Genomic DNA, 57671 nt, shown 5'->3' on the forward strand with positions numbered 1-57671 from the left:
CGGAAGGCTGCTCGCGGTGGTGAGAATGCCGCCGTTCCAGTGGGGAATCAGAAACACCGCGAGGAACAGCAAGGCCACGATGAACGGATACACCATCAGGCTCATCGCCTTGACGATGATCTGCTCACCGCAACGCACCACCGCCAGCAAGCCAAGGATCAGCACGAACGCCAGCAGCGCCCGGGGCGGCGGCTGCACATGCAGTTGGTGCTCCATGAAACTGCCCACGGTGTTGGTCAGCGCCACGCTGTAGATCAGCAGGATCGGAAACACGGCGAAGAAATACAGCAGCGTAATCAAGGCACCGGCTTTCTTGCCGAAATGCTGCTCGACCACCTCGGTGATGTCCGCGCCATTGCGGCCCGACAGCACGAAACGGGTCAGCCCGCGGTGCGCATAGAAGGTCATCGGGAAGGCCAGCACGGCCAGAATCACCAGCGGCCAGAACCCGCCAATACCTGCGTTGATCGGCAGAAACAACGTGCCCGCGCCGATGGCGGTGCCGAACAGCCCGAGCATCCAGGTGGTGTCGTTGCGGTTCCAGGTCGTTACGCTCGCGGGTGCTGCGTCGACGGTGCGTTCGACGCTGTTGGCCTGATCATTCATCCGGTCGATTCTCCGTTGCCGGTGATAGCTACATGGTCAAAAGCGCGTCGAAAAACGTGGCAGTCGGCGCCCCTGACCGGTTCTCTACAGGGAAAGGGGCGCGATTGTCCGGGATTGGAGAGCAGAATCAAAGGCTTGTCGGACCAAAAGCTCGCGGGACCGGATGATGAAAGATTGAAACCGACTCAACTTCCTGCACAAACCAACAACGCTTCGTACTTATCAAACGGGACACTTCCTACATCGGAAACGGACGAACCAATTCGCGAAACGAATTGTAAATTCACGACCGTACAACTTTCTTTCCTCCTCCATTAGGCTCTCGACCCACATTCAATCGCCAATGGAAGGCAACTCATGCTCAAGACTTTCGCTGTTATCACATTGCTCACTGCCAGCGCCTTCGCAAGTGCAAACAACGTCTCCGTTCAATGCGCAACACTTGACAAGCAACAGGCGAACATCCTGTTCGAACGCTGGAACACAGCCTTGCAAACCGGCGACCCAGGCAAGGTTGCGGCGAACTACACGGCCGATGCGGTGCTGCTGCCGACCCTCTCCAACCAGCCCAGAACAGACCTTGCTGGCAAACTCGACTACTTCAACAAGTTTCTCAAGAACAAGCCGGTCGGCACTGTCGATAGCAGCACTGTTATGACAAGTTGCAACAGCGCAATCGATACCGGCACTTACACGTTCCGTTTCAGCGATAACTCAGCCGTCAGCGCGCGTTACACCTTCACTTATGCATTCGTCGACAACCAGTGGTTGATTACATCGCACCACTCTTCAGCCATGCCGGAGTAACGGACATTCAGCCAACAGTCGGCCTGACGTCCAACGCCGGGCCGACTCAACTTTCAGACCCGTCCCACACGTCACTCGCCTGCGACATCGCGCCGCAACGGCATGCTCAGCTCCACCCGCAAACCGTCCTGACGGCTGTCGAAGCGCAGCGAGCACGCGCAGCGTTGAACGATGGCCTGAACGATCGCCAGTCCCAGGCCCGCGCCGGGGCTTTTGCCGTTGCGCCAGAAGCGTTGCGTGAGCTTGTCCAGGTCCGGCTCGGGAATCCCCGGGCCATGATCGCGAACGCGGAAATGCGCCTGCCCGTCGAAGGTTTCGACACTCAGCTCGACTTGCGCTGCGGCCTGGCTGTGGCGCAAGGCGTTGTCCAGCAGATTGCGCAACGCGGCCACCGCCAGCGCCGCAGGCATCTGCACGGCGGCGCTCGACAACTGCGACGGCAGGATCAGTTCGATGCGCTGCTCGTCGCCGTGACTGGCGTCGTGAATGGCCAGCCGCGCGACCTGCTCGGCGTCACACTGCACACCGTCATCGAAAGACAGGCTGCCCTCGACCCGCGCCAACAAAAGCAGCTGTTCAAGGGTGCGATGCATGCGGTCGGCGCCCTCCTCCGCATGGGCCAGCGCCGTGTCGCGTTTCTGCCCGTCGGTCATGCGCGCCACTTGCAGATGGGTCTTGATGGCGGTGAGCGGGCTGCGCAGTTCATGGGCGGCGTCGCCGGTCAGCCGCCGCTCGCGCTCCAGGGTCTGGGCGATGCGCTGAAACAGCTGGTTCTGGCTTTTCAGCAGCGGCTGCAACTCGCTGGGCAAATTGGGCACGTCCAGCGGCTCGACCGAGTCGGCGCTGTGGCGATTCAAGGCATCGCGCATGCGATTGAGCGGCGCCAGCCCGCGGCCGATGCCGAACCAGACCAGCACCAGGCTGCCGAACAGCGCGACCAGCACCGGAACCGACGCCGCCAGCAACACCGAGTGCCCGAGCACGTCGCGTTCAATCTGGCGGTCGGCAGTGCTCACCCGCACGTTGCCATGCATCATCGTGTACACACGCCAGTGGTCGCCGTTGATCATCTGGTCATGGAAGCCGCTGGCATCAGCCTTCAGCGGTTCGCTCGGCGAGCTGTCGGTGCGGGCCAGCACCTGCCCGCGCAGGGAGCTCAACTGACACGCCATGCCGTTGGGCAACGCCGGATCGTCCGCCCGCAGGGAGCGGGTGTCGCTGCCGGTAGGCATCTGCATCTGTTCGAGCAACCCGGCCACCATCCGCGCCGAGGCCTCAAGGCGTTGATCGAGGGACTGCATCATCTGCGTGCGCAAGTCGCGCAGCATCCACGCCGCCGCCAACACCCAGATCAGAATGAACGCCGAGCCCAGAATCAGACTCAGCCGCGTGCGCAGGCTCATCATGGCGTGGGCTCCGAATCATGGCCGGCCGGGCCGAGGCGATAACCGAGCCCGCGGACGGTTTCGATGATGCGACCGCCCAGCTTGCGCCGCAGGTGATGGATGTGAACGTTGAGGGCGTTGCTCTCGACCTCGTCGCCAAAGCCGTACACACAGTCCTTCAACTGCTCGCCCGAAAGCACGCGGCCACTGTTGTTCAGCAGCGCTTGCAGCAGGGCCTGCTCGCGGCGGGACAGATCGACCGGCTGACCGGCAAGGCGGGTTTCCCGGCTGCTCGGGTCATAGCTGAGCACGCCATGTTCGATCACATTGACGCTGCGCCCGGCCATGCGACGCACCAGGGTGTGCAGGCGCGCGCTGAGTTCACGCAGGTCGAAGGGCTTGAGCAGGTAATCGTCAGCGCCGGCCTGCAAGCCGTCGACGCGGTCGGTCACCGTGTCGCGAGCGGTAAGAATCAGCACCGGGATTTCCACGCCCTGCTGGCGAATCTGGCGCAACAGCTTCAGACCATCTTCATCGGGCAGGCCGAGGTCCAGAATCATCACGTCGAAATGCGCAGCCGCGAGCATCGCCCGCGCGGAGGAGGCCGTGGCCACGCGATCCACCGTCAGGCCCTGGGCATCAAGGCCTGCGACGATGCCGCTGGCGATCAGGTCGTCGTCTTCACAAAGCAGTACGTGCATGGTCGGCCCCGAAAAAAAGGCGATTGAAGCGCAGAGGGATTAACGGCGGATTATGCACGAGCCGCCGCAGGCACGACGCGCCCCCGAGCGTTAATCGACAGTTAATCGCCACTGCGCAGGATTCGCCCCATTCACAGTGGCGGGAAGGTGTGCATGGGCAAGGTGTGGCTGATGGTTCTGATGCTGGTCCCGCTGCTGGCGCAGGCCGTGCCCGGTGGAGACCCCTTCCTGGCCAAGACCGGCCCCTCACTCCTCAGCGAGAAGGCGGATTTTCTGTCGGCGAAGGACGCCTTCATCTTCACCTCGGAACGCCTGGTATCCGGCGAAACCCGCCTGTACTGGCAGATTGCGGACGGTTATTACCTGTATCAGCAACGGCTCAAGTTCGAAGGACTGAGCCAGCGACAGCAACCCGTGCTGCCGAAGGGCGAGGATCATCACGACGAGTATTTCGGCCAGCAGCAGGTCTATCGGCAGGGCCTTGAACTGACAATCCCCGCTTCGGCCTACGGTCAAATCAACGTGAGCTGGCAAGGCTGCGCCGATGCCGGCTTGTGTTATCCACCGCAAAGCCAGCTCGTCACTGTGGCCAGCGGCGACGCGGAACCGGCCAGCTTTGAGAAAGGAAATGACGTCGGCAATCAGGCCGAGGACCAGGCACTGGCCAGCGGCCTGGCGCAACGTTCTCTGGCCCTGAGCCTGCTGGCGTTTTTCGGGCTGGGTCTGCTGCTGGCGTTCACGCCGTGCTCACTGCCGATGCTGCCGATTCTTGCCGGCGTGGTGGTCGGCAGCGGCGCAAGACCCGCTCGGGGTTTTGCGCTGGCCAGTATTTACGTGTTGAGCATGGCCCTGATCTACGCCGGGCTGGGCGTGGTCGCCGCACTGTTGGGCAGCAACCTGCAATCGACCCTGCAACAGCCGTGGCTGCTGGGCAGTTTCGCGGTGCTGTTTGGGGTGCTGGCGCTGCCGATGTTCGGCCTCTTCGAGCTGCAGTTGCCGGGCTTCCTGCGCGACCGTCTGGAGAAGGCCGGGCGTCAGCGCCCCGGCGGCAGTCTGTTGGGCGCATCGGCGCTCGGCGCCCTGTCTGGACTGATGATCGGCCCGTGCATGACGGCGCCTCTGGCCGGCGCGCTGCTGTACATCGCCCAGAGCGGTAACGCGCTGCACGGCGCGCTGGTGTTATTCGTCATGGGGCTGGGCATGGGCCTGCCGTTGTTGCTGCTGGTCACGGTCGGCACGCGCTTTCTGCCAAAACCGGGGGCCTGGATGAACCTGGTCAAAGGCCTCTTCGGCTTCCTGCTGCTGGGCACGGCGTTGATCATGCTTCGGCCGTTGCTCGCCGACGTGTTGTGGTTGGGGTTGTTCGGGGCACTGCTGATCATCTTTGCCTACAGCGCCGTCGTGCAGACCCGGTCGCTGCAACGCGCCTCACGCCTCTGCGCCCCAGTCGGTATGGTCGTTGGGCTGTGGGGCGTGGCGATGGTGATCGGCGCGGCGGCAGGCGGCGATGATCCCTGGCAACCGCTCGAAGTCTTCAGCGGAGCGAAGCCATCCAACGCAAGCGAGGCACACGCCGCGTTCACCACGATCAAGGACCCGTTGGCGCTGGACCGGGAACTCGCCGCCGCCACAACTGCCGGCCAGTGGGTGCTGGTCGACTACTACGCTGACTGGTGCGTGTCCTGCAAGATCATGGAGAAGAACGTGTTCGCCAAAGCGGAAACCCTGCAGGCATTGGAGGGCGTGCACCTGCTGCGCCTCGATGTCACGGCCGACAACGACGCCAGCCGCGCGCTGCTCGGTCGTTTCAGCGTGCCGGGCCCGCCGACACTGGTGTGGATCGCGCCGGACCGCAGCGAACGACGCGACCGGCGTATCACCGGAGAAGTAGACCTCGAATCCTTTTTGAAGCACTGGCAGACGACCCGGGAGCGTGGCTGATGCTGAGTTTTTCCGTGGGGCCGTTCGCCCTGTCGCTCAACCATCTGCTGCTGCTCGTTGCCCTCGCACTGGCGACGTTGGTCGGCTGGATCAGTGGCCGCAAGCAACGAATCAACCCGGAACGCGCCGTCTTCGGCCTGTTCATGCTCGGACTGCTGGTGGCGCGTCTGGCGTTCGTTGCGCGCTACTGGCGGCAATACGAAAGCGACCTGCTGCGCATCGCTGATATCCGCGACGGCGGCTTCAGTGCCTGGCCCGGTGTCGTCGCCGTTGTGGGCGGTGCCGCCATCATGGCGTGGCGGAGGCCGTCGCAGCGCCGGCCACTGGGGTTGGGCGTCGCCAGCGGGTTGCTGTTCTGGTGGCTGAGCAGTCTGGCCGTCGAAAGCGTTCGTCGGGATGTTCCGCTGCCGGATCTGGCCCTGCGCAATGACGCGGGCGAACGCGTGCAATTGCGCGATTACACAGGCCGCAAACTGGTGATCAACCTGTGGGCGACGTGGTGCCCGCCGTGCCGGCGGGAAATGCCCGTCCTGCAAGCAGCACAAAAGGCCAATCCCGACGTCGTGTTTCTGTTCGTCAATCAGGGAGAGAGCCCACGTGAAGTGGCGACCTTTCTCAGCAGCCAGGGGTTGCAACTGGACAACGTGTTGTTCGACGACAGCGGCGAACTGGGTCGCCGTGCCGGCTCAGCCGCCCTGCCCACCACGCTGTTTTACGGCGTAAACGGCCGCCAACGGGACGGGCATCTGGGCGAACTGTCCAGCGCCAGCCTCACCCATTATCTGGACGGTTTGAGCCAGCCGCCGAACGCTTCTTCGCCGACTTCTTTCCCGCCGTCCTCACAGCCTTCTTCAAAATAAGGGACCACCCCATGAACGTCATCCGCCCTGCGCTCATCGCCGCCGCCGTTTCGCTCTCCCTGCCAGGCGCGCTGGTCCACGCCGAAGACCTGCCCGCCCCGATCAAGGCGCTGCAAGCCAAGGGCGCGACCATCAAAGGCAGCTTCGACGCGCCGGCAGGACTGAAGGGCTACGCCGCCGAGTACCAGAATCAAGGCATGGCGCTGTACCTGACCCCGGACGGCAAGCATGTGCTGGCCGGCAATCTGTTCAATGAAAAGGGCGAGGACCTGAGCACCGCGCCCCTGCAAAAGCTGGTCTATGGGCCGATGGCCGAGGCGATGTGGAGCCGCATGGAAAACAGCACCTGGATTGCCGACGGCGCCAAGACTGCGCCGAAAGTCATCTACCTGTTCAGCGACGCCAACTGCCCGTACTGCAACCTGTTCTGGGAGCAGGCGCGGCCATGGGTCAAATCGGGGAAAGTGCAGTTGCGCCACATCATGGTCGGCGTGATCCGCGAGGACAGCGCCGCCAAGGCCGCGAGCCTGCTGGCCGACACGAACCCGGAAGTGGCCCTGCAGACCCACGAGCAGGCGGGCAAAGCCAGCACACTCAAGGCCATGCAGAACATCCCCAAAGACATCCAGGCAAAACTCGACGCCAACATGAAATTGATGGAAGACATGGGCCTGTCCGCCACACCGTCGATTTTCTACAAGGACGAGGCGGGTCACCTTCAGCAGCAACAAGGCGCGCCCGGGCCTGAGGCGCTGGCGAAAATGATGGGCCCGAAATAGCCGGTTATGCGCTGTCGTGAGCGGTCAGTGGTGAACGGAGCGCTCTGACCGGTGGCGGCACGCGTTTCAACGCGGGTACTGCACCGGCGTGTCATCCGTGTAAAAATGTCGACCACCATTTCAAGAGCCACGCCCGGGAGGCTCGCTCCATGCGTTACGCCGAAGACCACAAAGCCCAGACCCACCAGCGCATTCTTCAGGAAGCCGCTGCGCGCTTTCGCCGTGACGGCATCGGCGCCACCGGGTTGCAGCCGTTGATGAAGGCACTGGGCCTGACCCACGGTGGTTTTTATGCCCACTTCAAATCCAAGGACGATCTGGTCGAGAAATCCCTGCGCTGCGCCGTCGACCAGATGCTCGCCTCAGTCGCCGAGAAACTGGCCGAAGACAGCTCGACCCAGGCGTTCATCGACTCGTACCTGTCGACCGCCCACCGCGATCACCCGGAAAAGGGCTGCCCGTTGCCAACCATGGCGTCCGAGCTGGGCCAGCGCGGGCAACCGAGCGAGATTACCGACGAGTTGATCAACCGCATGCTCGCCACCCTCGAAGCCGGAATGCCGGCCGATGGGCAAAGCAGCGACAAGAGTGTGATGCTCATGTCCGGGCTGGTGGGGGCGATGGTGCTGGCGCGCAGCGCAAAGGATCCGGCGCTGGCCGAGCGGATTCTGGAGACCACCCGCGATCAGCTCAAGCAGCTGATTGAAGGCTGAAGCTCACTTCCCTGCCCTTTCTCGGCAGGGATGCGTCACGCTTGTTTCACTGATGCCTCTCAGGGATGCCAGCGGCGGAACAGCACGCTGGCATTCACACCCCCGAAGCCGAAACCGTTCGACAATGCGTACTCGATGTTCATGGGACGCGCCTTGCCGTGGACGATGTCGATGCCCGCAGCCGCCTCGTCGGGGTTCTCCAGATTGAGGGTCATCGGCGCGATCTGATCGCGGATCGCCAATGCCGTGAAAATCGCCTCAATGCCCCCCGCTGCGCCGAGCAAGTGCCCGGTGGCGGATTTGGTCGACGTGACGGCAACGCCATTCTGGTCACCAAACACCGTTTTGATCGCGGCCATTTCGCCCCTGTCGCCCACCGGCGTGGACGTGGCGTGGGCGTTGACGTGCTGCACGTCGGCAGGCTGGATGCCGGCCTGGCGAATCGCTGTCTGCATCGCTCGACGCGCACCGCTGCCATCCTCCGGCCCTGCGGTCAGGTGATAGGCGTCCGCGCTGGTGCCGTAGCCGACCAGTTCGACGATGGGCGTTGCTCCGCGGGCGAGTGCGTGTTCCAGGGTTTCAATGACGATGATCCCCGCGCCTTCACCCATGACGAAGCCGTCGCGGTCACGGTCGAAGGGCCGTGAGGCGCGCTCCGGCGCGTCGTTGAAGCCATGGGAGAGCGCACGGGCGGCAGCAAAACCACCCAGGGCGACGCGATCGATACAGGCTTCGGCGCCACCGCAGATGGCCACGTCCGCCTCCCCGTTGCGAATCAGTCGCGCCGCATCGCCGATCGCCTGAACCCCCGCCGCACACGCGGTCACCGGCGCACCCAGCGGGCCTTTGAAACCGTGCTGGATCGACACATGCCCGGCCGCCAGATTGACCAGGAACGACGGAATGGTGAACGGCGACAAGCGCCGCGGCCCACGGCTGTCGGTGATGCGCACGGCTTCGGCGATGGCGCCAAAACCACCGACGCCGGCGCCGATGATGGTCGCAGTGCGCTCGCGCTCCTCCTCGGTGGACGGCGCCCAGCCCGCCTGCTTGACCGCCTGTTGCGCAGCGCCCAGGGCAAAGAGGATGAAACGGTCCATCTTCTTCTGCTCTTTGGGCGGCGCCGCAGCGTCCGCGTCGAAACCGGCTTCAGGATCTTGCTCCAGGGTCGGCACCGGGCCGCCGACTTTGCCTGCCAGATCAGCCACCGTCTGCTCAGGCAACTGCACAATGCCGGAACGGCCTTCCAGCAATCGCTTCCACACCGCTTCGACGCCGGTGCCCAATGGCGTCACCAGCCCCATACCCGTCACTACAATGCGACGCTCACTCATGGGCTCACCTTTCCTCATTCTTGGCAGTCGCCGGCACTGTTACGCGCCAGCCGTTTTGTAACGTTGCGCCGCGTGCTGCAGCGACAGATTCGGGCCCAATGCAAAACGTGCCTGGGTGAAGGCCTGCCAGTGCGCGGCATCCGGCAGCGACGGAATGGTGATCAGCTCTTTCTGATCAAACCCGGCCAACGCGGCGTCGACCATTTCGTTGACGTCCATGACCATTTCCGGCGGGAAGGCGTTGATGTCCATGCCCGCGCGCTCCCAGATTTCAGTACGGGTCGCGCCGGGCAGCACGGCCTGAACTTGCACACCCTTTTCGCTCATCTCGGCGGCCAGAGACTGGGTCAGGCTCAACACATAGGCCTTGCTGGCGGCGTACACCGCGTTGAAGCGCTCCGGCAGCAGTGGCACCACGGACGCGATATTGACGATCGCCCCGGTGCCGCGCGCTGCAAAACCGGCTGCTGCGGCGGATGCCAAATGGGTCAGCGCAACGATGTTGAGCTGGATCAGGCGATCCACTTCGCCCAGATCCGACTCGGCGAGGGGCGTGCTCAGTGCAACCCCGGCGTTGTTCACCAGCAAAGTGATCGACGCATCCGAACGCAGACGCTGCTCGAGGACGCTGACGTCGGCGAGCTGGGTCAGGTCGGCTTTCGCCACCTCGACGTTGATGGCATGCTTCGCGCGCAGATCCGTCGCCAGCGCTTCCAGTCGCGCCTGATCGCGGGCCACCAGCATCAGATCGAATCCGCGCTGAGCCAGCCGGTCCGCGTAGATGAAGCCAATGCCCGACGAGGCGCCGGTGATGACAGCTTTGCCTTGAGTCTGAGTCGTCATGAACGTTCTCCGTGGGAAAGTAAGCGTAGCGGCGGAGAGATATTACATCCGTAATTTTAAAAATAATATGTCAGTCGACATTTTTCCATTCGGTGCGTGATTGTCCGGCCCCGATTTATCCCAGGCATAAAAAAAGGCCGATCAGTGATCGGCCTTGGCTCATGGGTTTCAGTCAATCGACAGCTTGTCGCGGTTCTTGTCCAGAAGCGCCTTGCCGATGCCCTTCACTTCGATCAACTCGTCCACGGCTGTGAAACCGCCGTGTTCTTCACGGTAAGCGACGATGGCGTTGGCCTTCGCGGCGCCAATGCCGGACAGCTCTTTCTGAAGGGTTTCAGCACTGGCGGCGTTGAGGTTGACTTTGGATCCCTGCACACCCGCCGGCGCGGAGATGGCAGGTTTGGTGGCGTCTGCCGGGGTGGCGGCAGGGGCGGCAGGAGTCGCGGCAGTCACGGCGAGGGACGTACCCGCCAGCAGCGCGAAGATCAGGGAGGAGAGATAAGAAGTACGCATGAGTCATGCTCCATGGGCATCGTAAGTGGAAGCAGCATTCCTGAGCTGCTTCCCAAACCTAGCCGATGGCGGCAGTGAGTCAACGCCGGGATCGGTGACCGGATATGTACCGACTCGCAGGCCCCGTGGATACGGGCTCCGCCCACGTTTCAGTGCTGAATTGGCTGCGTAAGAAAAGGTTTCAGCGGGGTGCGCGCTCAGGGTTCGCGGCGACGCTGCTGATGAATCCAGTCGACGATATCGCCCTCGGGCGCGTAACCGCTGACCGTGTCGCCAAGTATCTGCCGAACGCGGGTGTAATCGTCGTCGTCCAGCGCCTTGAGCAACTGCGAGAGACTTTGCTTGAAGACATCCCACGCGAGGAAGTCTTCCTGGGCGCTCATGATCATCGGGTGGCGAGTCGCCGCCACGTTGTTGCCGATCAGCAGCTCCTCGTAGAGCTTCTCGCCAGGCCGCAGCCCGGTGAACTCGATGGCGATGTCGCCCTGGGGGTTGTGTTCCGAGCGGATGCTCAGGCCCGACAGATGCACCATCTTCTCGGCCAGCTCGATAATGCGCACCGGCTCGCCCATGTCGAGCACGAACACGTCGCCGCCCTGCCCCATGGAACCGGCCTGAATCACCAGCTGCGCCGCTTCCGGAATGGTCATGAAGTAGCGGGTGATTTTCGGGTGCGTGACCGTCAGCGGCCCACCGGATTTGATCTGCTGATGGAACAACGGAATCACCGAACCGGACGACCCCAGCACGTTGCCGAATCGCACCATGATGAACCGCGTTTTGTTGACCTGATGCACATTGGAGCGGTCACCGAACATCACCGGCGCGGTTTCCCGGCTCAACGCCTGCAACGTCAGCTCGGCCAGGCGCTTGGTACTGCCCATCACATTGGTCGGGCGCACAGCCTTGTCGGTGGAGATCAACACGAAGTTCGCAACGCCCGCCTGCAGCGCCGCCTGAGCGGCATTCAGCGTACCGACCACGTTGTTGAGCACGCCCTCGGCGATGTTGTGCTCGACCATCGGCACGTGCTTGTAGGCCGCCGCGTGGTAAACCGTATTGACCTGCCAGGTCTTCATCACGTCCAGCAGCTTGGCGTGATTACGGATCGAACCCAGAATCGGCAGCAACTTGACCTTGAGCGACTCGCGAGCCACCCGCCGCTCCAGCTCGGTGAGGATCGTGTACAGATTGAATTCGCTGTGATCGAGCAGCAACAGGGTGGTCGGCTTCAACAGCAGGATCTGCCGGCACAGCTCCGAGCCGATCGAGCCCCCTGCCCCGGTCACCAGCACGCACTGGTTCTTGATGCAGTGCTCGAGCAATTCTTCCTGGGCGGGTACGGCGTCGCGGCCGAGCAGGTCGGCGATGTCGACTTCCTGAAGATCGTCGACCTTCACTCGGCCGGCGGCCAGATCGGAGAAGTTCGGCACGCTGCGAACATGCAGCGGGAAGCCTTCGAGGAAACCAAGGATTTCCCGGCGGCGCGCACGGGCGGACGACGGAATCGCCAGCAGGATTTCCTGAGCGCCGGTCACGTCGATCATCTGCTGAATGTGCTTGGGCTTGTAGACCTGCAGCCCGGAGATGACCCGGTTGGAGATCGAGTCGTCGTCATCGATGAACGCAACAGGACGCATCGAACGGCCCATGCGCAACGCGGCGACCAGTTGATTGCCCGCCGCCCCGGCGCCGTAAATGGCGACTTTGGGCAGGCCATCGTCTCGGGTTGCGAACGGTACATGGCGAGCAGCAGAAAACCAGTCGCCGAGAAAGTACTGACGCATGGCCAGGCGCAGACCGCCGATCATGACCATGCTTAACCACCAGTAATTGAACATCACCGATCGTGGCACGACGTGCTGGTGGTTGCTGTAGAGGTAGACCACGACCCCAAGTATCAGGGCGGAGAGGCTGACGGCCTTGATGATCGCGATCAGGGCGTCGTTGCCGAAATAGCGCATGACCGCGCGGTACATGCCGAAACGAATGAACAACGGGATCGCCACTATGGGCGCGCTTGCGAACAGCCAGGTATGGATTTCCAGGGGATTGATCAGTTCATCAATGCCCAGGCGGACCACGAACGCCATCCACAACGCAAACCAGATCAGACAGACGTCTGCAGCGACCTGCAAGATCCGCTTGTGCCGGCGAGGCAGCCCCAGCAGCGAAGTGCGAATTTTCCCCATTGTCCCCTCAAGCACGCGTTCTAACTCCTTTCAGTCGACCCCTGGGCTGGCGTTTGATTCCTGTTGCGCAAGGGAATCGGACCAACAGCCTCAGAGCCAATGTCCATGCTCAGCTTTTTTCAAGCGCCCCTGCCTTGAAGATGAATGCCAGGGCGAGCAATGGAGCGTAAGCAATGATCACGCCGAGTGCCCCGTCCAGCCCGAAACGGATGACACACACAGCGACCGGCAACAGCCAGCACAGATTGATTACACCGACTGCGGACGTCACCGGAAGGTGCTTGCCAAAGCGCCGCGAGGCGAATTGATAAGCGTGACTTCTGTGAGCCTCATAGACCTTGTCGCCCCGAACGAGCCGACGGATGAGGGTTACTGTAGCGTCTACGATGAAAACCCCGAGGAGAATAAGCCATACCCACAAGAACTGCGAGGAAATCCACGCGCCCTGCAGTGACAGGCAACCAAGCATGATGCCAAGAAATCCGCTGCCGGCATCGCCCATGAAGATCTTTGCCGGGGGGAAATTCCAGAATAGAAACCCCGCGACTGCGCATGCCAGCAGCACCGGCAACCACACCAGAGTGGCAAAACCGCTCAGGGCGTAGATGATCGCCGCGCCGACGCAGACACAGATCGCCTCTACGCTGGCAATGCCGTCGATGCCGTCCATGAAGTTGTATAGGTTGAGCAGCCAGACGAGGTAGAACGCCGCCAGCACGTTAACGATCAGCCCCGGCGCGAGCGTCATGCCGAACACGCTGATCGCCGGAAGACCACCCAGCCAGAACAACGCCCACGCTGCGGCGAAGAAATGCCCCAGCAAGCGCCAGCGAGCGGCGATGTGGCCGTGATCGTCGAGAAACCCCAGTGCCGCGATCAATGCGCCCGCCCCGAACATGGCCAGGAACGGGTCGCGCCCTATCAGCCCTGCAGAAATCATCCAGACCAGCGCAGCCAGGTAACTGATGACAATCGCCACACCGCCGCCACGTGGCGTCGGAATCGTATGGGAGCTTCTGCCGTTGGGAATATCGAGCAGGCTCTTATGCAGCGCATACCGGCGCAATAAATGCGTCAGCGCAAATGAAAACACCACAACAGCAACCGCGACCCACCAATAATTCATGCTTGATCCGTAACCAGAAAATGCTCGACGGTCTTCTTCAGGCCGTCCTCTACCGACACCGGGGGCTGCCACTGCAACCGTTCGCGGTTTTTGCTGATATCCACGCGCAGCGATCCCAACACCCGCTCGGCCGCCGATTTGCGGCCCAACAACGTGGCACCGAGCATGATAAGGGATTCGGGGACGGGAATAAGCCAACCCGATGCACGCATCTGCGCCTTGAGCCGGCTGGCCAGTTCGGTCGTCGACAGGTCCCGGCCATCGCTGACCAGAAAGACCTGGTTCGCGGCGGCAGGATGATCGATGCAGACGCGGATCAGGTCGATCAGGTTGTCCAGCGAGACCAGGCTGCGCGCATTGTTCACTGAACCGAGCGGTAACGGCACGCCTTTGCGCAACGTGCGCATCAGTTGCAGGAAGTTCGCTTTGACGCCGGGCCCGTAAACCAGCACCGGGCGGATGATCACCACTTCCATCGCACAGGTCTTCGCCAGCGCCAGAAGGCCCTGTTCTGCTTCGTGCTTGGAAACGGCGTAGGGATCGCTCGGATTGGGGGCGTCGTCCGCACGAAAGCATTCGCCCCGCGCGGTGGACTCGCCGTTGACCTTGATCGTGCTGATGAAGATGAAACGCCGGACGCCTGCTGCGGCGGCCTGCTCGGCCAGATTCAGCGTGCCGAGGGTGTTGACCTCCCGGTACAGCGAAAGTGGGTCAGCCGCGGTGTCGTGCATGACATGCACCCGCGCTGCGGCGTGAACGACCGTATCGACGTCGTGCAACACTGCCTGCCATGGGGTGTCGGCAGTCAGCCCGGCAACAGTGGTTGTCGTGACGGTTGGAGAAGAATGGGGCATTGCCTGTCGGCTTACCGCGACAATGTCCGCGTCAGGCAGGTGTGCAAGGTGGTCAACCAGCGCTGTCCCTAAAAATCCCGAACTCCCTGTCACCAGGATTTTTCTGGTCATATCCCATCCATGCACTTAAGAATTCGTCGTCAATCAAGACGGCCGCTGTGAGGCAGCGGCGCCATTGTAGACGATTGGCTTGCGGCACTGCCATTCAGTCAGCAGAACCGCGCGCCCAGTGCATCACTTGCCGTTGATCAGCGCTTCGATCTCTTTGACCTTGGCTTCTACCAGGGCTGGATCACGACGGCTCTCGACGTTCAGACGCAGCAAGGGCTCAGTGTTCGAGCCACGCAGGTTGAAGCGCCATTCGGCGAACTCGAGGCTGATGCCGTCGGTCCTGTCGATGTTCGAGCAAGACGGCGTGTAGTGCTCCAGGATCTTGGCGATGATGGATTTGACGTCGTCGACCTTGTAGTTGATTTCGCCACTGCACGGGTAGGCCGCCATGCGCTCATCGACCAGCTGCGAGAACTTCTTGCCGGAGACGGACATCAGTGCAGCGACCAGCAGCCACGGGATCATGCCGCTGTCGCAGTAGGCAAAATCGCGGAAGTAGTGGTGAGCACTCATCTCGCCGCCATACACGGCGTCTTCCAGGCGCATGCGCTCCTTGATGAACGCGTGGCCGGTTTTGCACAGCACCGGCGTACCGCCTGCCTGCTCGACCTGATCGATGGTGTTCCAGGTCAGGCGCGGGTCGTGAATGATTTTCGAGCCCGGGTGTTGCTTGAGCAGCATCTCTGCCAGCAGGCCCACCAGGTAGTAACCCTCGACAAAACGGCCTTGCTCGTCAAAGAAGAAGCAGCGATCGAAATCGCCGTCCCAGGCCAGGCCCAGGTCGCAACCGTGCTTGAGCAGCGCGTCGCGGGTGATGCTGCGGTTTTCCGGCAGCAGCGGGTTCGGCACGCCGTTAGGGAAGTTGCCATCCGGCTCAGCGTTGATGATTACCCACTCGAACGGCAGCTGGGAGCGGATCGCTTCGAGAGCTGGACCGACAGCGCCATTGCCCGGGTCAGCGAGGATCTTCAGTGGACGAAGATCGGCGTCTTTGACGTAGGTCAGCAGGTGCTGAATGTAGGCAGTCTTGTCCGGCTTGGACTCAACGCTACCGTGCTGAGCGGCAACCTGACCGAAATCGCCCGCATCGACGCGCTGGCGGATGGCATCAAGGCCAGTGTCACCGCTGATGGGACGGGACGACTTCTGGACCAGCTTCATGCCGTTATAACCCTTCGGGTTATGACTGGCCGTGACCATCACGCCGCCGTCTGCTTCGTAGTGACTGGTGGCGAAGTAGACTTCTTCAGTGCCGCACAGACCAATGTCGATGACATCCGCGCCGGCTTCCTGAATGCCTTTGATCAACGCTTGAGCCAAGGCCGGGCTTTCGAGACGCATGTCTCGGCCCACCACGATATTTTTGGCACCCAGTTCAACCACCATGGACCGCCCGATGCGGTACGCGATGTCGTCGTCAAGGTCATTTGGCACCTGGCCACGGATGTCGTAAGCCTTGAAACAGCGAGTCTGAAGAGCGGGATAGTCGGAATTCATGTGTAAAAACCTATGCGACGAAAAAAAACCCGAAGGTTCCTCTGTTCAGTAGAAGCAGCTCGAATGGCGAACTGCACGCAACCCTCGCGCCTGAAAGCTTGAGGCGTGGGTTAGGCATTGAAAAAGGAGATTAGTTATAGGTGCGCTTGTAATTATCTTCAACGCAAGCGTTGAGGTGTCTGGCGCGCGGGGATTCTATCAGGGCAGACGTGACGCTTTGGGCTTCCTGCGCAGACGCGCGACGGAAACCAGGAGCGGGCCTAACAACATGCCCACCAGCAGTGCAAAGATCACCGGCACGGCGACAGGCAGCTCGGGCGCATTCCAGCCAAAGAATACCAGCGCAACAGCCTGCTGGTTTTCCAGCACAAATACGACGATCGCCGCTGCGATCAACAGGGCGATAACCAAAAAGATCAGACGCTTCACATTTCGCATGAGAACCCCTCAAAGAGCTATTGGAGCTCATGCTCCTCTTCTTCGTTCACCCGGTCGCGGAGCTCTTTGCCTGGCTTGAAGTGAGGAACGAACTTGCCGTCGAGGCTGACAGACTGACCTGTCTTTGGGTTACGGCCTACACGAGGCGCGCGATAGTGCAGGGAAAAGCTGCCGAAGCCGCGTATTTCAATACGGTCGCCCGTCGCAAGGCACTGCGACATCTGCTCAAGCATGGTCTTGATGGCCAGCTCCACATCTTTGGATGAGAGCAAGCCTTGATGGGTGACAATTCGTTCGATCAACTCCGACTTCGTCATATTTTTCCCTTCTTTTTCAAGCAGCTAGGTAAAGCGCTTGGAAGGTTTTAGCATGACCTGAAGCATTTGAACAGAGTATGTCCAGACTTAAATGAGCCGGGCTTGAAGATTGTCAACAGGGCATTGGCCGAAGGCGCCGCAAAAATACCCGCCCACAAAAAAGGGCGACCGAAGTCGCCCTTTTTCAATGGTCAGACAGAACTCAGTTCTGTTTTTCCATTTGAGCACGCAGCAGGTCACCCAGAGTGGTAGGACCAGTGCTTTCAGCGGTTTCAGGCTTGCTACGCAGGCTCTGAATCGCTTCTTTCTCGTCTTCAACGTCTTTCGACTTGATGGACAAGCTGATCACGCGGCTCTTGCGGTCAACGCTGATGATCTTGGCTTCGATCTCTTCGCCTTCTTTCAGAACGTTACGCGCGTCTTCAACGCGGTCACGGCTGATTTCGGAGGCTTTGAGGGTCGCTTCGATGTCGTCGGCCAGAGTGATGATGGCGCCTTTGGCGTCAACTTCTTTAACGATACCGCGAACGATAGCGCCTTTGTCATTGACAGTGACGTACTCGGAGAACGGATCGCTTTCCAGCTGCTTGATACCCAGCGAGATGCGCTCACGCTCTGGATCAACCGACAGGATCACGGTGTCAAGCTCGTCGCCCTTCTTGAAACGACGTACGGCTTCTTCGCCCACTTCGTTCCAGGAAATGTCGGACAGGTGAACCAGGCCGTCGATGCCGCCGTCCAGACCAATGAAGATACCGAAATCGGTGATCGACTTGATGGTGCCGGAGATCTTGTCGCCCTTGTTGAACTGGCCAGAGAAATCTTCCCATGGGTTAGATTTGCACTGTTTGATGCCGAGGGAGATACGACGACGCTCTTCGTCGATGTCCAGAACCATGACTTCCACTTCGTCGCCAACCTGAACGACTTTGGACGGGTGGATGTTCTTGTTGGTCCAGTCCATTTCGGAAACGTGTACCAGGCCTTCCACGCCTTCTTCCAGCTCTGCGAAGCAGCCGTAGTCGGTCAGGTTGGTAACACGCGCGGTAACGCGAGTGCCTTCCGGGTAACGAGCCTTGATAGCAACCCATGGATCTTCACCCAGTTGCTTCAGACCCAGGGAAACACGATTGCGCTCGCGATCGTACTTCAGGACCTTTACATCGATCTCATCGCCAACGTTGACGATTTCCGATGGATGCTTGATACGCTTCCAGGCCATGTCGGTGATGTGCAGCAGGCCATCGACGCCACCCAGATCGACGAATGCGCCGTAATCGGTGAGGTTCTTGACGATACCCTTGACCTGCTGGCCTTCCTGGAGCGATTCCAGCAGAGCTTCGCGCTCGGCGCTGTTTTCGGCTTCCAGGACACTGCGACGGGAAACGACAACGTTGTTGCGCTTCTGGTCCAGCTTGATGACCTTGAATTCCAGCTCTTTGCCTTCCAGGTGCGTGGTGTCGCGCACTGGACGGACGTCAACCAGAGAACCTGGCAGGAACGCACGGATGCCGTTAACGTCGACTGTGAAGCCGCCTTTAACCTTACCGTTGATAACGCCCTTGACCACTTCCTCAGCTGCGAAAGCCGCTTCCAGAACGATCCAGCACTCAGCACGCTTGGCTTTTTCGCGGGACAGCTTGGTTTCGCCAAAGCCGTCTTCGACCGCGTCCAGCGCAACGTGGACTTCATCGCCGATCTTGATGGTCAGCTCGCCAGCGTCGTTGTGAAACTGCTCCAGCGGGATGAGGCCTTCGGACTTCAGACCAGCGTGAACGGTGACCCAACCAGCCTGGTAATCGATATCGACGATGATCGCGGTGATGATCGAACCGGCCTGAAGGTTAAGAGTCTTTAGGCTTTCTTCGAAAAGTTCAGCAAAGCTTTCGCTCATTTTAATTCCTGTTGATAAGGGCGAAGAATACGCCCATCTGCCACGCTCCAGACAACGTGGGTTTCGTTCATATGAAAGAAAGCCTGCGGGACTATGACTGGTCTCCCACATGGCTTTCTGGTCATCCGGCGAGATCGCGGAGTGCGACTTCACTCAGGATGCGTTCAAGCACCTGCTCGATGGACAATTCGGTGGAATCCAGCTGAATGGCGTCATGCGCCGGCTTGAGCGGGGCTACCGCTCGCTGGGTGTCGCGCTCGTCGCGGACACGGATCTCATCTAGCAGACTCGGCAGACTAACATCGTCACCCTTGGCCTTCAACTGCAAATATCGCCGACGGGCACGCTCGTCGACGCTGGCCGTCAGAAAAATCTTCAATGGCGCGCCAGGAAAGACCACCGTGCCCATGTCGCGGCCGTCGGCGATCAGGCCCGGAAACTCCTGAAACGCCCGCTGGCGCTGCAGCAGTGCCTCGCGAACCGCCGGCAACGACGCCACCTGCGACGCGCCACTGCCGACATGCTCATTGCGGATGGCCAGCGTCACGTCCTCCCCTTCCAGAATAATGCGCTGACCATGGTCGTCGGTCGCTGCCATGAACTGCACGTCCAGATGCGCAGCCAACAGCTTCAATGCTTCCTCATTGGTCAGGTCGACGCCATGGTTGACGGCCGCGAAGGCCAACAGCCGATACAGCGCACCAGAATCCAGCAGGGACCAGCCCAGACGTTTGGCCAGCTTGCCGGCCACCGTGCCCTTCCCTGAACCGCTGGGTCCGTCGATCGTAATGACCGGAGCTTGAACTTTCACGATTGCCCCTCTTGCGTTACACGAATACCCACCTGAGCACACAGCGTCAGGAAACTGGGAAATGAAGTCGCCACATTGGCGCAGTCCCGGATGTGGATCGGGCTGGCCGCGCGCAGCGACGCGATACTGAATGCCATGGCGATGCGGTGATCACCCTGCGCATCGATTTCACCACCGCTGACGGTTCCACCATCAATAATGATGCCATCTGCGGTCGATTCAACGTTTATGCCGAGCGTCGCCAGACCGTCGGCCATGGCGAGAAGGCGGTCGGATTCCCTGGCGCGCAAGGCCCCAGCGCCCTGAAGCACCGTCCGCCCTTCGGCGCACGCGGCAGCGATGAAGAGCGCCGGTAACTCATCCATGGCCAGCGGCACAAGCGCCTGGGGGATGTCGATACCCTTGAGCCAAGCATGGCGCACGTGCAGATCAGCCACCGGCTCACCGCCCGCGTCGCGTGGGTTGTGCAGCGTGATGTCCGCGCCCATCAACCGCAGGATATCGATAACGCCCGAGCGCGTCGGATTGACACCCACGCCTTCGAGAATCAGATCGGAGCCCTCGGCGATGGAGGCTGCCACCAGGAAGAACGCCGCCGAAGATATATCGGCGGGTACTTCGATGGGTGCGGCCTTGAGCTCAATCCCTGACTGCAACGCGACTGTCGCGTCATCAGCGGAAACCGAATGACCAAACCCTTGCAGCATGCGCTCGGTGTGGTCCCGGGTCGGCGCTGGCTCATACACCATCGTTGTGCCATTTGCGTAAAGACCGGCGAGCAACAGCGCGGATTTCACCTGAGCGCTGGGCAACGGCATGTCGTAGCGGATCGCCTGAAGACCCTGCCCGCCGCGAAGGGTCAGCGGCGGCCGGCCGTCTTCTGCGGTTTCGATCACCGCGCCCATCTGGCGCAGCGGCTCGACGACACTCGTCATCGATCGCCGGGACAGCGAGGCGTCGCCGGTCAGCACGCTGTCAAAGCGCTGCGCAGCCAACACGCCACAGAGCAGGCGCATCGACGTGCCCGAGTTACCGAGATAAAGAGGCCCCGGCGCAGGTTTAAGCCCGTTGAGCCCGACGCCGTGAATCGTCACTCGACCGTGGTGCGGCCCTTCGATGACCACGCCCATGTCGCGGAACGCCTGCAGCGTCGCCAGCGCGTCTTCACTTTCGAGAAAACCTTCGACAACGCTGGTGCCTTGGGCCAGGGACCCGAGCATGATCGCCCGGTGGGAAATCGACTTGTCACCCGGCACGCGAACCCGCCCTCGGACAACGCCGCCAGGCTTCGCAATAAATGTCAGGTCGGCGCACGCTGCTTTTTCAACGTATGCACGACGGGCGAGGATCTTGCCGAAATGCTCACGGGCGACCCGTGCGCGGGTGAACACGCCGAGCAGTTGATGGCCATCGCCTGCGTCCACGGCGTCGCGCAGCGCATCGAGGTCGCTGCGGAAGGTGTCGAGGGTGCGCAGCACCGCCTCGCGATTCGCCAGGAAGATGTCATGCCACATCACCGGATCACTGCCGGCGATGCGCGTGAAGTCGCGGAAGCCGCCCGCCGCATAACGGAAGATGTCGAGGTTTTCGTTGCGTTTGGCCAGCGAATCCACCAGACCGAACGCCAGGAGGTGCGGCAGATGGCTGGTCGCCGCCAGCACTTCATCGTGGCGCTCGACCTGCATATGCTCGACATCCGCGCCCAAAGCCGACCAGAGACGGTCGACCAGCGCCAACGCCAACGGATCGGTTTCGGCCAGCGGCGTGAGGATGACTTTGTGCCGCTTGAACAGCTCGGCGTTGGAGGCTTCCACCCCGCTCTGCTCGGAGCCGGCAATCGGATGGCCGGGCACGAAGCGCGCCGGCATTACGCCGAACGCTTCACGCGCTGCGCGGACCACATTGCCCTTGGCGCTGCCGACGTCGGTCAGCACGGCATTGCCCAGGTCCAGCCCAGCCAGCACGCCGAGGAGTTTTTCCATGGCCAGGATCGGCACGGCCAACTGAATGACGTCGGCCCCCACGCAGGCGGCAGCGAGATTGTCTTCACAGCGATCCACCACGCCCAGTTCCACGGCAAGCGTGCGCGATTGCGGGTCGAGATCGACGCCCACGACTTCGCGGCACAGGCCACTTTCCTTCAAACCTTTGGCGAACGATCCTCCGATCAATCCAAGGCCGACCACCACCAGGCGGCCGATCATAGGCGCAGCGGGTTGCAGCGACGTGACATCAACCACGCGCCAGAACCTTGCTCAACGCCTCGAGAAAACGACTGTTTTCGCCCGGCAGACCGATGCTCACCCGCAGGTGATCGGGCATGCCGTAACCACCGATCGGGCGAACGATCACGCCTTCGCGCAACAGCCCGTCGTAAACCGACGCCGCCTCGCGGCCCAGGTCAACGGCGATGAAGTTGGCTTTGGAGGGAATCCAGTTCAGACCCATCTGGGCAAGCCCTTCCTCGAGCTGCTGCATGCCGGCTTCATTGAGCTGACGGCTTCGCGCAACATAGTCAGCGTCATCCAGCGCAGCGCAGGCGGCGGCCAGCGCGAGGCTGTTGACGTTGAACGGCTGACGCACGCGGTTCAGCACGTCGGCGACAACCTTCGAGGACAACGCATAGCCGACCCGCAGCGACGCCAGGCCATAGGCCTTGGAGAACGTCCGCGACACCAGCAGGTTTGGATAAGCACTCAGGAAGTTGAGCCCGTCAGGCAGATCGGCGCCTTCGGCGTATTCAATGTAGGCCTCGTCCAGCACAACCAGCACGTCCTGAGGCACCTGTGCGAGGAAATCCGCCAAGGCGCCTGGCCCGAACCAGGTCCCGGTGGGGTTGTTCGGGTTGGCGATGAAGACGACCCGGGTATTGCTGTCGATGGCGGCGAGCATGGCCGGCAGGTCGTGCCCCCAATCCTTTGCCCTGGCGACGTGAGCAGTGGCGCCCACGGCCTGGGTGACGATCGGATAGATCGCGAACGCATGTTCGCTGAACACTGCATTGAGCCCCGGCGCCAGATAGGCACGGGCGACGATTTCCAGAATGTCATTGGAGCCGTTGCCCAGCGTCACTTGCTCGGGCTGCACGCCGCAAGCCTGCGACAGCCGTTGCTTGAGCTCGAAACCGTTGCCATCGGGGTAGCGGGTCAATTCCGCCAGTGCGTCTTTGATCGCCTTCAACGCCTTGGGGCTGGCGCCCATCGGGTTTTCGTTGCTCGCCAGCTTGATGATGCGCGCCGGATCGATATCCAGCTCACGCGCCAGTTCGTCCACCGGCTTGCCGGGAACGTAAGGCGATAGTTTTTGCACGCCGGGCTGTGCCAGCGCGAGGAAGTCGCCACTCATGTACCGCTTTACCTCTTCAGTGAAACCCGTAGGGCTACAAGTCCGGACGCAGGATCAAAGCACTGCTTTCGGATAGGAACCCAACACCTTGAGCGCCACGGCTTCCTGGCTGATCTGTTCGAGAACGGCCTTGATCAGCGGGTCGCGGTGGTGGCCGACGAAATCGATGAAGAACACGTAGGTCCACTTACCGCTTCGCGAGGGACGCGTCTCGATGCGCGTCAGGTCGATACCGTTCTCATGGAAAGGCACCAGCAGTTCATGCAGCGCTCCCGGCTTGTTGCTCATCGACACAATGATCGACGTCTTGTCGTCACCGGTCGGCGGCACTTCCTGATTGCCGATCATGAGGAAACGCGTGGAGTTGTCCGGGCGGTCTTCGATCTTCTCGGCAATCCGCGTCAGGCCATAGAGGCCCGCGGCCATATCACCGGCGATCGCCGCCGAGTTCCACTCGCCCTTGACCCGCTTGGCCGCTTCGGCGTTGCTGGCGACGGCGACGCGCTCGACATTCGGGTAGTGCGCGTCCAGCCACTTGCGGCATTGCGCCAGGGACTGGGCGTGGGAATAGATACGGCTGATGCTGTCGGTCTTGGTGTTCTCGCCCACCAGCAGATGATGGTGAATGCGCAGCTCGACTTCACCGCAGATGACCATGTCATGCTCAAGGAAGCTGTCCAGGGTGTGGTTGACCGCACCTTCGGTGGAGTTTTCCACCGGGACAACGCCGAAGTTCACCGCACCGGCGGCCACTTCACGGAACACTTCGTCGATCGCCGCCATGGGCTTGCTGATCACCGCATGGCCGAAATGCTTCAGCGCGGCAGCTTGGGTAAACGTGCCCTCAGGACCGAGATAAGCGACTTTGAGCGGTTGCTCCAGCGCCAGGCACGAGGACATGATTTCGCGGAACAGCCGCGCCATCTCTTCGTTGCTCAACGGGCCACGGTTACGGTCCATGACACGCCTGAGTACTGCCGCTTCACGCTCGGGGCGATAAAACACCGGAACCTCGCCTGCCGGCAGGTCGGCCATCTTCACCCGCGCCACTTCCTGGGCGCAGCGGGCGCGCTCGCTGATCAGTTCCAGGACCTTTTCGTCCAGGCTATCGATGCGGACCCGCAGGGCCTTGAGCTCTTGTTCAGACATTAGCCGTGTTCCTTCTCGAACTCTGCCATGTACGTGGTCAGGGCGTTGACCGCACTGAGGTCGATGGCATTGTAGATGGACGCGCGCATGCCACCGACCGAGCGGTGGCCTTTGAGGTTGAGCAGGTTGCGCGCTTCGGCACCCGCGAGGAACGGCTTGTCCAGGCGATCATCGGCCAGACGGAACGGCACGTTCATCCACGAGCGGTCGGACGGATTGATCGGGTTGCTGTACAGGCCGCTGGCGTCGATGAAGTCATACAGCGTGCGCTGCTTGAGTTCATTGCGGGTGGCCATGGCTTCGACGCCGCCCTGCTCTTTCAGCCATTCGAAAACCAGACCGGACAGGTACCAGGCCAGTGTGGGCGGCGTGTTGTACATGGAGCCGTTGTCGGCCGCGACCTTGTAGTTGAGCATCGTCGGGCACAGGGAACGCGCCCGACCCAGAAGGTCCTCGCGGATAATCGCCACGACAATGCCGCTCGGGCCGATGTTCTTCTGGGCGCCCGCGAAGATCATGCCAAAACGCGAGACGTCGAGAGGGCGCGAGAGGATGTCCGAAGACATGTCGGCGACCAGCGGCACGTCGCCGGTTTCCGGAATCCAGTTGAATTGCAGACCGCCAATGGTCTCGTTGGGGACGTAGTGAACGTAGGCGGCGTCTTTCGACAGCTTCCACTCACTCTGGCCGGGAATGGCGAAGTAATCGGCGGGTTTTGCGCTGGCGGCCACATTGATGTTGCCGTAGCGCGATGCTTCTTCAATGGCTTTCTGCGACCAGATGCCGGTGTCGATGTAGTCGGCCGTGCCGTTTTCCGGCAGCAGGTTCAATGGAACCTGAGCGAATTGCTGGCTGCCGCCGCCTTGAAGAAACAGCACTTTGTAGTTAGAGGGGATGGACAGCAGGTCGCGAAAATCCTGCTCCGCCTTGGTGGCGATGGAGACGAACTCGTCGCTGCGATGGCTCATTTCCATGACGGACAGGCCTTTGCCATGCCAGTCCAGGAGTTCGGCCTGGGCACGCAGCAGAACAGCTTCAGGGAGCGCGGCAGGACCTGCGCAGAAGTTAAAGGCTCGCTTGCTCATATCCACTCTCGTCGTGTCACTGAATTAATTTGGAACGGGTGAAATGCGGGGAAGTGCGAAACAGGGACTGCATCGTGTCAGAGGAACCTACTCGCGACTGTCGTTACCTCCGATGGCTCCTACAGAGGTTATGCACTCGGTCACCGAGATCGACTGTAGGAGCAATCGGAGCTTGCGACGGTCGCGAAAGCGCGCTGCCTGACAACATCTGTCTCGTCATTCCAGGAAAGGGGCCGGATCACCAGCCCCCTTTCCAGCGTTACTCCTGAGGCTCTTCTTCGTCAGCCGCGGGATCCGCTTGCACATCGTCAGCGGACTCGTCGGTGTCGACGGCGCCAGTCACGTCACCATCAACCTCTTCTCCCTCGAACGCTTCGCCTTCCAGCTCTTCGCCCTCGACTTCCGATGGCTCCTGAACACGCTCCAGACCGACCAGCTTCTCGTCCTTGGCCAGCTTGATCAGGGTCACGCCCTGGGTGTTACGGCCCAGACTCGAGACTTCGCCAACACGGGTACGCACCAGCGTGCCCTGGTCGGAAATCAGCATGATTTCCTCGCCTTCCTGCACCTGAACCGCGCCGACCAGGCGGCCGTTGCGCTCGTTGCTGACCATGGCGATAACGCCCTGACCGCCACGCTTGTACTCAGGGAATTCGGTGATCGCGGTACGCTTGCCGTAGCCACGCTCCGAAGCGGTGAGGATCTGGCTGCCCTGCTCCGGGATCAACATGGAAATCAGCTTCTGACCTTCCGGTAGACGCATGCCGCGCACACCGCGAGCCGTACGGCCCATGGCGCGCACATCGGATTCCTTGAAGCGGGTGACCTTGCCGCCGTCGGAGAACAGCATGATTTCCTGCTCGCCATCGGTGACAGCCGCCGAAATCAGGATGTCGCCTTCGTCCAGCTCCAGCGCAATCAGGCCGACGCTGCGTTGACGACTGAACGCCACCAGCGGGGTCTTCTTGACGGTACCGTTGGCGGTCGACATGAAGATGAACGGCGCCTTCTTCTTGTCGGCGGCCTTGATGCGCGCCTTGCGCTGTTCTTCGGTCTCGTTGCTGTTTTCGAGGTCTTCGGCCTCGGCGTCCACGCCTTCGGCTTCTTCTTCGTCGGCACGCTTGCGCATGGCTTCGAGATCGACCGGCAGCATGGTCGTGATGTACTCACCTTCGCTCAGCGGCAACAGGTTGACCAGTGGACGGCCACGGGCAGCGCGGGACGCTTCCGGGATCTCGTAGGTCTTGAGCCAGTACACCTTGCCTTTGCTGGAGAACATCAGCAGCGTGGTGTGGCTGTTGGCGACCAGCAGGTGAGCGATGTAGTCCTCATCCTTAACGCCGGTGGCCGATTTGCCTTTGCCGCCGCGACGCTGGGCCTGATAAACGGCCAGCGGTTGAGTCTTGGCGTAGCCACCGTGGGAGATGGTCACGACGCGCTCTTCTTCCGGGATCATGTCGCCAAGGGTCAAATCCAGGCGCGCATCGAGGATCTCGGTGCGACGCACATCGCCGTACTCGGCGCGGATCAGCTCGAGTTCTTCGCGGATGACTTCCATCAGGCGCGTGGCGCTGTTGAGGATGCGCAGCAGCTCGCCGATCTGAGTCAGGATTTCCTGGTACTCGGTCAGCAGCTTCTCGTGTTCCAGACCGGTCAGGCGGTGCAGACGCAGTTCAAGGATCGCCTGAGCCTGTTCCGGCGACAGGAAATACTTGCCGTCACGCATGCCGTACTGAGGATCGAGGTTTTCCGGGCGGGACGATTCGGCGCCTGCGCGCTCGACCATCTCGACCACGGCGCTGGATTCCCACGGCGTACTGATCAGGCCTTCTTTGGCTTCAGCCGGGGTCGGCGAGGCTTTGATGAGAGCGATGACCGGATCGATGTTCGACAGGGCAACGGCCTGACCTTCGAGGATGTGACCACGCTCGCGGGCCTTGCGCAGTTCGAACACGGTGCGACGGGTAACGACTTCGCGACGGTGACGAATGAAGGCTTCCAGCAGGTCCTTGAGGTTCAGGATGCGTGGGCGGCCGTCGATCAGCGCAACGATGTTGATGCCGAAGACGCTTTGCAACTGGGTCTGGGCGTAGAGATTGTTGAGGATGACCTCGGGCACTTCGCCGCGACGCAGCTCGATGACCACGCGCATGCCGTCCTTGTCGGACTCGTCGCGCAGTTCAGTGATGCCTTCAAGCTTCTTCTCTTTGACCAGCTCGGCGATCTTCTCGATCAGACGCGCCTTGTTCAGCTGGTACGGCAGTTCGGTGATGACGATCTGCTGGCGACCACCGACTTTGTCGATGTCTTCGACCATGGAGCGGGCGCGCATATAGATGCGGCCACGTCCGGTCTTGTAGGCTTCGACGATGCCGGCACGACCATTGATGATCGCGGCAGTCGGAAAGTCTGGGCCGGGGATGTACTGCATCAACTCGTCGACGGTGAGGTCGCCGTTGTCGATGAGCGCCAGACAGCCGTCGATGACTTCACCGAGGTTGTGCGGCGGAATGTTGGTTGCCATGCCCACGGCGATGCCGCTCGAGCCGTTGACCAGCAGGTTGGGAATACGGGTCGGCATGACCGCAGGGATCTGTTCGGTACCGTCGTAGTTCGGCACCCAGTCCACGGTTTCCTTGTGCAGGTCGGCCAGCAGCTCGTGGGCCAGCTTGGTCATGCGCACTTCGGTGTATCGCATGGCGGCCGCGTTGTCGCCGTCCACCGAACCGAAGTTGCCCTGGCCGTCTACCAGCAGGTAGCGCAGGGAAAAGGGTTGGGCCATACGAACAATGGTGTCGTAGACCGCGGTGTCGCCATGCGGGTGGTACTTACCGATAACGTCACCGACCACACGGGCGGATTTCTTGTATGGCTTGTTCCAGTCGTTACCCAGTTCGCTCATCGCGAACAATACCCGCCGGTGCACGGGCTTCAAGCCGTCGCGCGCATCGGGCAGAGCTCGTCCGACGATGACGCTCATCGCGTAGTCGAGGTAGGACTGCTTCAGCTCGTCTTCGATATTGACCGGGAGGATTTCTTTGGCCAGTTCGCCCATGAGAAGCCTGATTCCTTTTTCTGGTGAAACCTCGCTCAGCCATCCGGGATGAACAAGGCTTGCCGCTGCCGACGATTGTCAGGCAACGACTTACGACAAATCAGCGAGTTATGCCATGAATATGCGCAGTCATAAGGGTCGCCATGCGCCCCTTTGGAAACCGCCGGATGGTACCACAATCGCCGTCAGGCACGAAGTGTTTGCAGGTGCCGCGAACACGCCGTTTCGCCAGCAGACGTCTGAGAAGCGCTCACAGAGCCCGATAGCGCGTTTGACGACGAATGGCATTATCGGCTGCGGGGTGATCAATGCAGGCGTTTACGGCACATCAGCAGGGCCATTTTCGCCGTATCGGGTCGCTCGACGATGCCCTTCTCGGTGACGATGGCGTCGATCAGATCGGCAGGCGTCACGTCGAACACCGGGTTGAAGGCGTCGACCTCGGCACCCACGCGCTTGCCGCCGACTTCCAGCAGTTCACGGCCGTCGCGCTCTTCAATGGGAATGTCGTCGCCACTGGCGAGATTCATGTCGATGGTCGAGCTCGGCGCCACCACCATGAAGCGCACGCCGTGGTGCATCGCCGCCACCGCCAGCTGGTAAGTACCGATCTTGTTGGCGACGTCACCGTTGGCGGTGATGCGGTCGGCGCCGACGATGACCCAGGTGATGCCTTTGGTTTTCATCAGGTGCGCGGCCGCGGAGTCGGCGTTGAGGGTAACCGGAATCCCTTCGTTAACCAGTTCCCATGCCGTCAGGCGCGAACCCTGCAGCCAGGGACGGGTTTCGTCGGCGTAGACGCGCTCGATCATCCCTTCCAGGTGAGCCGCGCGGATGACGCCGAGGGCGGTACCAAACCCGCCGGTAGCCAGTGCACCGGTGTTGCAGTGGGTCAGCACGGTCTGCAGATTGCCCTGGTGCTTGCGGATCAGCTCGGCACCCAGTTGCGCCATGGTCAGGTTGGCTTCGCGGTCGCTCAGGTGAATGGCCACGGCTTCGGCTTCCATGACCGTCAGCGGATCTTCGTGATCCTTGAGGCGATACAGACGCTCGCGCATGCGGTTCAGCGCCCAGAACAAATTGACCGCTGTGGGCCGGGAATTGGCCAGCAGGTCGAAGTCTTCTTCCAGCGCCATTTGCCAGTCGCCGCCTTCGGCCAGACGATCAATGACCGCCAGGACGATGCCGTAAGCCGCACTGATGCCAATGGCCGGCGCGCCGCGTACCACCATCGTGCGAATGGCTTCGGCCACGCCTTCAGCGCTGGTGTAGGGATGCCAGGTTTCTTCGAAGGGCAAGACCCGCTGATCCAGCAGATACAACGTGCCGTCCCGCCAATCGATGGCCTTTACCTTCTCAGCAGCCAGTAATCGATCGCGCATTGCACACCCCACTTGATGAATTTTTGAAAAGCCTGCCGCCACAGCGACGGTGCAAAGAAGCAAATCGCCAGCACCTTAAAAAGCCGCCGATTATAGCGAGCCGCCTGCGAAGACGCTCGGGTATACTTCGCCGTCCCTGTAATAAGCCATTGGATGCCCGCCCCATGCCCCATTCCGCTGCCCCGCTCGACCTGTTGTTGCTGCCGGACTGGCTGGTACCGGTCGAACCTGCCGGCGTTGTGTTGCAACAGCACGGGATCGGCATTCGCGATGGCCTGATCGTTTACATCGGCCCGCGCGCCGAGGCCCTGCGCCAGCCAGCCATCGAAGTGCGCGAGTTGCCGGGCATGCTGCTCAGCCCCGGGCTGATCAACGCCCATGGCCATGCGGCGATGACGCTGTTCCGCGGGCTGGCGGACGATCTGCCGCTGATGACCTGGCTGCAGGATCATATCTGGCCGGCCGAGGCGAAATGGGTCGATGAGGATTTCGTCCGCGACGGCACCGATCTGGCTATCTCCGAACAGTTGAAGGGCGGGATCACCTGCTTCTCCGACATGTATTTCTTTCCCAAGGTCGCCTGCGAGCGGGTGCACAACAGTGGCATTCGCGCACAGATCACCGTGCCGGTGCTGGACTTCCCGATACCCGGTGCGCGCAACAGCGACGAATCCCTGCACATCGGCATCGAGCTGTTCAACGATCTTGCCCACCATGACCGCATCAAGATCGCCATGGGGCCCCACGCGCCTTATACCGTCAGCGACGAGAACCTGGAGAAGATCCGGGTCATCGCCGATGAGCTGGACGCAATGATCCAGATGCACGTTCACGAAACCGCCTTTGAAGTGCACGAAGCCGTTCAGCAACGTCAGGAACGTCCGCTTGCGCGACTCCATCGCCTGGGCCTGCTGGGCCCGCGTTTCCAGGCGGTGCACATGACCCAGATCAGCGATGACGACCTCGCGATGCTGGTCGAAAGCAACTCCAGCGTCATTCACTGCCCCGAATCGAATCTGAAACTGGCCAGCGGCTTCTGCCCGGTCGAGCGCCTCTGGCAGGCCGGGGTCAACGTCGCCATCGGCACGGATGGCGCGGCCAGCAACAACGACCTGGACCTGCTCGGCGAAACCCGCACCGCTGCACTGCTGGCGAAAGCCGTTGCCGGCTCGGCCACCGCGCTGGACGCCCACCGTGCACTGCGCATGGCCACACTTAACGGCGCCCGCGCCCTGGGCATCGACGATCACACCGGCTCGCTGCAGATCGGCAAGGCCGCCGACATGGTCGCGTTCGACCTCTCGGGGCTCGCGCAACAGCCCGTCTACGACCCGGTGTCACAACTTATTTATGCCACGGGTCGCGATTGCGTGACTCACGTCTGGGTCGCCGGCAAGCAGTTGCTGCAGGACAAACGCCTGACCCGCATGGACGAAGAAGCGCTGACCCGAACCGCCAAAGCCTGGGGCAACCGCATCGCGGCAGATAAAGCCTGACCCATTGAGCGCCGCCACGGTCAGATACCGTGGCCGGACACCGAATTCAAGTTTTAGAGGATCACACATGAGCAACGTCGACCACGCCGAAATCGCCAAATTCGAGGCCCTCGCCCATCGCTGGTGGGACCGCAACAGCGAGTTCAAGCCGCTTCACGAGATCAATCCGCTGCGGGTGAACTGGATTGACGAACGCGTGAATCTGGCTGGCAAGAAGGTACTCGACGTCGGCTGCGGCGGCGGCATTCTGAGCGAGGCCATGGCCTTGCGCGGCGCTACCGTGACCGGCATCGACATGGGCGAAGCGCCGCTGGCCGTGGCACGACTGCATCAGTTGGAATCCGGCGTGAGCGTGGAATACCGGCAGATCACCGCCGAAGCCCTGGCCGAAGAAATGCCCGAGCAGTTCGATGTGGTGACCTGCCTGGAAATGCTGGAGCACGTCCCGGACCCGTCGTCGGTGATCCGTGCCTGCTACCAGATGGTCAAGCCGGGCGGTCAGGTGTTTTTCTCCACCATCAACCGGAATCCCAAGGCGTACCTGTTCGCCATCATCGGCGCCGAATACATCATGAACCTGCTGCCCCGCGGCACCCATGACTTCAAGAAATTCATCCGCCCTTCCGAGCTGGGCGCGTGGAGCCGTGATGCCGGGCTGCAGGTCAAGGACATCACCGGCCTGACCTACAACCCGCTGACCAAGCACTACAAGCTGGCGTCCGACGTCGACGTCAATTACATGATCCAGACACTGCGAGGGGTCTGAGCCATGCGCTTGAGGGCAGTTCTCTTCGACATGGACGGCACGCTGCTCGACACCGCGCCGGACTTCATCGCGATCTGCCAGGCAATGTTGGCCGAACGCGGCCTGCCCCGGGTGGACGACAAACTGGTTCGCGACCAGATCTCCGGCGGTGCCAGGGCCATGGTCTCGGCGGCGTTCGCGATGTCCCCCGAAGCGCCTGAGTTCGAGGCACTGCGCCTGGAATTTCTGGAGCGCTATCAGACCGATTGCGCGGTGCACAGCACGCTGTTCGATGGCATGGCCGAGTTGCTGGCCGATATCGAAAAAGCCAACCTGATATGGGGCGTGGTGACCAACAAACCGGTGCGCTTCGCTCGGCCGATCATGGAGCAACTGGGTTTATCGGAGCGTTCCGCGGTGCTGATCTGCCCGGACCACGTGACCAAGAGCAAACCCGATCCAGAGCCACTTTTGCTGGCCTGCAAGATGCTCGATCTGGACCCCGCCAGTGTGTTGTTCGTGGGCGATGACCTGCGTGACATCGAATCCGGTCGCGACGCCGGCACCAAAACCGCTGCCGTGCGCTACGGCTACATCCATCCTCAGGACAATCCCGATCACTGGGGCGCGGACGTGGTGGTGAATCACCCGCTGGAGCTGCGCCGGGTCTTGGATGATGCGTTGTGCAGTTGCTGAGGCGACAGTCCGCAACCAAATCCTTCACTGCGCCTATTTAGACATTAGAAAGGAGCCGCCATGTTCAATTACTCCGCCCGCCCCGATCTGCTCAAGGACCGGGTCATTCTGGTTACCGGCGCCGGCCGTGGGATTGGCGCCGCTGCCGCGAGAACCTACGCTGCCCATGGCGCGACCGTCTTGCTGCTGGGCCGGACCGAAGCGAACCTGAGCGCGTTGTATGACGAAATCGAAGCCGCCGGGCATCCGCAGCCCGTGGTCATCCCGTTCGATCTAGAGACCGCCCTGCCCCGTCAGTACGACGAGCTCGCCGCGATGATCGAAGCCGAGTTCGGCCGCCTTGACGGCGTATTGCACAACGCCTCCATCATTGGCCCGCGCACACCGGTCGAACAGCTCACCGGTGAGCAGTTCATGCAGGTGATGCACGTCAACGTCAACGCCACTTTTATGCTGACCACCGCGTTGCTGCCGCTGCTCAAGCTGTCGGGTGACGCATCCATTGCCTTCACTTCCAGCAGCGTCGGGCGCAAAGGCCGCGCGTACTGGGGCGCCTATGGCGTGTCCAAGTTCGCCACCGAAGGGCTAATGCAGACGCTGGCCGATGAAATCGACGGACTTGGGTCGCTGCGCGCCAACAGTATCAATCCGGGCGCAACCCGCACCGACATGCGCGCCCAGGCGTACCCGGCGGAGGATCCGACCAACAACCCGACGCCGGAAGAGATCATGCCGGTGTACCTGTACCTGATGGGCCCGGACAGCAAAGGCATCAACGGACAGGCACTGGATGCCCAGACCCGCTGAACCCTGCAGATCCTTCAGCGTTGGCTCATAAAAGGCGAGCGCACTGAACAGTGCGTTCCCTCAAATGAATATCTGACCGCTCCGGGCACCCTCCACTCGGCAGTTTTCCGTCATGCTCTGTATCGCGATGCTGTTGGATCCGATACGTTAGTCAAATCCAAGGCGCGAAAAGGTATCGAACCTGTCACCATCCGCCGCAACTTATTGATTGACAATACGTTTACCGCAGGCAGTCGACTTGGCACGAGTTTCGCTCTCTCCATTTCAAGCCCGTAGAGGCGAAGGAGCGGAACCATGAGTTTTCCAACCACCACCAATGCCATTGATTTCGACAGCGTCCGGTTGCAACGCCATGGTTTCGCGCCGCAGCACAGCCTCGCCCGGCCTGCCCTCGATTACGAACAGCTCAGGCGTCAGCTCGATCTGCAACTGCAGACCAGTCTCGAAGCGGACAAGATCCTGTCGATGCTTTTCCAGAGTGTTCAGCAGCTCATCCCGCTGAATGCCCTCAGCTATAAACATCTGCCCACCGATCTGCGCCTGGAACTGGGCGAACAGGCCCGACATAACGCCACCTACAGCATGACCCATGAAGGCGAGCAGTTGGGCGAGCTGTCGTTCCAGCGCGATCACCGTTTTGCCGAGCATGAGCTGGAGCAACTCGAGTCGTCGCTGTCGAGCCTGCTGTATCCCCTGCGCAATGCCCTGCTGTACCGCCACGCCAGCCTGAGTGCGCTGCGTGACCCGCTGACCGGTGCCGGCAACCGGATTGCCATGGAACAGTCGCTGGTTCGCGAATTCGAGATCGCACGCCGTCAGCAGCAACCGCTGTCGGTGCTGATGCTCGACATCGACCACTTCAAAGGCATCAACGACACCCACGGCCACGCCACGGGCGATGAAGTGCTGCGGGCCCTGACCAACGTGGTCAAGGATCGCCTGCGCAACATCGATCAGGTGTTCAGGTTTGGCGGTGAGGAGTTTCTCATCGTGCTGACTAACACCAGCCGTGAATCAGCCGCCCTGGTGGGCGAACGCCTGCGCAGCGCCGCGCTGCAACTCACTTATCCGGTAAAGGGACGGGCTGTGGACCTGACGGTCAGCCTTGGTTGCTCTACGCTGCTGCCGGGCGAATCGTCCGACAGCATGTTGCGCCGTGCTGACACGGCCCTTTACGCCGCCAAGCGCAAGGGCCGCAACCGCCTGGAAATGGCGGGCTGAACGATCAGGCGCGCTCTGCCACCCGGTGCTCCCGGACAGGGCCGTTACCTTCCTGCGATCGCTCCAGCGTCATGCACCGCTCAAGGAACAGGAACATGTACTCGTAACTCTTGCAGATCGCCATTCGCAGGTCGCTCTGCAATTGTTCGCTGGGGTTGTTGCCGGCCAGGGTGCAAATGATTTCCAGCGCTTCCCAGGGGTGGGAATCGTCGTACTGCGCATGCATCTTCAGCCACTTCATCGCACGCTTTCGTGTCTCCGAAGGGAACATATCCGCGTAAGTGTCCTGGGAGCAGACAACGGCCGACCATTCACCGGTGGCGCCTTCGATGGCGTAGTTGGTCGCCGCGATGGCCACCACCAGCGAATCAGACGAACAGCTGTGCCAGCACCAGTGATTCAACGCGTGAAGTTCAGACGGTACGCGCTGGGCTTGCAGGTCTTCCAGGGTCACCCCGTGGGCGGCGCTCCAGTTGACCCAGTAATCGGCGTGGTTGAGTTCGACCCGAATGTTGCGCATCAACCATCGTCGCGCCATATCTTCACCCGGGTGTCGGGCGAATCGGGTTTTGGTCAGGTTGTGCGCCATGTAGACCGCGAACTGTTCGACGACCGGCCAGCCACCAATCAAGTACTGGCGCATGGTCTTAGAACTGAGCCGCCCGTCACGCATGCGTTGATAAAGTTCATGCCCTACCACCTTGGCCTTGGCGTCACTGCAATCATCAATCAATTGCTGTGCCCAAGCGGGGTAACTGCTGGCATCCATCAGCGGACCGGTTCTAATGAACATATCGATCACTGTGTAGCTCCTTATGTGAGTGGCTTAAGGGTGTATTCAGCGAAAAGTCCCGGGAGCGCTGAATAACAGGGGGGTCTGCCTCGCGGGCCGTGCGTGCAGAGATTCGCAGGTGAATAATTGCGGTCGCTCGATAACGTACCCCTGAGCGTAGTCCACACCGATTTCCAATAACGCCTGCTCTATCTGAGGGCTTTCGACGAACTCGGCGATCGTCTGTTTGCCCATTACGTGCCCGATATGGTTGATCACTTCTACCATCGCCCGGTTGACCGGATCGTCGAGCATGTCCTTTACGAAACTGCCATCAATCTTCAGGAAGTCCACAGGCAAGTGCTTCAAGTACGCGAATGACGACATGCCTGCACAGAAGTCATCCAGAGAGAAACGGCATCCCAGACTTTTAAGTTCGTTGATGAACCGAATGGCGCTGCCCAGGTTGGCGATCGCACTGGTTTCGGTGATTTCAAAACAGATAAGTTCAGGGGGGATTGCGTAGATCTGGAACTGCTGTCGCAAATACTCGAGAAAAGCGTCGTCGCCGATGCTGGACCCGGACAGATTGATCGCACACACCGCCATCGGCCCTTTGCCGTGTCCGGACTTCAGACAGTCGGCAATGATCATGAAGACGTGCTGCACAACCCAGCGATCCAGAGTGGTCATCATGCCGTAGCGCTCGGCAGCGGGGATGAAACTGTCGGGCAGGATCATGCGCCCGGACTCGTCGCGCAGCCGCAACAGAATCTCGATATGGCCGTGGCTTTGCTCGGTATTGCGGCCCAGGGCTGCAATTTCCTGGGAATACAGGCAGAAGCGATTGTCCTCGAGGGCCATGTGCAGGCGCTGGATCCAGGCCATTTCACCAAAGCGGGTGGACAGATCGGAGTCGTCGTCGTGATAGACCTGAACCCGGTTGCGGCCTTTTTCCTTGGCCATGTAGCAGGCCATGTCGGCGGCGCGCAGCGAAGTCTCGAGCGTGGTCGGGACGTCGTCGATGTGCACCAGGCCGATGCTGACGGTGGTGACAAACGGCCGGCCTTTCCACACAAAATGCAGGCTTTCCACGGTTTGGCGCAGGCTTTCGGCGACCCGCTCGGCCGCCTCAGGCGCGCAATGTTCCAGAAGGATGCCGAACTCGTCACCGCCCAGGCGCGCGAGCGTGTCGCCTTCACGCACGCCCTGTTGCAGCAAGGTGCAAATGTGCCGCAGCAGTTCATCCCCTGCGGCATGCCCGCTGGTGTCGTTGACCAGTTTGAATTGATCGAGGTCGAGGAACATCAGCGCGTGCCGTGCAGGCTGCTCGGCCAGGCCGTTGAGGGCCAGCTCCAGGCGGTATTCGAACTCGCGGCGGTTGGCCAGGCCGGTCAGCGCATCGTGGGTCGCCTGCCAGGAAAGATTGGCGATGTACTGACGCTCCTGGGTCATGTCATGCAGCACCAGCACCGCGCCACTGACCTCGCCTTCGGTACGGATGGGCGAACCGACCAGCGCAACCGAAACCGTGCTGCCGTCCAGGCGCTGAATCAATCTTGAGCATTCACTGCCCCCGCCCAGATTGCCGCTGAGCATGCGCTCGATCAGGGTTGAGGTGTCTTTCTGGTCATTCTCGTCGAGCAGACTGAACAGCGCGGCCAGCGGCAGACCGGCTGCCTGCTCGTTTTTCCAGTGAGTCATGTGCTCGGCGGCAGGGTTCATGTAGACGATGGAGCCGTCGACATCGGTGGTGATGACGCCGTCACCGATGGACTCGAGGGTGATCTGAGCGCGCTCTTTTTCCATCTGCAGCGCAATCGCAAAACCATGGCGCTGTTCCAGCAGTTTATGGGTGCGCAGCAGTGCAAGGATGATCAGGAACAGTGCGGTGGCAACGTTGACCACCAGCAGAATCCGCAAGATCACCCGCGAGCCCTCCCCCAGCGCGTCGCTGAAGGCCATGGCCGCCGGCGTGACGCCTTCGTTGATGGCGCTGATGCGCTGTCGCCAGCCCATGACATCGCTGTTGCTGACGTCGCCTTCCTGGATCCTTGCGTGCATCTGGCGGGCGACTTGATCGAGCTGCACCAGGTAGTTGTCACCGACCTTCCACAGGTCAATGGCCTTTTCCAGGTAGCTGAAGTGCTGGAAGTTCAGGTAGAGCCAGATGATGCTCTGCGCATCGTCGGGATGGTTGCCACCTTGCAGAATCCCCGCAGTGGCGCGGGCGATGTCGGGCACCGGTTGATCCATCGCCAGACGCAAATCATGCCCGCCCTGGGGAATGGCAATCGCTTTCTGGTATCTGAGGTAATCGATGTCGTCGCGGCTGTTGGCGTAGAGGTTCAGGTAATAGATGGCATCTTTCTGCCCTTTCGACCACAGGCTCTCGCCGCCAATGTAGCTGCGCACCGCCGACATCATGTACAGGCTGACGCAACCAAGAAGTGCCTGTAACAGCACGACGGCGATAAATGGCCAAACGATGCCCAGAAGACGAGGCTTCTCGAGAGTCCGCTTTTGCTTCATGGTGTCCCTTTGATCAGCACTACCAGATACTCAGTCCCCCCACGCCAGGCAACCTTCCTGGAGCCTGAGAGACTTCGCTAATTTCCACGATGCGGCAGACAATCTCTCACATCTTTTACAAGACGCAACCAGCCAATTGGGTGGAGAGACGTAAATATGACGCTTCTCACATTTCCAGCAATTGGCTCTGCAGAGCATAGCCCAAGAATTGACGTGGCTCAGTGGCGATAAGCCATTTCGACGCGGACCTCCGAAACATGACAGGCTGTCTCACACTTGTTGCAGATGTCCGTAGAGCCTAGCGTACAGCCCGCCGTCCGCAATCAGTTGCTGATGGTCACCGTCCTCGGCGATACGACCGCCATCGAACACCAATACACGGTCCGCCTGTTTAACCGCCGACAGGCGGTGGGCAATGATCAGCGTGGTACGGCCACTGAGAAAACGGTTCAGTGCCTGGTGCAGGTTGTACTCGGTGGCAGCGTCCAGCGCCGAAGTGGCCTCATCGAGAATCACCACCCTGGGGTCGGCCAGGACCATGCGCGCGATGGCCAGCCGCTGGCGCTGGCCGCCGGACAGGCGAACCCCCGAGCGCCCGACCACGCTGTCCAGCCCCAGCGGAAGCGCACGTATCGTGGCATCCATCTGGGCGATTTCCAGCGCCTGCCAGCAGGCCTTGTCGTCCTGCTCGCGGCCCATCAGCAGGTTGGCACGGACGGTGTCGTTGAACAACGCCGGATGCTGCAAGACCACGGCGACGTTCTCGCGAACGGTGTCCAGGCCGATCTCCTGCAAGCTTGACCCACCGAAACGAATGACCCCGGACTGGGCGGTGTACAGGCCAAGCAGCAATTGCACCAGCGTGCTTTTGCCGCCGCCGCTGGCGCCCACAATCGCGACTTTTTCCCCTGGATTGATCGACAGATCCAGTTGATCGAGGACCAATTCGTCGCTATAGCCGAAGCTCAAGCCGCGCACGTCGATGCTCACGGTCTGCCGACCCGCGAATGGATTGGTTTGCCCCGGGTACTGAGGCTCGTCCGCCCGGGCCAGCAGTTCGTTGATGCGGGTCAGTGCGCCGCCGGCTGCATAGTAGGCGTACTGCAGATTCAGCAGTTGCTCGACCGGCCCGATCATGAACCACAGGTAGCTGAATACCGCGAGCATGTGGCCGATGGACAGGTCGGAGAACAGCACCGTGAGCATGGCGGCAGCGCGGAAGATGTCGATACCGAACTGGAAGAGCAAGCCGCTGGCTCGGCCCGACGCATCGCTTTTCCACTGGGACGACACCGCGTAATCGCGCACTTCCCGGGCGCGCAGGCCGAGCAATCCGAGGAAGTAACCCTGACGATTGCTGGCACGGATTTCCTGAATGGATTCGAGGGTTTCGGTGAGCGCCTGGGTGAAGCGAGAGGTGCTGTCGTTTTCCAGTTTCTTGAGGTGTTTGACACGCTTGCCGAGCTTGACCGTGGCGAACACCACCAGCGGGTTGAACAGGAGGATCAGCAGCGCCAGTTGCCAGTGCATCCACATCAGAATGGCAGCGGTCCCCGTGAGGGTGAGCATCGCCACGAGAAACTTGCTCAGCGTCTCGCCGACGAATTTGTCAACGGTGTCCAGATCCGTCACCAGATGCGCGGTGACCGTGCCGGTGCCGAGGCTCTCGTATTCGCTCAGGGAGATGCGCTTGAGCCGCTCGATCAGCCGCGTGCGGATGCGATAGACGATGTCCTTGGCGAGCCCGGCGAACAAACGCGCCTGAATGACGTTGAACACCAGCGCGCCCAGTCGCAGACAAAGTGTCGCCAACAGCATCAGGCCGATATAGCCGACGGGCTTGTGCAGGCTTTCGGGCAAAAACTGATTCATGAAGATCAGCGCCGAATTGCCTTTGCCCAGCAGTACTTCATCGACCAGCAGGGGCAGCAATAGAGGAATCGGCACCGAACAGAGCACGGCCAGCACAGCGAAGCCGTTGGCCACCCACAGCGATTTTCGGTGTTGCAGGGCAAGGCGGCGGATCTGCGCCCAGTTCAGGCGATCAACGGCAGGACGTTCATTAGCCGATGCGGCAGGATTGCGATGCTCCAGGTCGGGGACGTCAGGCACTAGCGTTGCGCTCCAGCCAGCGACCGAGCAGCGGCCCGAGGACATCGAGGGGTTGATAGCCGTTGGTCAGCAACGCCAGTTGGCCGTTGTTCTCGGCGAGCAGGGTCGGAAACCCGGCAATGCCGAGGTCCTGAACCCAGGAGAAATCCGACGCGGTCGCGGCGTGCTGCTCGACACTGTCGAAGGCTTCGGCGAACTCGATGCGCGGCACGCCGGCTTTTTCGGCGAGCTCCGCCAGCACCGAGCCGTGGGTGACGTCGCGGCCGTGAAGGTAAAAGGCCTGCTGGATTTCTTTGACCAGCCGCCAGGCGACGTCCGGCGCCAGGCTGCGCGCCGCAACGATGGCCCGGCAGGCGGGCGCGGTGTCGTAGACAAAACCGTCGGGCAAGGCGCCGTCAAAACGGAACGCCTGGCCCGTGGCCTCGTGCACCGCTTGCCAGTGTTCGAGAATGTAGCGTTTGGTCGCCGGCTCCAGCGCTGCGCCACTGCCGGTGCGCAATCCGCCCACCACCAGATGCAACGGCACCCCCGCCGCTGCCGCCTGCTCGACCAATGCTTCGGCCACCGGAGAAAATCCCCAGCACCAGGAACACATCGGGTCCATCACGTACAGCAGGCGGGTGGACATGGTTCAGGCCTCGTTGCTTGGGGTTTCAGTCGCCTGGCCGTCAAGCGCGCGGTAATTGCGACCGATCGGGTGCGGCTGATTGCGTGCTTTCGCCAAGTCGATCTGCTTCTGCCGGTCGATGGCGCTGCGGCGGGTTTTCTCGCTCAGCGAATCCCAGCAATGCGGGCAACTGACGCCTGGCGAATAATGCTCGCTGGCACGGTCCTCTGCGCTGATCGGCGTGCGGCAGGCATGACATTGATCGTAGTCGCCTTCGGTCAGGTCGTGACGCACGGTGACGCGATTGTCGAACACGAAACAGTCGCCCTGCCAGCGGGTTTCTTCCTGAGGGACTTCTTCCAGGTATTTGAGAATGCCGCCCTTGAGGTGATAGACCTCCTCGAAGCCTTCGCCGAGCATGTAGCTGGACGCCTTTTCACAGCGAATGCCGCCGGTGCAGAACATCGCGACCTTCTTGTGCTTCGCCGGATCGAAATGGGCTTTGATGTAGTCCGGAAACTCACGAAATGAAGTGGTCTTGGGATCGATCGCGCCTTCGAAGGTGCCGATCGACACTTCGTAGTCGTTGCGCGTGTCAATCAGCAGCACTTCAGGGTCGGCAATCAGCGCGTTCCAGTCCTTGGGATCGACGTAGGTGCCAACGGCCTTGTTCGGGTCAACGCCCGGCACGCCCAGGGTCACGATCTCTTTCTTCAGTTTGACCTTGGTGCGATAGAACGGCTGCTCGTCGCAGTACGATTCCTTGTGGTCGATATCGATCATGCGCGGATCGTTCTTCAGCCAGGCCATCAAGCCGTCGATGCCCTCGCGGCTGCCGGAGACCGTGCCGTTGATGCCCTCTTCGGCGATCAGCAGCGTACCTTTGATGCCGTTGTCGACCATCGCCTGCAGCAGGGGCTCGCGCAAGGCGACGTAATCGGAAAGGGTGACGAATTTGTACAGCGCCGCGACGGCGATGGGGGCGGTTTGGGTCATGTAGCGTCTCCAGGTGGTGACCCTCGCAAAGGGCCTACCGGGTGAATGATTCTGATGAACGCGCGCCCACCGGGCAGCGCGGCGCGGATTCTATCAAGAATCGACGACGGGCACTCAGGGTCGTGATCAGCGGGAATGAGGCGGGGTCATCAAAGAGTTAGCAGCGACACCCAACCTGTAGGAGCGCGCTTGCCGGCGATCACGGAGTGTCAGACATCGAGATGTACCAGACAAATCGCATTCGCGGGCAAGCGCGCCCCTACAAAGGTCGCGCTTTAGTCGTGCCCACCTGCACAGGTCGGGGAAGACGGCGCAGAGCCGAGCTTCGCCCATTCCTCCGGGGTGTAGGTGTGCAGCGCCAACGCGTGGAACTCACCCATCAGGCCACCGAGCAGGCCGTAGACCTTCTGGTGACGCTTGACTGCATTGAGGCCAGCGAACTGCTCACTGACCACCACCGCCTTGTAGTGAGTGTCCGTGCCGCGACTGTGCATGTGGCTTTCATTGAGCACCTGAAAGTACTCGGGCTGAAAGACCGTCAACGCGGATTCGATTCGCTGTTGCATGCTCATGTCAGGCTTCGCTTATGGCTTCTTGGCAGGAGCAGCCGGTGCAGCAGGCTTGGCGCCGGCCGGGGTCAGTTCCTTGGTCATGTCGGCAAGCAGCTTGTTGACCACAGGCACCGCGCTTTCCAGTTTGCTCTGGGTCAGCTGGAAGGACTGCTGGCTGATCTGCGGCATCTTGGCCTGGACTTTCTGGCCCAGTGGAGACTGGTAGAAGGCAACCAGGTCTTTCAGCTCGCTTTCTGTGAAGTTGGAGGTGTACAGCTTGACCATGTCAGGCTGCAGTTTTGGCCAGCTGATCACCTGATCCAGCGCGGCGTTGGCCTTGCCCTGATAGGTTTCGAGGGTGGCTTGCTTGGACGCAGGTGCTTTGGTTTCAGCGAAACGCTGAGCAAACATCTGCTGGACTTGCATGTAGACCGGCGCACCCAGTTGATCGGCGTGAGCCAGTTTGAGGAACGCTACAGCACTGGCTTCATGGCTGGCGGTATCGGCAAGAACCTGGCCGCTGGCACATACCAGAGCAACCGCAGCACAAATGGCACGAAGACGGGTCATCGAGTTTCCTTATCTAGCAAGCGAGGCAGAACCCCAAGGCCGGCCATTCTGCCCCGCTTTGCGCATTTCCCTCAACCCCTGAACCTACGAGCGGTTGTCCCGAGGACCTGACGGACTTCCCCACACACAGGTTTAGGGCGACCGGCCCGGGCCTTTTGTCGCACACTGTCCGCACCTGTTCCGACCGCACAGCAGCCACGGGGAACCCACCGGCTCCCCCGGTTACTAAACTGCGCAAATCGATCTTAAGGAGAGAGTCCAGTGAGCCGTACCGAAACCGACAGCATAGGTCCGATCGAAGTCCCCGAAGACGCTTACTGGGGGGCGCAGACGCAACGCTCTCTGATCAATTTCGCCATTGGCCAGGAGCGCATGCCGCTGCCGGTGCTGCACGCGCTGGCATTGATCAAAAAAGCCGCCGCCCGGGTCAACAACCGCAACGGCGACTTGCCCGCCGACATTGCCAATCTGATCGAGCAGTCCGCCGACGAGGTGCTCCACGGCCAGCTCGACGACCAGTTTCCCCTGGTGGTCTGGCAGACCGGCAGCGGCACGCAAAGCAACATGAACGTCAACGAAGTCATCGCCGGCCGTGCCAACGAGCTGGCGGGTGGAGTTCGCGGCGGCAAGTCGCCGGTTCACCCCAACGACCACGTCAATCGCTCGCAAAGCTCCAACGACTGCTTCCCCACCGCGATGCACATCGCGGCTGTGCAGGCGGTGAAAGAGCAACTGCTGCCGGCAATCGCGGAACTGTCCAGCGGTCTGTCCGAGCAATCTTCGCGGCACATGAAACTGGTGAAAACCGGCCGCACGCACATGATGGACGCCACGCCGATCACCTTCGGCCAAGAACTCTCGGCCTACGTCGCTCAACTCGATTACGCCGAAAAAAGCATCCGCGCCGCATTGCCTGCGGTGTGCGAACTGGCCCAGGGCGGCACCGCCGTCGGCACAGGTCTGAACTCGCCCCACGGCTTCGCCGAAGCAGTCGCCGCCGAACTGGCCGCGCTGTCCGGCCTGCCCTTCGTTACCGCCCCGAACAAGTTTGCCGCGCTGGCCGGCCATGAGCCGCTGACCGCGCTGTCCGGCGCACTGAAAACCCTCGCCGTGACCCTGATGAAAATCGCCAATGATCTGCGCCTTCTGGGTTCCGGCCCACGTGCGGGCCTGGCTGAAGTAAAGCTGCCGGCCAACGAGCCGGGCAGTTCGATCATGCCGGGCAAAGTCAACCCGACCCAGTGCGAGGCGCTGTCGATGCTGGCGTGTCAGGTCATGGGCAATGACACCACGATCACCTTCGCCGCCAGTCAGGGCCACCTGCAGTTGAACGTGTTCAAGCCAGTGATCATCCACAACCTGCTGCAATCGATCCGCTTGCTCGGCGATGGCTGCCGCAACTTCAACGAGCACTGCATTGCCGGCATGGAACCGGATGCCGCCAAGATGGCCGAGCATCTGGAACGCGGCCTGATGCTGGTGACCGCGCTGAACCCGCACATCGGCTACGACAAATCAGCGCAGATCGCCAAAAAAGCCTACAGCGAAGGCCTGACCCTGCGCGAAGCGGCACTGCAACTGGGCTTCCTCACCGACGCCGAGTTCGACGCCTGGGTGCGCCCGGAAAAAATGCTCGAGGCCGGCAGCAATGGCTGAATCCATCAGCGGCGCCACGCCACTGGAAGGCTATGGCAAACGCATTTTGATGATCATCGGCACGCCGAAAAGCATCAGCCTTGGCCACGCGCTGGGCGAGGCCTATGCCCAGGGCGCGCGCAGTCAGGGTCATGTGGTGCGGGTGCTCAAGCTTGACGAAATGGAGTTTGACCCGGTGCTGCGCGGTGGCTATGAGTCCGCCCAGACACTGGAACACGATCTGCTTGTAGCTCAGCGCGAGGTGCACTGGGCGCAGCATCTGGTGTTCGTGTACCCCGTGTGGTGGGGCGGTTTGCCGAGCCTGCTCGGCGGATTCTTCGACCGGGTGTTCATGCCCGGTTTTGCCTTCAAGGCCCATGGCAGGCACCACCCTTCCAATGAGCTGTTGAAGGGCCGGACAGCCGAACTGCTGGTGACGATGGACACGCCGTCGCGCTACTTCCGCTGGGTCTTCAAAGCCCCGGCCCATCGGCAGATGGTCAGAACGATCCTTGAATTCTGCGGGATCAAGACCACACGGCTGACGGAGTTCTCGCCGGTGCGCACTTCTAGCGAAGAGCAGCGTCAGCAGTGGATTCGTCAGGCCGAGGCGCTGGGGAAACGCTGAAATCCGGTGCCCGCACTGCCAGGAATGCGGCGCGGGCTTGCAAGTTGATGGAACCGTTAAGAACGCTACTATTCAAATGCTCTGACTTACGCTGTGGCGACGCTTGTCGCCCCTTTAGATCATTCGCGTACCGACCCAATGCCCGGAGAAGGCCATGTTAAGCAAGCGTGAACAAGATCCAGCCCCCACCGTTCGTTTTCGCAGCGACCGCGTTTCCCGTGTCAATGGCCTGTATTTCTTCAGCACGCGAGAAAATACCCTGGAAGGTCCCTTTATGAGCAAGGAAGACGCCGCGCGGGAAACCGAGGCTTACATCCGCCGCCTGCAGTCAGCCAGCCCTTATCAATCAGGCATGCCGTCCTCGCTTAACGGCTGACTCAACCCGCCTTTACGAATGATTGCGGCGAAACGTCTCTTCGCCCATTGCCGCAATCTGTCCGTCGATCAGCGCATCGAACGGACGCAACAAGCCCTCGAATGACGTCTCCGGTTCCAACGTGTGCAGCGCATGGACGATGGCCTCCAGCGTGGACAGCGCATCGGGACCCGGCGCCTTGCGCAATCGGTAGCGTGACGGCGGCGCACTCGTCAGCACCACTCTGGGCAGCGCCGCCAGCGACGGATTCAGGTGCAGCAGCTTGCGAGCCTTGCGCCAGGTGCCATCGGGCACGACGAGCAGCAACGGCACATCCTCGCCACTGCTGGCCGTCAGCGCAACGGCCTCCTCCCCCGGGAACAGCAAACACGCTCGGTAACCGGGCCGACTCAGCCACTTCGGCAGATCCTCGAACACCTCCCCCACGTGCAACTCCGCGTTCATCAGGCCAAGGGCTGCAAGGCGCGCCGTGTTGAGTGCGTGATTGACTTCGCTGGGATGCTGCAGGATCAACACCCGCGTCCGGCTGCCCAACGCGGGAATCAGTCCGCACAGGCAATGATCGGTCGGACGCAGGCAGCGTTCACAGCGGGCACGGGACATCGTCGGCTTCCTACAGTGGATTGAGCTGCGCTTTCAGCAGATCACGAAAGGTCTGGATCAGCGGCTCACGGCTGCGCCCGCGACGCAGAATCATCGAAAACGGCGCCTGATAGCCGAAGGTCGCTGGCAGCAAGACGCGCAGGTGCCCGGAATCCACCCACGATTGCGCATAGTGCTCAGGCAAGTAACCAATGTAGGCGCCGGACAGCACCAGAATCAGCTGCGCTTCCATACTCTCGACGGTCGCGGCGCTGTGCTTGAAGCCGTGGCGGGCGAGTTCGGCCTGGCTCCAATAGCCGCGTCCGACCATGCGTTGTTGGGTGATGACCGGTTCGGGAATGCGCCGTTCGGTATACAGCGCGTGGCGATTGCTGCAGTACAGCCAGTGCTGCTCGCGGTACAGCGGCTGATAGAGCAGGCCGTTCATGCGGGTGGAGAACGATCCGATCGCCAGGTCCAGGCGGTTGTCCAGCACGCCCAACTGCAGTTCGTACGGACTCATCACGGCAAGGTGCAAATGCACGGCCGGATGCTCCGCACTGTAGGCGCCTATGACTTCCGCAAAGGGCAAGGCACGGTCACTGACCGTCGAGTCCAGCACCCCGAGATTGAGCGTGCCGCGCAGTTCGCCCTTGAGCGCAGCGGCGTAGAGCTCGAAGCCTTCCAGTTCGCCGAGCAGGCGCAGGGTTTCCTGATGAAACAGCTCGCCTTTGCTGGTCAGGCTGAACCCGCCGCGCCCGCGATGACAGAGCACGATGCCTAACGCAGCTTCAAGCTGGCTCATGTAAGTACTGATCGCCGACGTCGAGAGATTGAGCTCTTGTTGAGCGCTGGCAAAGCCCTGATGGCGCACGACGCAGGCGAAGATGCGCAGCAATTTGAGGTCGGGGAGCGCGCTGGCCATGGGGCTTCCAGGATGTGTTTTCCGCGCAGCTTACCCGATACTTCAGGAATATCTGAACTAAGTATTTCACCTGGCCGATTGTTCGCGGCGGGCCCGGTCAACAGAATCGGGGCCATGCCGGAAGCCCGCTTCCGCCCCTTTTTGATTACCACCGATGAGGCATTCCCGTGGACAAGATTTTCCATCAACCACTGGGCGGCAACGAAATGCCGCGCTTCGCCGGCATTGCCACCATGATGCGCTTGCCGCACCTGCAAACGGCGGCCGGTCTGGATGCAGCCTTCGTCGGCGTGCCGCTGGACATCGGCACGTCCCTGCGCGCCGGCACTCGATTTGGTCCGCGGGAGATCCGCGCCGAATCGGTGATGATTCGCCCCTACAACATGGCCACCGGTGCCGCCCCTTTTGATTCGCTGTCAGTGGCGGACATCGGCGACGTGGCAATCAACACGTTCAATCTGCTGGATGCCGTACGCATCATCGAGGAGGCCTACGACGGTTTTCTCGAGCACGGCATCATCCCGCTGACCCTCGGCGGCGACCACACCATCACGCTGCCCATCCTGCGCGCCATGAAGAAGAAACACGGCAAGGTCGGGTTGGTGCACATCGACGCCCATGCGGACGTCAACGATCACATGTTCGGCGAGAAGATCGCCCACGGCACCACCTTCCGCCGGGCAGTGGAGGAAGGCCTGCTGGATTGCGATCGCGTGGTTCAAATCGGTTTGCGTGCCCAGGGTTATACCGCAGAAGATTTCAACTGGAGCCGCAAGCAGGGATTCCGCGTGGTCCAGGCCGAGGAGTGCTGGCACAAGTCGCTGGCCCCGCTGATGGCCGAGGTGCGTGAGAAAGTGGGCGGCGGTCCGGTGTACCTGAGTTTCGACATTGACGGCATTGACCCGGCCTGGGCGCCGGGCACTGGCACCCCGGAGATCGGCGGGCTGACCACCATTCAGGCGATCGAGATCATTCGTGGGTGCCAGGGGCTGGACCTGATCGGCTGCGACCTTGTCGAAGTCTCGCCGCCCTACGACACCACCGGCAACACCTCGCTGCTGGGCGCCAACCTGCTCTATGAAATGCTCTGCGTGCTGCCCGGCGTCGCGCACCGCTGACAGATTGAATTTGAGCCACCGGCCCCTTCCCGGCTAAAGCCGGTCCCACAAAGGGTGTGCGCTGCGTCAATAAGGCCAGACGCGCTGCTTTAGTGCGGCCGGGCGCGCTGCTTTTTAGTGGGACCGGCTTCAGCCGGGAAGAGGCCCGTATGAGCACCCTCGATTTTGCGGCGTGACGCCTGACGCCTTCCCGGCTAACGCCGGTCCCACAATGGGTGCGCTGCATCGGGCGCGCCGTTACAAAAAATCACCACACACCTGTCATTCATCCCTTGCAAACTTGGGCTAGCCTTAATCACAGACCGCCGGTGTTGCGCATCGCAGCGCAGGTTTCTGAGGGTGGTTGCTCATCGGGCATTCCTGCCACAACCCTCTGTATTTTGATGTTGGGGTGATTACCACTTGAATCAAAGCAGAGGCCTGCCATGAAGCGGAGCGAAGTCAGACAACATGTGATCGACACGATCGGGAAGATCCTCGTCGACAAAACCCTGATTCAGGAAGAGGAGGATGTGACGCTGAGTGCGCTCGAGCTGGATGAAGACGACTTCACTGAATTTTTTTCGATTCTGCAACGCGACTTTGGCATTGCCCTTCCCAATCAAATCAAAGCCGGTATCGCAGGGATGTCAGCGCATTCACCCTATGGCCAGCTGACGTTGCAAGGTCTGATTGACCTGATCCTCATGGAGAAGAAACAAAGCACTCACCATTGAGCCGCAAGCGGGATCGATTCAGAAGCGTATCTGCGGCGAAAAGGAGGATTGACCGAACGGTCGGGGAAAGCGGAGCGGGCTATCGAGCGATAGCGCCGCTTTTTCAACGCGTCTTGCCAGGCCCTAGCGCCGTGGACGACGACGCTCATCATCATTGGTGCGCACGGGAATCGGTTGCAGCTTTGGCTTTTCAATCAACCCGAGCGCGACGCCTACATCGTGAAGCCATTCTTGCAATTTGCTGTTCATATAACGCCCCTTCAGGGAAATACTCGGCAGCCAATCTCCGGACTGCCTGTAGCAGATCATAGTGCTAAGGCGCACTTTACGCCTGCTACCGAGTGTCGCGGCAGGAATTTTTTGCCCTACATGACGTTGTGACATTGCAAATCGAACAATCGAGGACTTCACGCGACAAACGGCAGTGCCGTCAGCCTGTCACCACGGGCGTCAACGCCGCGCATTCATGGGCCTGGCGACGTCTGGCAAGCAGATAGAACAGCCCGCCGCCCAGGAAACATCCTGTAAACCATGCAAAGTTGGCCATCGGCTGCAATGCCGGGACGAAGGTGATCGCAATGCCTGCGAAGGTCGCCAGGAGCAGTGCCTTGACCGCCGTGTAGTTCACGCCACCGGTGTACCAGTAGCGTCCGGTCGGTCCATCGTTGAACAGCGCGTCGACGTCGATCTGCTGCTTTTTGATCACGTAATAGTCCACCAGCAAGATGCCGAACAACGGCCCGATGAAGGCTGCGAGCACGTCCAGCGTGTAGTGAATGACGGCGGGGTTGTTGAACAGATTCCAGGGCGTGATGAAAATGGACGCCACCGCTGCGATCATCCCGCCTGCGCGCCAGCTGATCTTGCTGGGTGCAACGTTGGCGAAGTCGAACGCCGGCGACACGAAGTTGGCGACGATGTTGATGCCGATCGTCGCGGTCACGAAGGCAAACGCGCCGAGCAGCACAGCGACGTCATTGTCGATGCGCGCCACAGTGGCGATCGGGTCATGCAGCATTTCGCCGAACACCGGCAATGTTCCCGAAACGATGACCACAGTGACCAGCGAGAAGGCCAGAAAGTTGATCGGCAAGCCCCAGAAGTTGCCGCGGCGCACTTCGGACATGCTCCGGCAGTAGCGGCTGAAATCGCCAAAGTTGAGCGTAGGGCCCGAGAAGTAGGACACCACCAGCGCCGTGGCCATGATCACTTGGGTGAATGCTTCCCAGCCGGTCAGCGATTTTTCCGAGAGGGTAAAACTGATGTTGGCCCAGCCCGCTTTCCAGACAATCCAGCCCGCCAGGATGAACATCACCGCGTAGACCACCGGACCAGCCCAGTCGATGAAGCGGCGGATCGAGTCCATCCCGGTCCAGAACACCGCCGCCTGTACCACCCACAGCGCCAGGAAGCCGAACCAGCCGAGGTAGGACAAACCTGCAAAGTGCGGCTCTGCATAGACCGACATCTGTGGAAAGAAGCGCAGCACGACGATGATCAGCGCGCTTGAAGCCAGGTACGTCTGCACCCCGTACCACGCCACTGCGATCAGGCCGCGAATCACCGCAGGAATATTCGCGCCGAATACGCCGAAGGCTAGACGGCAGATCACCGGATACGGCACGGCCGCCTGCTGACTTGGCTTCGCCAGCAGGTTGGCGATCACCTGAATAATGCAGATGCCCACCAGCAACGCGATCAGCACCTGCCAGCTCGCCAGCCCAAGGGCGAACAGGCTGGCGGCGAAGACATAGCCGCCCACGCTGTGCACGTCGCTCATCCAGAACGCGAAGATGTTGTACCAGTTCCACTTCTGCGGCACAGGCCCCAGGTCCTCGTTGTACAGGCGGGGGCTGTAGCCCTTCGGCAGTGACTCGGTCATCGATTTCTCCTTCGAAGGACGAACCGGCTCCCGACAGCACTCATGCGCACACTGCGTACGGGAGCGCGTGCGGGTTGTATACGAAGAGAGAGGCAGAATGCGTGCCATTGCCGACGCGACGTTCGCGCGAGACCCCAAGACCGGGGGTTTCCGGCTATCGAAGACGCTGGAAATTTAAGTCCGAGAAGGGCGAGCGAAGGCCCTGCGCCTGCTGCCAGTGCACCGTGACCAATGTCGGTGCATTTTTATCTGGCAGGAAACGGACAATTGGAAACGCAGGAATATGTATACGATCCACGCGGGCTTTTGTTCCAGCTTATACGCCCGCGCGCTGTTGCATCTTCGTGGAACAACGTCCCGGATCACTCCGGCAACTGCGCCAGTCCATCGGGATCAGTCATCGCCCGTTCCAGCAGATCCGCCGGCAGACTCTTGCTGGCCCGAGCCCCCAGAAGCTTGAGCTGTTCGCTACGACTGACCAGATTGCCGCGCCCCTCGACGAGCTTGTTGCGCGCGGCGCCGTAGGCTTTGTCCAGTTGCTGAAGGCGGTTGCCGACTTCGTCCAGGTCCTGGATGAACAGCACGAACTTGTCGTAGAGCCACCCTGCCCGCTCGGCGATCTCCCGCGCATTCTGGCTCTGCCGCTCCTGCTTCCACAGGCTGTCGATGACCCGCAGCGTCGCCAGCAGCGTGGTCGGGCTGACGATGACGATGTTGCGATCGAACGCCTCCTGAAACATGTTCGGCTCGGCCTGCAACGCGGCAGAAAACGCTGCCTCGATCGGCACGAACAGCAAGACGAAATCGAGACTGTGCAGCCCTTCAAGGCGTTTGTAGTCCTTGCCGGACAGGCCTTTGACGTGATTGCGCAGGGACAGCACGTGTTGCTTCAGCGCCGCCTGGGAAATCACCTCATCGTCGGCCGACACGTACTGCTGATAGGCCGTCAGGCTGACCTTGGCGTCGACAACCACCTGCTTGTCGCCGGGCAACATGATCAGAACGTCGGGCTGGAAGCGTTCGCCGTCAGGCCCCTTCAAACTGACCTGGGTCTGATACTCGCGGCCCTTTTCAAGACCGGCATGCTCGAGCACCCGTTCCAGGATCAGCTCACCCCAGTTGCCCTGGGTCTTCTGACCCTTCAGCGCACGGGTCAGGTTGTTGGCTTCATCGCTCAGGCGCAGGTTGAGCTGCTGCAAGCGCTCCAATTCTTTGCTCAGGGAGAAACGTTCGCGGGCTTCGTTCTGGTAACTTTCTTCGACGCGCTTTTCGAACGACTGGATGCGCTCTTTGAGCGGGTTGAGCAACTGCCCCAACTGCTGCTGACTGGTCTCGGCGAAGCGCTGCTCACGCTCATCGAAAATCTTGCCGGCCAGCTCTGCGAACTGCGCACGGAGCTCATCGCGGGAGCCTTGCAGGTCAGTAAGCCGCTGCTGATGACTCTCCTGCTGTTCACGCAACTCGGCGCCAAGGGATGCGCACTGGGCGTCGAGTCGGCGCAGCTCGGCCTCTCTGGCGGTCCGTTCGCGGCCCCAGTCTTCCTGGGCCTCGCGCGCACCTTCATGCTGCTGGCGCAGCAACTCCACTTCCCGGCGCAGCGCCGCCAGATCCGCCTGCTTGACCGCATTGGCCTGGGCGAGATCGCTGATCTCGTCGCGGCTGGCATCAAGCTGAGCATTGAGCCCGTCCTGAGCCATCTGCGCATTACTCAAGCGTTCGTCGAGCAACGCGGCGTCCGCCTCGCGCTGCGCTAGACGCCGCTGCAACTGCCACGCGAGCCCCAACAAAGGCAATGCGGCCACCGCCAAACCCAGCAACAGGCTGGTTAACTCAAACACCATAAAATCCTGACTCCGACATTCATGCAGGCAGCATTATGCGCAGAAGCGGGCTCGACGTCCGATCCGGGTAAAAGAGTGCCAGGGAAAGGCAAAACCGCGAGCGGATGCTTCAAGAGCGGCGTGATAGAGCCAACGCTTGGGACAATCCACAGAACCTGTGGATAACTCAGTGGACAACACACCTTAAGCTCTCGCAAACGCACGTGGAATGGGGCCTGCGTTCAAACTGACGATTTTTTCACCAGCGTAAAAAAACGATGGTTTTCATTGACTTAATAATTCGTTGCATTAAATCAAGCGGTTAGCGGCCGACGTGACAGTGACATGACAGATACCTTTCGCAATGTGCACAAGTTGATTTCGGCTGTTCATAAGCCGGTTTCAGCCGCCGCGGCATCCGCTTGAAATTCGCAGGAATAAGGCACGATGCCAGCTTTTCTGCTCGATATGCTGTACTCTCTTTCCCCCGCGCTTCGACACTCGCCCACCCGATTCAAAATCAGCGCTTGCTTTGCCTCTGCAACTCCATTAGCATCGCCGCCGTTAGTACCAAGCTGAAAGTCAATTCTGATCGAACAAATCCCCCAATCCAGGTTCGCCAACTGAGCGAACGGATTGAAAACAGGGATCGATCACCTCGATGGTTTCCAGACATGAACTCACACAACCTGCCGGCGAAACGGAGGGGTGTGCAGAACATTCATGCTCTACTCAACCAGCCTGCAAATTGATCAGGATCTTCACCTCGAGCATCGAACCTTAGCTCGCGTCGTGTTGCCTGCCCTCCTAAGTACCTACCAGTCAGCCCCGCGCCACATCTTAAATGCGCTCAACTGGCTGCTTTTGTTCCAGACAGGTTCTGCGCCCTGCCCCTGACTCGCATTCGAGCATCGGTCCGCGTTTACTGGAACGTTTTTATTTTGCACGCCTCTTATTGCGTGTCGATTCAGGAAACACCCATAACATGACTACTCATATCCAGACTCAAAACGCTATTCGTACACTGACCAACGCTTTTGCCCCGATGAACTGCCTGATCATGGCAGCACGCAAAGGCTGCTTCAGCTTCACCATCGTCAACGAGCACGGTATCGCCCGCCATAGCGAGCGTTTGTACCCGGATCAATACTCCAGCGATGCTCCGCTGCAGGCTGTGATCGACCGTACCCGTCAGGCCTTAGTTGCCTGATAGGGTTGCCTGATACCGTTGACTGATACCGTCCGTCGGCTAATAACGCTGCATCGACAAGGCCTCACCCGACAAGGGTGGGGCTTTTTTGTATCTGTTTTACTTACATAAAAAGCAGCGGGGGCATCCATGAATGCCAGCCACCCTGTTCAAGCTGCACGGGAACTGACCGGAAAACAGACCTTTACACCGTAAATATCACACTACACTTCAAGTCAGCGGCTCAGGTCGCTGCCGGTGGACCCACTTCATCCCTGCTGCCAAGCGCCAGGGTCCGCCGACTCACTAACTCCCCGAGGGTGTTATGGGAATCGCCGCCAGTGAACTGTGTCGCTACGTCATCCGCCCGACGCTCATCTATCTAGGCCGACACAATCGAGCCGCCGAATCCCTGCTGCTGGGCGTCGCCGCCAGCCAGTCCGCCCTGGGTGCGGAGCTGGATAACCCGCGCGGCCACGGGCTTTACAGCATCGCCGACGCCCAACACCGCCAGCTCTGGGACCAATACCTGGCCCGCGATCCGGACCTTGCCAGCCTCGTTCGAGGCCTGGCCAGCCAGCACGCGTTTCTCACCGGGCCCGATATGGAGCTGACCGTCAACCTTCGCTACTCGACGGCCATCGCCTGGTTGATGGTCGAAGCGAGCCATATTTCACTGCCGGATGCAGATGATTCTCTGGCCATGGCGCAAATGTGGCGCGAGATATTTCAACCCGGCGGTCAACTGCAGGATTTCACCTTGGCTTGGCAAACATGGGTCAGCCCCTTGTTTCAGCCCTCTACGGCCATTTCGTGACCGATCGGTATTCAACGAAAAACCTGCGAACTTTCCGGATTGTCCTACAAGAAACGCTCTAAATAGGCTGATTCAGGCTATGGCGCGTCGGCAGAAATATTGGTAATTTCCGCGCGGTGATCAACAGGAGTTCTAACAATGAAAAAAACAATGATCAAATCCAGCCTCAGTCTCGCCATCACTCTTGCCTCCACCCAGATTTTTGCATCCGGCTTTGCCCTGAACGAGCAAAGCATCAGCGGCATGGGTACCGGTTTTGCGGGCCGTACCTCGTCCGTCGATGACGCCAGCATCGTGTACGGCAACCCGGCCGGCATGTCGCGCCTCAAGCGCGCCCAAGCGACCGTGGGGGTCGCTGCAATCGATGCCTCTACCGACATCACCGACACCAGCGGCCGCAGCACCGGTTCCAACAAAGGCGACATGGTGCCTTTCATCGCCGTACCGATGGGTTTCTACGTGAACCCGGTCGACGAGCACTGGGCATTCGGCTTTGGTGTCTATGCGCCATTTGGCCTGGTCACCGACTACGAAGATAACTTCCAGGGCCGCAACTTTGGCAGCAAGAGCATCGTCAAGGTTGTGACCTTCCAGCCGACCGTCAGCTACGCCTTCAATGACAAGGTGTCGATCGGTTTTGGTCCGACCATCAACCGTATTTCCGGTGCGCTGGAATCGGCACTCAATGTCAGCCCGCTGCTGGGTGCCCGTACGGGCGACGGCCGCGTGCAGGTCAAGGGCGATGACGTCGGTTACGGTTTCAACGCCGGTATCCTGGTTCAAGCCACCGACACCACCAGCGTGGGCCTGACCTACCACTCCAAAGTGACCTACAAGCTCGAAGGCCACACCGAAGTGACCCCGGGCGCAGGCGTACCTGCCCAAGTACTGGGCGCGGGTCGATACGACGCCAAGCTGAACATAGACACGCCTGAAACTGTGGACTTCTCGGTCACGCAGAAGATGAACGATGCCTGGAAGCTCTACGCGGGGGCCACCTGGACACGCTGGAGCCGTCTGGAAGACATCACCGTGAAGAATTCGGGCGTCACGCGCGCGGGTGGCGTCGCTGCGCCAAGCCTGGTCGGCACCATCAGTGAAGAGCAGAACTGGCACGACACCTGGGCTTACGCCGTGGGTACGTCGTATCAGTTGAACAAGCAGTGGGTGTTGCGTACCGGCCTGTCGTTCGACCAGTCGCCAACCAACAACGAGAACCGCTCGCCACGCATCCCGACCGGCGATCGCACGATCTTCAGCCTGGGCGCCGGTTACAGCCCGACTGACGACATCACCATTGATGTGGCCTACTCCTACTTGCAGGAAGAGAAGGTCAAGGTCGCCGACGCGAACGCTCTCGGTCAAAGCTACAACGCCAAGTACGACAACAGCGCCAACGGTTTCGGCGTGGGCATGACGTACCGCTTCTGATGCAGTTGGCGGGACCGGCAGATCACCTGTCCGCCATACAGAAAACCCCGCAGCCAGTGATGGCTGCGGGGTTTTTCGTTGTGGCCGGTATACTTTGCGTCAGCGCGGTTTTACGGTGTGGAGGCGATGGCCTTCTCGATAGCTGAAATCAGCTCGGGATCGTCCGGCGCGGTTTTGCTGGAGAAGCTGGCGACGACGTTGCCTTTGCGATCAACCACGTATTTATAGAAGTTCCAGCGCGGCGGATTGCCTTGCTCGGCGAGCACTTTGAACAGGTTGATGGCGTCGGCGCCCCGCACCGGCTGCGGTTCGGTCATGGTGAAGGTGACGCCGTAGTTCACGTAACACACCTTGGCGGTCTCGGCAGCGTCCTTGGACTCCTGCAGGAAATCGTCCGAGGGCACGCCGAGGACTTCAAGCCCCTCACCCTTGAAGCGCTGATTGAGCGCTTCAAGCCCTTTGAACTGCGGCGCGAAGCCACAGAAGCTCGCGGTATTGACCACGAGCATCGGCTTACCGGCGAACTGTTTGCACAAGTCGATATCCTGTTTCGCCCGCAGCTTGGGCAGCTCGCCCTGCAGCAGTGGCGGGCAATCGGCTGCCGCGGCGGCACCACTGAGGGCAAGCAACAGCAGAGGCGCGTGAATCCAGCGTAGGGCCATGGCGACGTCCATTCATGAGCGGGCAGGAAAAGTGGAGCTGTCGCTACGCTACTCCGCCGCGCGCCGAATGCCTAGCGCGCCACGGAAAAGTGGCTATCGGGGCTAACCGACTTTCTCGGTCGCGGTAAATGCCCGCTGTATCGCCTGGGGCGGTTCGCCGAAGTTGCGCAGAAACGCCTGGCGCATCCTTTCCCGATCGCCGAAACCGGTCTCCCGGGCAACCACTTCAATGGGATGTCGACTGGTTTCCATCATCGCCCGTGCCACTTCCACCCGCAGGCATTCGATGGCTTTTGCCGGGGTCTGACCGGTTTCCTCGCGAAACACCCGACTGAACTGACGAGGGCTCAACCGGGCAATGGCCGCCAGTGCGTCTATTGAAAGATCACTTTTGAGGTTCTCGCGGGCGTAGGCCAGCGCCAGTTGCACGCGGTCGGACTTGGGGTCGAGCTCCAGCAGCGTCGACAACTGGGAATGCTCGCTGCCGCGACGTTGATAGATCACCAGCTTGCGCGCGACCCGCCGGGCAATGTCGACACCAAGGTCGTTCTCCACCATCGCCAGTGCGAGGTCCAGGCCAGCGCTCATGCCTGCGCCGGTCCAGACCTGGCCGTCCACGGTGAACAGTTTGTCGTCCTCGACGCGAACGTTGGGGTAGCGCTTGCGAAACTCCGGCGCGTGAATCCAGTGCATGGTCGCTCGCTTGCCATCGAGCAGGCCTGCTTCGGCCAGCACAAACCCTCCCGTGCACAGCGAGGCCACTCGCCGCGACTGAGCGGACGCGGTGCGCACGAACTCAAGCAGGCTGGGCGTGGGCAATTGCAGGTCCATGTAGCCACTGACGATGATCGTGTCGTAACCGTCGGGCTGCAATGGCGTGGTGTTGACCGAAAAGCCTTCGGACGACATCACCGCCCCGCCGCTTTCGGACACCAGATGAAAGGAGTACGCCACCTCGCCCTGCATCAGGTTCGCGCAGGTCAGCACGGAGCCGACCGACAGGCTGAGGGACTGGAATTGCGGGTACACCACCAGCGCGACGCTATG

At 61.0% G+C, this 57671-nt stretch carries 52 protein-coding genes (2 of these 52 cut by a window edge); 18 read left to right on the forward strand and 34 right to left on the reverse strand.

What is annotated here, in order from left to right; translation table 11 throughout:
- On the reverse strand, window positions 1–606 hold the start of the coding sequence (locus ACYAR8_RS03865) for a serine/threonine transporter (RefSeq protein WP_074890861.1). Its footprint begins 672 nt before the window's first position; 606 of the gene's 1278 nt are visible here — the first part of the coding sequence; it begins with the start codon at window positions 604–606; its stop codon lies beyond the left edge, outside the window.
- A gap of 357 nt (window positions 607–963) precedes the next feature.
- Here ACYAR8_RS03865 and ACYAR8_RS03870 point away from each other — a divergent pair, with 357 nt between their 5' ends.
- Window positions 964–1413, forward strand: a complete 450-nt coding sequence (locus tag ACYAR8_RS03870) for an SgcJ/EcaC family oxidoreductase (protein WP_463579131.1) — start codon at window positions 964–966, stop codon at window positions 1411–1413.
- A 71-nt stretch (window positions 1414–1484) separates the two neighbouring features.
- On the opposite strand, the gene ACYAR8_RS03875 is transcribed toward ACYAR8_RS03870, so the two are convergent.
- A complete protein-coding gene (locus ACYAR8_RS03875; protein ID WP_074890864.1) occupies window positions 1485–2819 on the reverse strand; it encodes an ATP-binding protein in 1335 nt (444 codons plus the stop codon).
- Window positions 2816–3499: a response regulator gene (locus tag ACYAR8_RS03880; RefSeq protein WP_074890866.1), complete on the reverse strand. Its 684-nt coding sequence runs from the start codon at window positions 3497–3499 to the stop codon at window positions 2816–2818. Before ACYAR8_RS03880 ends, ACYAR8_RS03875 begins: the two co-directional genes overlap by 4 nt.
- Window positions 3500–3652: 153 nt before the next feature.
- Here ACYAR8_RS03880 and dsbD point away from each other — a divergent pair, with 153 nt between their 5' ends.
- The 4 genes from dsbD (at window position 3653) to ACYAR8_RS03900 (ending at window position 7792) form a co-directional block, all read left to right on the forward strand.
- Window positions 3653–5440, forward strand: a complete 1788-nt coding sequence (gene dsbD, locus ACYAR8_RS03885; RefSeq protein ID WP_463579132.1) for a protein-disulfide reductase DsbD — start codon at window positions 3653–3655, stop codon at window positions 5438–5440.
- Window positions 5440–6300, forward strand: a complete 861-nt coding sequence (locus ACYAR8_RS03890) for a TlpA family protein disulfide reductase (RefSeq protein WP_463579133.1) — start codon at window positions 5440–5442, stop codon at window positions 6298–6300. The genes dsbD and ACYAR8_RS03890 overlap by 1 nt, the downstream gene beginning before the upstream one ends.
- Window positions 6301–6311: 11 nt before the next feature.
- The gene (dsbG, locus tag ACYAR8_RS03895) at window positions 6312–7079 is read left to right on the forward strand and encodes a thiol:disulfide interchange protein DsbG (protein ID WP_463579134.1); all 768 of its coding nucleotides are present in this window, start codon (window positions 6312–6314) and stop codon (window positions 7077–7079) included.
- A 149-nt stretch (window positions 7080–7228) separates the two neighbouring features.
- Complete coding sequence (locus tag ACYAR8_RS03900) at window positions 7229–7792, forward strand: TetR/AcrR family transcriptional regulator (RefSeq protein WP_463579135.1); 564 nt, start codon at window positions 7229–7231, stop codon at window positions 7790–7792.
- A 59-nt stretch (window positions 7793–7851) separates the two neighbouring features.
- On the opposite strand, the gene fabF is transcribed toward ACYAR8_RS03900, so the two are convergent.
- The 17 genes from fabF to mtnA all read right to left on the reverse strand — a co-directional run bounded on the left by fabF (window position 7852) and on the right by mtnA (window position 29738).
- Window positions 7852–9126 carry a beta-ketoacyl-ACP synthase II gene (fabF, locus tag ACYAR8_RS03905; protein ID WP_074890874.1) on the reverse strand — a complete coding sequence of 425 codons (1275 nt, stop codon included), beginning with the start codon at window positions 9124–9126 and terminating at the stop codon, window positions 7852–7854.
- A gap of 39 nt (window positions 9127–9165) precedes the next feature.
- The gene (locus ACYAR8_RS03910; RefSeq protein ID WP_463579136.1) at window positions 9166–9969 is read right to left on the reverse strand and encodes an SDR family NAD(P)-dependent oxidoreductase; all 804 of its coding nucleotides are present in this window, start codon (window positions 9967–9969) and stop codon (window positions 9166–9168) included.
- Between the two features lie 168 nt (window positions 9970–10137).
- Entirely contained in the window at window positions 10138–10482 is a 345-nt protein-coding gene (locus ACYAR8_RS03915; RefSeq protein ID WP_108120417.1) for a helix-hairpin-helix domain-containing protein, read from the reverse strand.
- Window positions 10483–10679: 197 nt separating this feature from the next.
- Window positions 10680–12674, reverse strand: a complete 1995-nt coding sequence (locus ACYAR8_RS03920) for a polysaccharide biosynthesis protein (RefSeq protein ID WP_463579137.1) — start codon at window positions 12672–12674, stop codon at window positions 10680–10682.
- A gap of 109 nt (window positions 12675–12783) precedes the next feature.
- Complete coding sequence (locus ACYAR8_RS03925; RefSeq protein ID WP_463579138.1) at window positions 12784–13800, reverse strand: MraY family glycosyltransferase; 1017 nt, start codon at window positions 13798–13800, stop codon at window positions 12784–12786.
- Entirely contained in the window at window positions 13797–14765 is a 969-nt protein-coding gene (locus ACYAR8_RS03930; protein ID WP_074890882.1) for a UDP-glucose 4-epimerase family protein, read from the reverse strand. The genes ACYAR8_RS03925 and ACYAR8_RS03930 overlap by 4 nt, the downstream gene beginning before the upstream one ends.
- A gap of 123 nt (window positions 14766–14888) precedes the next feature.
- On the reverse strand, window positions 14889–16262 hold the full coding sequence (locus tag ACYAR8_RS03935; protein WP_074890884.1) for a phosphohexomutase domain-containing protein: 1374 nt from the start codon (window positions 16260–16262) through the stop codon (window positions 14889–14891).
- 198 nt (window positions 16263–16460) lie between these two features.
- Window positions 16461–16700, reverse strand: a complete 240-nt coding sequence (locus tag ACYAR8_RS03940; RefSeq protein ID WP_108120423.1) for a lipopolysaccharide assembly protein LapA domain-containing protein — start codon at window positions 16698–16700, stop codon at window positions 16461–16463.
- A gap of 17 nt (window positions 16701–16717) precedes the next feature.
- Window positions 16718–17017 (reverse strand): integration host factor subunit beta, encoded by a 300-nt coding sequence (gene ihfB, locus ACYAR8_RS03945; RefSeq protein ID WP_037011901.1) that lies wholly within the window; start codon window positions 17015–17017, stop codon window positions 16718–16720.
- Window positions 17018–17219: 202 nt separating this feature from the next.
- Window positions 17220–18911, reverse strand: a complete 1692-nt coding sequence (gene rpsA, locus ACYAR8_RS03950; protein ID WP_065992985.1) for a 30S ribosomal protein S1 — start codon at window positions 18909–18911, stop codon at window positions 17220–17222.
- A gap of 121 nt (window positions 18912–19032) precedes the next feature.
- Window positions 19033–19722: a (d)CMP kinase gene (gene cmk, locus ACYAR8_RS03955; protein WP_074890887.1), complete on the reverse strand. Its 690-nt coding sequence runs from the start codon at window positions 19720–19722 to the stop codon at window positions 19033–19035.
- Window positions 19719–21926, reverse strand: a complete 2208-nt coding sequence (locus ACYAR8_RS03960; protein WP_463579162.1) for a bifunctional prephenate dehydrogenase/3-phosphoshikimate 1-carboxyvinyltransferase — start codon at window positions 21924–21926, stop codon at window positions 19719–19721. Before ACYAR8_RS03960 ends, cmk begins: the two co-directional genes overlap by 4 nt.
- A gap of 28 nt (window positions 21927–21954) precedes the next feature.
- Complete coding sequence (gene hisC, locus ACYAR8_RS03965) at window positions 21955–23067, reverse strand: histidinol-phosphate transaminase (RefSeq protein WP_074890890.1); 1113 nt, start codon at window positions 23065–23067, stop codon at window positions 21955–21957.
- Between the two features lie 54 nt (window positions 23068–23121).
- Window positions 23122–24216, reverse strand: coding sequence for a prephenate dehydratase (pheA, locus tag ACYAR8_RS03970; protein ID WP_427688667.1), 1095 nt, complete (start codon window positions 24214–24216; stop codon window positions 23122–23124).
- Window positions 24216–25301 (reverse strand): 3-phosphoserine/phosphohydroxythreonine transaminase, encoded by a 1086-nt coding sequence (gene serC, locus ACYAR8_RS03975; RefSeq protein WP_463579139.1) that lies wholly within the window; start codon window positions 25299–25301, stop codon window positions 24216–24218. The genes pheA and serC overlap by 1 nt, the downstream gene beginning before the upstream one ends.
- 259 nt (window positions 25302–25560) lie before the next feature.
- Window positions 25561–28356: a DNA gyrase subunit A gene (gyrA, locus tag ACYAR8_RS03980; protein WP_463579140.1), complete on the reverse strand. Its 2796-nt coding sequence runs from the start codon at window positions 28354–28356 to the stop codon at window positions 25561–25563.
- Window positions 28357–28661: 305 nt separating this feature from the next.
- Window positions 28662–29738 (reverse strand): S-methyl-5-thioribose-1-phosphate isomerase, encoded by a 1077-nt coding sequence (gene mtnA, locus ACYAR8_RS03985; protein WP_074890897.1) that lies wholly within the window; start codon window positions 29736–29738, stop codon window positions 28662–28664.
- Between the two features lie 164 nt (window positions 29739–29902).
- Between mtnA and ACYAR8_RS03990 the strand changes: the two genes are divergently transcribed.
- The 5 genes from ACYAR8_RS03990 to ACYAR8_RS04010 all read left to right on the forward strand — a co-directional run bounded on the left by ACYAR8_RS03990 (window position 29903) and on the right by ACYAR8_RS04010 (window position 34703).
- Window positions 29903–31234 carry a TRZ/ATZ family hydrolase gene (locus tag ACYAR8_RS03990; protein ID WP_463579141.1) on the forward strand — a complete coding sequence of 444 codons (1332 nt, stop codon included), beginning with the start codon at window positions 29903–29905 and terminating at the stop codon, window positions 31232–31234.
- Between the two features lie 67 nt (window positions 31235–31301).
- Complete coding sequence (ubiG, locus tag ACYAR8_RS03995; protein WP_074890900.1) at window positions 31302–32000, forward strand: bifunctional 2-polyprenyl-6-hydroxyphenol methylase/3-demethylubiquinol 3-O-methyltransferase UbiG; 699 nt, start codon at window positions 31302–31304, stop codon at window positions 31998–32000.
- A 3-nt stretch (window positions 32001–32003) separates the two neighbouring features.
- Window positions 32004–32675 (forward strand): N-acetylmuramic acid 6-phosphate phosphatase MupP, encoded by a 672-nt coding sequence (gene mupP, locus ACYAR8_RS04000; RefSeq protein ID WP_074890901.1) that lies wholly within the window; start codon window positions 32004–32006, stop codon window positions 32673–32675.
- A 60-nt stretch (window positions 32676–32735) separates the two neighbouring features.
- On the forward strand, window positions 32736–33482 hold the full coding sequence (locus ACYAR8_RS04005) for a YciK family oxidoreductase (protein WP_074890903.1): 747 nt from the start codon (window positions 32736–32738) through the stop codon (window positions 33480–33482).
- A gap of 294 nt (window positions 33483–33776) precedes the next feature.
- The gene (locus ACYAR8_RS04010; RefSeq protein WP_108120435.1) at window positions 33777–34703 is read left to right on the forward strand and encodes a GGDEF domain-containing protein; all 927 of its coding nucleotides are present in this window, start codon (window positions 33777–33779) and stop codon (window positions 34701–34703) included.
- Between the two features lie 4 nt (window positions 34704–34707).
- On the opposite strand, the gene ACYAR8_RS04015 is transcribed toward ACYAR8_RS04010, so the two are convergent.
- The 7 genes from ACYAR8_RS04015 to ACYAR8_RS04045 all read right to left on the reverse strand — a co-directional run bounded on the left by ACYAR8_RS04015 (window position 34708) and on the right by ACYAR8_RS04045 (window position 42843).
- Window positions 34708–35505: an iron-containing redox enzyme family protein gene (locus ACYAR8_RS04015; RefSeq protein WP_108120437.1), complete on the reverse strand. Its 798-nt coding sequence runs from the start codon at window positions 35503–35505 to the stop codon at window positions 34708–34710.
- A gap of 36 nt (window positions 35506–35541) precedes the next feature.
- Window positions 35542–38007 carry an EAL domain-containing protein gene (locus ACYAR8_RS04020; protein ID WP_463579142.1) on the reverse strand — a complete coding sequence of 822 codons (2466 nt, stop codon included), beginning with the start codon at window positions 38005–38007 and terminating at the stop codon, window positions 35542–35544.
- Window positions 38008–38277: 270 nt separating this feature from the next.
- Window positions 38278–40164, reverse strand: coding sequence for an ABC transporter ATP-binding protein (locus ACYAR8_RS04025; protein ID WP_463579143.1), 1887 nt, complete (start codon window positions 40162–40164; stop codon window positions 38278–38280).
- Complete coding sequence (locus tag ACYAR8_RS04030; protein WP_463579144.1) at window positions 40112–40747, reverse strand: DsbA family protein; 636 nt, start codon at window positions 40745–40747, stop codon at window positions 40112–40114. Before ACYAR8_RS04030 ends, ACYAR8_RS04025 begins: the two co-directional genes overlap by 53 nt.
- A 3-nt stretch (window positions 40748–40750) precedes the next feature.
- A complete protein-coding gene (gene trhO / locus ACYAR8_RS04035) occupies window positions 40751–41722 on the reverse strand; it encodes an oxygen-dependent tRNA uridine(34) hydroxylase TrhO (protein ID WP_463579145.1) in 972 nt (323 codons plus the stop codon).
- A 275-nt stretch (window positions 41723–41997) separates the two neighbouring features.
- Window positions 41998–42294, reverse strand: coding sequence for a BolA family protein (locus tag ACYAR8_RS04040; RefSeq protein ID WP_463579146.1), 297 nt, complete (start codon window positions 42292–42294; stop codon window positions 41998–42000).
- A 12-nt stretch (window positions 42295–42306) separates the two neighbouring features.
- Window positions 42307–42843 carry a DUF2059 domain-containing protein gene (locus ACYAR8_RS04045; protein WP_065992947.1) on the reverse strand — a complete coding sequence of 179 codons (537 nt, stop codon included), beginning with the start codon at window positions 42841–42843 and terminating at the stop codon, window positions 42307–42309.
- Window positions 42844–43104: 261 nt separating this feature from the next.
- Between ACYAR8_RS04045 and ACYAR8_RS04050 the strand changes: the two genes are divergently transcribed.
- The 3 genes from ACYAR8_RS04050 to ACYAR8_RS04060 all read left to right on the forward strand — a co-directional run bounded on the left by ACYAR8_RS04050 (window position 43105) and on the right by ACYAR8_RS04060 (window position 45482).
- Window positions 43105–44499 (forward strand): class II fumarate hydratase, encoded by a 1395-nt coding sequence (locus ACYAR8_RS04050; protein ID WP_074890914.1) that lies wholly within the window; start codon window positions 43105–43107, stop codon window positions 44497–44499.
- Window positions 44492–45106 carry an NAD(P)H-dependent oxidoreductase gene (locus ACYAR8_RS04055; protein ID WP_108120447.1) on the forward strand — a complete coding sequence of 205 codons (615 nt, stop codon included), beginning with the start codon at window positions 44492–44494 and terminating at the stop codon, window positions 45104–45106. The genes ACYAR8_RS04050 and ACYAR8_RS04055 overlap by 8 nt, the downstream gene beginning before the upstream one ends.
- A 154-nt stretch (window positions 45107–45260) precedes the next feature.
- Window positions 45261–45482, forward strand: coding sequence for a DUF6316 family protein (locus ACYAR8_RS04060; RefSeq protein WP_074890917.1), 222 nt, complete (start codon window positions 45261–45263; stop codon window positions 45480–45482).
- Window positions 45483–45494: 12 nt separating this feature from the next.
- Here the strand turns inward: ACYAR8_RS04060 and ACYAR8_RS04065 are convergent, their stop codons facing one another.
- Window positions 45495–46085: a tRNA-uridine aminocarboxypropyltransferase gene (locus ACYAR8_RS04065; protein ID WP_463579147.1), complete on the reverse strand. Its 591-nt coding sequence runs from the start codon at window positions 46083–46085 to the stop codon at window positions 45495–45497.
- Window positions 46086–46095: 10 nt separating this feature from the next.
- Window positions 46096–46989, reverse strand: a complete 894-nt coding sequence (locus ACYAR8_RS04070) for a LysR family transcriptional regulator (RefSeq protein WP_074890920.1) — start codon at window positions 46987–46989, stop codon at window positions 46096–46098.
- Between the two features lie 167 nt (window positions 46990–47156).
- Between ACYAR8_RS04070 and speB the strand changes: the two genes are divergently transcribed.
- Entirely contained in the window at window positions 47157–48107 is a 951-nt protein-coding gene (speB, locus tag ACYAR8_RS04075; RefSeq protein WP_065992936.1) for an agmatinase, read from the forward strand.
- 425 nt (window positions 48108–48532) lie between these two features.
- Complete coding sequence (locus ACYAR8_RS04080) at window positions 48533–48823, forward strand: hypothetical protein (RefSeq protein WP_108120452.1); 291 nt, start codon at window positions 48533–48535, stop codon at window positions 48821–48823.
- Between the two features lie 123 nt (window positions 48824–48946).
- Here ACYAR8_RS04080 and ACYAR8_RS04085 read toward each other — a convergent pair whose 3' ends face one another.
- The 3 genes from ACYAR8_RS04085 to ACYAR8_RS04095 all read right to left on the reverse strand — a co-directional run bounded on the left by ACYAR8_RS04085 (window position 48947) and on the right by ACYAR8_RS04095 (window position 52432).
- On the reverse strand, window positions 48947–49072 hold the full coding sequence (locus ACYAR8_RS04085; protein ID WP_108120454.1) for a PA1414 family protein: 126 nt from the start codon (window positions 49070–49072) through the stop codon (window positions 48947–48949).
- Window positions 49073–49253: 181 nt separating this feature from the next.
- Complete coding sequence (locus ACYAR8_RS04090; protein WP_463579148.1) at window positions 49254–50705, reverse strand: NCS1 family nucleobase:cation symporter-1; 1452 nt, start codon at window positions 50703–50705, stop codon at window positions 49254–49256.
- A 362-nt stretch (window positions 50706–51067) separates the two neighbouring features.
- Complete coding sequence (locus ACYAR8_RS04095) at window positions 51068–52432, reverse strand: DNA recombination protein RmuC (RefSeq protein WP_175514178.1); 1365 nt, start codon at window positions 52430–52432, stop codon at window positions 51068–51070.
- A gap of 1078 nt (window positions 52433–53510) precedes the next feature.
- Here ACYAR8_RS04095 and ACYAR8_RS04100 point away from each other — a divergent pair.
- The 3 genes from ACYAR8_RS04100 to ACYAR8_RS04110 all read left to right on the forward strand — a co-directional run bounded on the left by ACYAR8_RS04100 (window position 53511) and on the right by ACYAR8_RS04110 (window position 55962).
- Window positions 53511–53735, forward strand: coding sequence for a hypothetical protein (locus ACYAR8_RS04100; RefSeq protein WP_065992924.1), 225 nt, complete (start codon window positions 53511–53513; stop codon window positions 53733–53735).
- A 304-nt stretch (window positions 53736–54039) separates the two neighbouring features.
- Window positions 54040–54531, forward strand: a complete 492-nt coding sequence (locus tag ACYAR8_RS04105; protein WP_074890927.1) for a hypothetical protein — start codon at window positions 54040–54042, stop codon at window positions 54529–54531.
- 138 nt (window positions 54532–54669) lie between these two features.
- Entirely contained in the window at window positions 54670–55962 is a 1293-nt protein-coding gene (locus ACYAR8_RS04110; RefSeq protein ID WP_074890929.1) for an OmpP1/FadL family transporter, read from the forward strand.
- A 110-nt stretch (window positions 55963–56072) separates the two neighbouring features.
- On the opposite strand, the gene ACYAR8_RS04115 is transcribed toward ACYAR8_RS04110, so the two are convergent.
- Window positions 56073–56624 (reverse strand): thioredoxin domain-containing protein, encoded by a 552-nt coding sequence (locus tag ACYAR8_RS04115; protein ID WP_108120460.1) that lies wholly within the window; start codon window positions 56622–56624, stop codon window positions 56073–56075.
- 102 nt (window positions 56625–56726) lie between these two features.
- Window positions 56727–57671: the 3' portion of a GlxA family transcriptional regulator gene (locus ACYAR8_RS04120; RefSeq protein ID WP_074890932.1), read on the reverse strand. The gene runs 3 nt beyond the window's last position; 945 of the gene's 948 nt are visible here — the last part of the coding sequence; its start codon lies off the right edge, out of view — the gene reads right to left on this strand; its stop codon occupies window positions 56727–56729.

The sequence above is a fragment of the Pseudomonas sp. HP_01 genome (assembly GCF_055284355.1).

Bases quoted from the DNA above. Each gene is read 5' to 3' on its own strand.
- ACYAR8_RS04090 (WP_463579148.1), bottom strand. From the start codon at position 50,705: ATGACCGAGTCACTGCCGAAGGGCTACAGCCCCCGCCTGTACAACGAG.
- ACYAR8_RS03875 (WP_074890864.1), bottom strand. From the start codon at position 2,819: ATGATGAGCCTGCGCACGCGGCTGAGTCTGATTCTGGGCTCGGCGTTC.
- ACYAR8_RS03920 (WP_463579137.1), bottom strand. From the start codon at position 12,674: ATGGGGAAAATTCGCACTTCGCTGCTGGGGCTGCCTCGCCGGCACAAG.
- serC (WP_463579139.1), bottom strand. From the start codon at position 25,301: ATGAGCAAGCGAGCCTTTAACTTCTGCGCAGGTCCTGCCGCGCTCCCT.
- ACYAR8_RS04060 (WP_074890917.1), top strand. From the start codon at position 45,261: ATGTTAAGCAAGCGTGAACAAGATCCAGCCCCCACCGTTCGTTTTCGC.
- ACYAR8_RS04080 (WP_108120452.1), top strand. From the start codon at position 48,533: ATGAAGCGGAGCGAAGTCAGACAACATGTGATCGACACGATCGGGAAG.
- ACYAR8_RS04045 (WP_065992947.1), bottom strand. From the start codon at position 42,843: ATGACCCGTCTTCGTGCCATTTGTGCTGCGGTTGCTCTGGTATGTGCC.
- ACYAR8_RS04070 (WP_074890920.1), bottom strand. From the start codon at position 46,989: ATGGCCAGCGCGCTCCCCGACCTCAAATTGCTGCGCATCTTCGCCTGC.
- trhO (WP_463579145.1), bottom strand. From the start codon at position 41,722: ATGACCCAAACCGCCCCCATCGCCGTCGCGGCGCTGTACAAATTCGTC.
- ACYAR8_RS03930 (WP_074890882.1), bottom strand. From the start codon at position 14,765: ATGACCAGAAAAATCCTGGTGACAGGGAGTTCGGGATTTTTAGGGACA.
- ACYAR8_RS04065 (WP_463579147.1), bottom strand. From the start codon at position 46,085: ATGTCCCGTGCCCGCTGTGAACGCTGCCTGCGTCCGACCGATCATTGC.
- ACYAR8_RS03940 (WP_108120423.1), bottom strand. From the start codon at position 16,700: ATGCGAAATGTGAAGCGTCTGATCTTTTTGGTTATCGCCCTGTTGATC.
- ACYAR8_RS03935 (WP_074890884.1), bottom strand. From the start codon at position 16,262: ATGAATTCCGACTATCCCGCTCTTCAGACTCGCTGTTTCAAGGCTTAC.
- ACYAR8_RS04085 (WP_108120454.1), bottom strand. From the start codon at position 49,072: ATGAACAGCAAATTGCAAGAATGGCTTCACGATGTAGGCGTCGCGCTC.
- dsbD (WP_463579132.1), top strand. From the start codon at position 3,653: ATGGGCAAGGTGTGGCTGATGGTTCTGATGCTGGTCCCGCTGCTGGCG.
- ACYAR8_RS04005 (WP_074890903.1), top strand. From the start codon at position 32,736: ATGTTCAATTACTCCGCCCGCCCCGATCTGCTCAAGGACCGGGTCATT.
- ACYAR8_RS04055 (WP_108120447.1), top strand. From the start codon at position 44,492: ATGGCTGAATCCATCAGCGGCGCCACGCCACTGGAAGGCTATGGCAAA.
- ubiG (WP_074890900.1), top strand. From the start codon at position 31,302: ATGAGCAACGTCGACCACGCCGAAATCGCCAAATTCGAGGCCCTCGCC.
- ACYAR8_RS03910 (WP_463579136.1), bottom strand. From the start codon at position 9,969: ATGACGACTCAGACTCAAGGCAAAGCTGTCATCACCGGCGCCTCGTCG.
- ACYAR8_RS04105 (WP_074890927.1), top strand. From the start codon at position 54,040: ATGGGAATCGCCGCCAGTGAACTGTGTCGCTACGTCATCCGCCCGACG.
- ACYAR8_RS03990 (WP_463579141.1), top strand. From the start codon at position 29,903: ATGCCCCATTCCGCTGCCCCGCTCGACCTGTTGTTGCTGCCGGACTGG.
- ACYAR8_RS04020 (WP_463579142.1), bottom strand. From the start codon at position 38,007: ATGAAGCAAAAGCGGACTCTCGAGAAGCCTCGTCTTCTGGGCATCGTT.
- ihfB (WP_037011901.1), bottom strand. From the start codon at position 17,017: ATGACGAAGTCGGAGTTGATCGAACGAATTGTCACCCATCAAGGCTTG.
- ACYAR8_RS04010 (WP_108120435.1), top strand. From the start codon at position 33,777: ATGAGTTTTCCAACCACCACCAATGCCATTGATTTCGACAGCGTCCGG.
- ACYAR8_RS03925 (WP_463579138.1), bottom strand. From the start codon at position 13,800: ATGAATTATTGGTGGGTCGCGGTTGCTGTTGTGGTGTTTTCATTTGCG.
- ACYAR8_RS03880 (WP_074890866.1), bottom strand. From the start codon at position 3,499: ATGCACGTACTGCTTTGTGAAGACGACGACCTGATCGCCAGCGGCATC.
- ACYAR8_RS04110 (WP_074890929.1), top strand. From the start codon at position 54,670: ATGAAAAAAACAATGATCAAATCCAGCCTCAGTCTCGCCATCACTCTT.
- ACYAR8_RS04115 (WP_108120460.1), bottom strand. From the start codon at position 56,624: ATGGCCCTACGCTGGATTCACGCGCCTCTGCTGTTGCTTGCCCTCAGT.
- mupP (WP_074890901.1), top strand. From the start codon at position 32,004: ATGCGCTTGAGGGCAGTTCTCTTCGACATGGACGGCACGCTGCTCGAC.
- ACYAR8_RS04030 (WP_463579144.1), bottom strand. From the start codon at position 40,747: ATGTCCACCCGCCTGCTGTACGTGATGGACCCGATGTGTTCCTGGTGC.
- mtnA (WP_074890897.1), bottom strand. From the start codon at position 29,738: ATGCGCGATCGATTACTGGCTGCTGAGAAGGTAAAGGCCATCGATTGG.
- ACYAR8_RS04025 (WP_463579143.1), bottom strand. From the start codon at position 40,164: ATGTCCTCGGGCCGCTGCTCGGTCGCTGGCTGGAGCGCAACGCTAGTG.
- hisC (WP_074890890.1), bottom strand. From the start codon at position 23,067: ATGAGTGGCGACTTCCTCGCGCTGGCACAGCCCGGCGTGCAAAAACTA.
- gyrA (WP_463579140.1), bottom strand. From the start codon at position 28,356: ATGGGCGAACTGGCCAAAGAAATCCTCCCGGTCAATATCGAAGACGAG.
- ACYAR8_RS03890 (WP_463579133.1), top strand. From the start codon at position 5,440: ATGCTGAGTTTTTCCGTGGGGCCGTTCGCCCTGTCGCTCAACCATCTG.
- ACYAR8_RS03900 (WP_463579135.1), top strand. From the start codon at position 7,229: ATGCGTTACGCCGAAGACCACAAAGCCCAGACCCACCAGCGCATTCTT.
- rpsA (WP_065992985.1), bottom strand. From the start codon at position 18,911: ATGAGCGAAAGCTTTGCTGAACTTTTCGAAGAAAGCCTAAAGACTCTT.
- pheA (WP_427688667.1), bottom strand. From the start codon at position 24,216: ATGTCTGAACAAGAGCTCAAGGCCCTGCGGGTCCGCATCGATAGCCTG.
- dsbG (WP_463579134.1), top strand. From the start codon at position 6,312: ATGAACGTCATCCGCCCTGCGCTCATCGCCGCCGCCGTTTCGCTCTCC.
- fabF (WP_074890874.1), bottom strand. From the start codon at position 9,126: ATGAGTGAGCGTCGCATTGTAGTGACGGGTATGGGGCTGGTGACGCCA.
- ACYAR8_RS04040 (WP_463579146.1), bottom strand. From the start codon at position 42,294: ATGAGCATGCAACAGCGAATCGAATCCGCGTTGACGGTCTTTCAGCCC.
- ACYAR8_RS04100 (WP_065992924.1), top strand. From the start codon at position 53,511: ATGACTACTCATATCCAGACTCAAAACGCTATTCGTACACTGACCAAC.
- ACYAR8_RS03915 (WP_108120417.1), bottom strand. From the start codon at position 10,482: ATGCGTACTTCTTATCTCTCCTCCCTGATCTTCGCGCTGCTGGCGGGT.
- ACYAR8_RS03960 (WP_463579162.1), bottom strand. From the start codon at position 21,926: ATGATCGGCCGCCTGGTGGTGGTCGGCCTTGGATTGATCGGAGGATCG.
- ACYAR8_RS03870 (WP_463579131.1), top strand. From the start codon at position 964: ATGCTCAAGACTTTCGCTGTTATCACATTGCTCACTGCCAGCGCCTTC.